Annotated in this window: 59 protein-coding genes, 2 tRNA genes and 1 pseudogene (2 of these 62 only partly in view); 31 read left to right on the top strand and 31 right to left on the bottom strand. The window is 37.7% G+C overall.

Annotation, left to right across the window (positions count from 1 at the left end):
• Window positions 1–604: the 3' portion of an alpha/beta hydrolase gene (locus ABMA78_RS10730; RefSeq protein ID WP_392859959.1), read on the top strand. It extends 179 nt beyond the left edge of the window; only the last 604 of its 783 coding nucleotides appear in the window; the start codon falls outside the window, past its left edge; its stop codon occupies window positions 602–604.
• Here the strand turns inward: ABMA78_RS10730 and queG are convergent.
• From queG to ABMA78_RS10695, 7 genes and pseudogenes are all read right to left on the bottom strand, one after another.
• On the bottom strand, window positions 596–1,588 hold the full coding sequence (gene queG / locus ABMA78_RS10725; RefSeq protein ID WP_392859957.1) for a tRNA epoxyqueuosine(34) reductase QueG: 993 nt from the start codon (window positions 1,586–1,588) through the stop codon (window positions 596–598). The two genes, ABMA78_RS10730 and queG, sit on opposite strands and share 9 nt — an antisense overlap.
• Window positions 1,585–3,279: a pyruvate kinase gene (gene pyk, locus ABMA78_RS10720; protein ID WP_392859955.1), complete on the bottom strand. Its 1,695-nt coding sequence runs from the start codon at window positions 3,277–3,279 to the stop codon at window positions 1,585–1,587. Before pyk ends, queG begins: the two co-directional genes overlap by 4 nt.
• 37 nt (window positions 3,280–3,316) lie before the next feature.
• Window positions 3,317–5,287: a hypothetical protein gene (locus ABMA78_RS10715; RefSeq protein WP_392859953.1), complete on the bottom strand. Its 1,971-nt coding sequence runs from the start codon at window positions 5,285–5,287 to the stop codon at window positions 3,317–3,319.
• Window positions 5,288–5,430: 143 nt separating this feature from the next.
• Window positions 5,431–6,477, bottom strand: coding sequence for a DsbA family protein (locus tag ABMA78_RS10710; RefSeq protein WP_392859951.1), 1,047 nt, complete (start codon window positions 6,475–6,477; stop codon window positions 5,431–5,433).
• A 79-nt stretch (window positions 6,478–6,556) separates the two neighbouring features.
• Window positions 6,557–7,303 (bottom strand): ATP-binding cassette domain-containing protein, encoded by a 747-nt coding sequence (locus ABMA78_RS10705; protein ID WP_392860231.1) that lies wholly within the window; start codon window positions 7,301–7,303, stop codon window positions 6,557–6,559.
• Window positions 7,304–7,531: 228 nt separating this feature from the next.
• Window positions 7,532–8,248, bottom strand: a pseudogene (locus tag ABMA78_RS10700) (ABC transporter transmembrane domain-containing protein); the annotation flags it as partial.
• A gap of 40 nt (window positions 8,249–8,288) precedes the next feature.
• Window positions 8,289–9,944 carry an ABC transporter transmembrane domain-containing protein gene (locus ABMA78_RS10695; protein ID WP_392859950.1) on the bottom strand — a complete coding sequence of 552 codons (1,656 nt, stop codon included), beginning with the start codon at window positions 9,942–9,944 and terminating at the stop codon, window positions 8,289–8,291.
• Window positions 9,945–10,145: 201 nt separating this feature from the next.
• Here ABMA78_RS10695 and ABMA78_RS10690 point away from each other — a divergent pair, with 201 nt between their 5' ends.
• Window positions 10,146–11,030, top strand: a complete 885-nt coding sequence (locus tag ABMA78_RS10690; RefSeq protein WP_392859949.1) for a sensor histidine kinase — start codon at window positions 10,146–10,148, stop codon at window positions 11,028–11,030.
• A 146-nt stretch (window positions 11,031–11,176) separates the two neighbouring features.
• Here ABMA78_RS10690 and ABMA78_RS10685 read toward each other — a convergent pair.
• Window positions 11,177–11,253, bottom strand: a tRNA-Val gene (locus ABMA78_RS10685).
• Window positions 11,254–11,379: 126 nt separating this feature from the next.
• On the opposite strand from ABMA78_RS10685, the gene ABMA78_RS10680 reads away from it, so the two are divergent.
• Together ABMA78_RS10680 and ABMA78_RS10675 are read left to right on the top strand one after the other, a co-directional pair.
• Window positions 11,380–11,667 (top strand): hypothetical protein, encoded by a 288-nt coding sequence (locus ABMA78_RS10680; protein WP_392859948.1) that lies wholly within the window; start codon window positions 11,380–11,382, stop codon window positions 11,665–11,667.
• A gap of 15 nt (window positions 11,668–11,682) precedes the next feature.
• Window positions 11,683–12,735: a branched-chain amino acid aminotransferase gene (locus ABMA78_RS10675; RefSeq protein WP_392859946.1), complete on the top strand. Its 1,053-nt coding sequence runs from the start codon at window positions 11,683–11,685 to the stop codon at window positions 12,733–12,735.
• A 45-nt stretch (window positions 12,736–12,780) separates the two neighbouring features.
• On the opposite strand, the gene ABMA78_RS10670 is transcribed toward ABMA78_RS10675, so the two are convergent.
• Window positions 12,781–14,100 (bottom strand): putative Na+/H+ antiporter, encoded by a 1,320-nt coding sequence (locus ABMA78_RS10670; protein ID WP_392859944.1) that lies wholly within the window; start codon window positions 14,098–14,100, stop codon window positions 12,781–12,783.
• Window positions 14,101–14,236: 136 nt separating this feature from the next.
• Between ABMA78_RS10670 and ABMA78_RS10665 the strand changes: the two genes are divergently transcribed.
• Complete coding sequence (locus tag ABMA78_RS10665) at window positions 14,237–15,697, top strand: hypothetical protein (RefSeq protein ID WP_392859943.1); 1,461 nt, start codon at window positions 14,237–14,239, stop codon at window positions 15,695–15,697.
• A 9-nt stretch (window positions 15,698–15,706) separates the two neighbouring features.
• Here ABMA78_RS10665 and ABMA78_RS10660 read toward each other — a convergent pair whose 3' ends face one another.
• Window positions 15,707–15,955: a ferredoxin gene (locus ABMA78_RS10660; protein WP_021267936.1), complete on the bottom strand. Its 249-nt coding sequence runs from the start codon at window positions 15,953–15,955 to the stop codon at window positions 15,707–15,709.
• Window positions 15,956–16,079: 124 nt separating this feature from the next.
• On the opposite strand from ABMA78_RS10660, the gene ABMA78_RS10655 reads away from it, so the two are divergent.
• Window positions 16,080–17,846, top strand: coding sequence for a phospho-sugar mutase (locus tag ABMA78_RS10655; protein ID WP_392859940.1), 1,767 nt, complete (start codon window positions 16,080–16,082; stop codon window positions 17,844–17,846).
• 18 nt (window positions 17,847–17,864) lie between these two features.
• On the top strand, window positions 17,865–18,578 hold the full coding sequence (gene queC, locus ABMA78_RS10650; protein WP_392859938.1) for a 7-cyano-7-deazaguanine synthase QueC: 714 nt from the start codon (window positions 17,865–17,867) through the stop codon (window positions 18,576–18,578).
• A gap of 22 nt (window positions 18,579–18,600) precedes the next feature.
• Here queC and ABMA78_RS10645 read toward each other — a convergent pair whose 3' ends face one another.
• From ABMA78_RS10645 to ABMA78_RS10630, 4 genes are all read right to left on the bottom strand, one after another.
• On the bottom strand, window positions 18,601–18,885 hold the full coding sequence (locus ABMA78_RS10645; RefSeq protein ID WP_392859937.1) for a putative quinol monooxygenase: 285 nt from the start codon (window positions 18,883–18,885) through the stop codon (window positions 18,601–18,603).
• A gap of 75 nt (window positions 18,886–18,960) precedes the next feature.
• Window positions 18,961–19,161, bottom strand: coding sequence for a hypothetical protein (locus tag ABMA78_RS10640; protein ID WP_392859935.1), 201 nt, complete (start codon window positions 19,159–19,161; stop codon window positions 18,961–18,963).
• Window positions 19,162–19,169: 8 nt separating this feature from the next.
• Window positions 19,170–20,234 carry a mannose-1-phosphate guanylyltransferase gene (locus ABMA78_RS10635; RefSeq protein ID WP_392859934.1) on the bottom strand — a complete coding sequence of 355 codons (1,065 nt, stop codon included), beginning with the start codon at window positions 20,232–20,234 and terminating at the stop codon, window positions 19,170–19,172.
• A gap of 67 nt (window positions 20,235–20,301) precedes the next feature.
• Window positions 20,302–21,015 (bottom strand): SPOR domain-containing protein, encoded by a 714-nt coding sequence (locus ABMA78_RS10630; RefSeq protein WP_392859932.1) that lies wholly within the window; start codon window positions 21,013–21,015, stop codon window positions 20,302–20,304.
• A gap of 178 nt (window positions 21,016–21,193) precedes the next feature.
• On the opposite strand from ABMA78_RS10630, the gene ABMA78_RS10625 reads away from it, so the two are divergent.
• The 6 genes from ABMA78_RS10625 (at window position 21,194) to ABMA78_RS10600 (ending at window position 25,795) form a co-directional block, all read left to right on the top strand.
• Window positions 21,194–21,364 (top strand): Flp family type IVb pilin, encoded by a 171-nt coding sequence (locus ABMA78_RS10625; RefSeq protein ID WP_021268293.1) that lies wholly within the window; start codon window positions 21,194–21,196, stop codon window positions 21,362–21,364.
• A 298-nt stretch (window positions 21,365–21,662) separates the two neighbouring features.
• A complete protein-coding gene (locus ABMA78_RS10620) occupies window positions 21,663–22,298 on the top strand; it encodes a hypothetical protein (RefSeq protein WP_392859930.1) in 636 nt (211 codons plus the stop codon).
• 36 nt (window positions 22,299–22,334) lie between these two features.
• The gene (locus ABMA78_RS10615; protein WP_392859928.1) at window positions 22,335–22,835 is read left to right on the top strand and encodes a hypothetical protein; all 501 of its coding nucleotides are present in this window, start codon (window positions 22,335–22,337) and stop codon (window positions 22,833–22,835) included.
• On the top strand, window positions 22,819–23,109 hold the full coding sequence (locus ABMA78_RS10610; RefSeq protein WP_392859926.1) for a hypothetical protein: 291 nt from the start codon (window positions 22,819–22,821) through the stop codon (window positions 23,107–23,109). The genes ABMA78_RS10615 and ABMA78_RS10610 overlap by 17 nt, the downstream gene beginning before the upstream one ends.
• A 448-nt stretch (window positions 23,110–23,557) precedes the next feature.
• The gene (locus ABMA78_RS10605) at window positions 23,558–24,619 is read left to right on the top strand and encodes a hypothetical protein (protein WP_392859925.1); all 1,062 of its coding nucleotides are present in this window, start codon (window positions 23,558–23,560) and stop codon (window positions 24,617–24,619) included.
• Window positions 24,620–24,628: 9 nt separating this feature from the next.
• Window positions 24,629–25,795, top strand: a complete 1,167-nt coding sequence (locus ABMA78_RS10600) for an ATPase, T2SS/T4P/T4SS family (protein WP_392859923.1) — start codon at window positions 24,629–24,631, stop codon at window positions 25,793–25,795.
• On the opposite strand, the gene ABMA78_RS10595 is transcribed toward ABMA78_RS10600, so the two are convergent.
• The 3 genes from ABMA78_RS10595 to ABMA78_RS10585 form a co-directional block, all read right to left on the bottom strand.
• A complete protein-coding gene (locus ABMA78_RS10595) occupies window positions 25,725–26,765 on the bottom strand; it encodes an aspartate kinase (protein ID WP_392859921.1) in 1,041 nt (346 codons plus the stop codon). The two genes, ABMA78_RS10600 and ABMA78_RS10595, sit on opposite strands and share 71 nt — an antisense overlap.
• 4 nt (window positions 26,766–26,769) lie before the next feature.
• Window positions 26,770–28,455: an energy-dependent translational throttle protein EttA gene (gene ettA / locus ABMA78_RS10590; protein WP_392859919.1), complete on the bottom strand. Its 1,686-nt coding sequence runs from the start codon at window positions 28,453–28,455 to the stop codon at window positions 26,770–26,772.
• 81 nt (window positions 28,456–28,536) lie between these two features.
• Window positions 28,537–29,397 (bottom strand): hypothetical protein, encoded by an 861-nt coding sequence (locus ABMA78_RS10585; RefSeq protein WP_392859918.1) that lies wholly within the window; start codon window positions 29,395–29,397, stop codon window positions 28,537–28,539.
• Between the two features lie 52 nt (window positions 29,398–29,449).
• Between ABMA78_RS10585 and ABMA78_RS10580 the strand changes: the two genes are divergently transcribed.
• The 4 genes from ABMA78_RS10580 (at window position 29,450) to ABMA78_RS10565 (ending at window position 32,216) form a co-directional block, all read left to right on the top strand.
• The gene (locus tag ABMA78_RS10580) at window positions 29,450–29,740 is read left to right on the top strand and encodes a hypothetical protein (protein ID WP_392859916.1); all 291 of its coding nucleotides are present in this window, start codon (window positions 29,450–29,452) and stop codon (window positions 29,738–29,740) included.
• Window positions 29,741–29,742: 2 nt separating this feature from the next.
• Complete coding sequence (locus tag ABMA78_RS10575; protein WP_392859914.1) at window positions 29,743–30,960, top strand: class I SAM-dependent rRNA methyltransferase; 1,218 nt, start codon at window positions 29,743–29,745, stop codon at window positions 30,958–30,960.
• 13 nt (window positions 30,961–30,973) lie between these two features.
• Window positions 30,974–31,420, top strand: a complete 447-nt coding sequence (locus tag ABMA78_RS10570) for a DMT family transporter (RefSeq protein WP_392859913.1) — start codon at window positions 30,974–30,976, stop codon at window positions 31,418–31,420.
• Window positions 31,421–31,496: 76 nt separating this feature from the next.
• The gene (locus ABMA78_RS10565) at window positions 31,497–32,216 is read left to right on the top strand and encodes a lysophospholipid acyltransferase family protein (protein WP_392859911.1); all 720 of its coding nucleotides are present in this window, start codon (window positions 31,497–31,499) and stop codon (window positions 32,214–32,216) included.
• A 12-nt stretch (window positions 32,217–32,228) separates the two neighbouring features.
• Here the strand turns inward: ABMA78_RS10565 and ABMA78_RS10560 are convergent, their stop codons facing one another.
• The 6 genes from ABMA78_RS10560 to ABMA78_RS10535 form a co-directional block, all read right to left on the bottom strand.
• A complete protein-coding gene (locus ABMA78_RS10560) occupies window positions 32,229–32,750 on the bottom strand; it encodes a hypothetical protein (RefSeq protein WP_392859909.1) in 522 nt (173 codons plus the stop codon).
• Between the two features lie 195 nt (window positions 32,751–32,945).
• Entirely contained in the window at window positions 32,946–33,464 is a 519-nt protein-coding gene (locus tag ABMA78_RS10555; RefSeq protein WP_392859908.1) for a 4Fe-4S binding protein, read from the bottom strand.
• Window positions 33,461–34,606, bottom strand: coding sequence for an NADH-quinone oxidoreductase subunit D (locus tag ABMA78_RS10550; protein WP_103218030.1), 1,146 nt, complete (start codon window positions 34,604–34,606; stop codon window positions 33,461–33,463). Before ABMA78_RS10550 ends, ABMA78_RS10555 begins: the two co-directional genes overlap by 4 nt.
• Window positions 34,607–34,627: 21 nt before the next feature.
• Window positions 34,628–35,263 (bottom strand): NADH-quinone oxidoreductase subunit C, encoded by a 636-nt coding sequence (locus ABMA78_RS10545; RefSeq protein WP_392859906.1) that lies wholly within the window; start codon window positions 35,261–35,263, stop codon window positions 34,628–34,630.
• Window positions 35,256–35,738 carry an NADH-quinone oxidoreductase subunit B gene (locus tag ABMA78_RS10540; protein ID WP_103218032.1) on the bottom strand — a complete coding sequence of 161 codons (483 nt, stop codon included), beginning with the start codon at window positions 35,736–35,738 and terminating at the stop codon, window positions 35,256–35,258. The genes ABMA78_RS10545 and ABMA78_RS10540 overlap by 8 nt, the downstream gene beginning before the upstream one ends.
• A gap of 162 nt (window positions 35,739–35,900) precedes the next feature.
• Window positions 35,901–36,857 carry a hypothetical protein gene (locus ABMA78_RS10535; protein WP_392859904.1) on the bottom strand — a complete coding sequence of 319 codons (957 nt, stop codon included), beginning with the start codon at window positions 36,855–36,857 and terminating at the stop codon, window positions 35,901–35,903.
• A gap of 168 nt (window positions 36,858–37,025) precedes the next feature.
• Between ABMA78_RS10535 and ABMA78_RS10530 the strand changes: the two genes are divergently transcribed.
• On the top strand, window positions 37,026–37,601 hold the full coding sequence (locus ABMA78_RS10530; protein WP_392859902.1) for a superoxide dismutase: 576 nt from the start codon (window positions 37,026–37,028) through the stop codon (window positions 37,599–37,601).
• Between the two features lie 16 nt (window positions 37,602–37,617).
• On the opposite strand, the gene ABMA78_RS10525 is transcribed toward ABMA78_RS10530, so the two are convergent.
• On the bottom strand, window positions 37,618–37,875 hold the full coding sequence (locus tag ABMA78_RS10525; protein ID WP_392859900.1) for a hypothetical protein: 258 nt from the start codon (window positions 37,873–37,875) through the stop codon (window positions 37,618–37,620).
• 103 nt (window positions 37,876–37,978) lie between these two features.
• On the opposite strand from ABMA78_RS10525, the gene ABMA78_RS10520 reads away from it, so the two are divergent.
• The gene (locus ABMA78_RS10520; protein WP_392859899.1) at window positions 37,979–38,371 is read left to right on the top strand and encodes a hypothetical protein; all 393 of its coding nucleotides are present in this window, start codon (window positions 37,979–37,981) and stop codon (window positions 38,369–38,371) included.
• On the opposite strand, the gene ABMA78_RS10515 is transcribed toward ABMA78_RS10520, so the two are convergent.
• From ABMA78_RS10515 to ABMA78_RS10500, 4 genes are read right to left on the bottom strand one after another with little or no spacing between them, the layout of a single operon-like run.
• Window positions 38,361–38,906 carry a hypothetical protein gene (locus tag ABMA78_RS10515; RefSeq protein WP_392859898.1) on the bottom strand — a complete coding sequence of 182 codons (546 nt, stop codon included), beginning with the start codon at window positions 38,904–38,906 and terminating at the stop codon, window positions 38,361–38,363. The two genes, ABMA78_RS10520 and ABMA78_RS10515, sit on opposite strands and share 11 nt — an antisense overlap.
• Window positions 38,879–39,481 (bottom strand): pyridoxamine 5'-phosphate oxidase, encoded by a 603-nt coding sequence (gene pdxH, locus ABMA78_RS10510; RefSeq protein ID WP_392859897.1) that lies wholly within the window; start codon window positions 39,479–39,481, stop codon window positions 38,879–38,881. Before pdxH ends, ABMA78_RS10515 begins: the two co-directional genes overlap by 28 nt.
• A gap of 3 nt (window positions 39,482–39,484) precedes the next feature.
• Window positions 39,485–41,389, bottom strand: coding sequence for a hypothetical protein (locus ABMA78_RS10505; protein ID WP_392859895.1), 1,905 nt, complete (start codon window positions 41,387–41,389; stop codon window positions 39,485–39,487).
• A gap of 42 nt (window positions 41,390–41,431) precedes the next feature.
• Complete coding sequence (locus tag ABMA78_RS10500) at window positions 41,432–42,325, bottom strand: LysR family transcriptional regulator (RefSeq protein ID WP_392859894.1); 894 nt, start codon at window positions 42,323–42,325, stop codon at window positions 41,432–41,434.
• 100 nt (window positions 42,326–42,425) lie between these two features.
• Here ABMA78_RS10500 and ABMA78_RS10495 point away from each other — a divergent pair, with 100 nt between their 5' ends.
• From ABMA78_RS10495 to ABMA78_RS10480, 4 genes are all read left to right on the top strand, one after another.
• Window positions 42,426–42,983: a pentapeptide repeat-containing protein gene (locus ABMA78_RS10495; protein WP_392859892.1), complete on the top strand. Its 558-nt coding sequence runs from the start codon at window positions 42,426–42,428 to the stop codon at window positions 42,981–42,983.
• Between the two features lie 186 nt (window positions 42,984–43,169).
• Complete coding sequence (locus ABMA78_RS10490; protein ID WP_392859891.1) at window positions 43,170–45,473, top strand: RND family transporter; 2,304 nt, start codon at window positions 43,170–43,172, stop codon at window positions 45,471–45,473.
• 83 nt (window positions 45,474–45,556) lie between these two features.
• Window positions 45,557–46,540, top strand: a complete 984-nt coding sequence (lipA, locus tag ABMA78_RS10485; RefSeq protein WP_392859889.1) for a lipoyl synthase — start codon at window positions 45,557–45,559, stop codon at window positions 46,538–46,540.
• Window positions 46,530–47,267, top strand: a complete 738-nt coding sequence (locus tag ABMA78_RS10480) for a hypothetical protein (RefSeq protein ID WP_392859887.1) — start codon at window positions 46,530–46,532, stop codon at window positions 47,265–47,267. The genes lipA and ABMA78_RS10480 overlap by 11 nt, the downstream gene beginning before the upstream one ends.
• A 36-nt stretch (window positions 47,268–47,303) precedes the next feature.
• Here the strand turns inward: ABMA78_RS10480 and ABMA78_RS10475 are convergent, their stop codons facing one another.
• Window positions 47,304–47,831: a hypothetical protein gene (locus ABMA78_RS10475; RefSeq protein WP_392859886.1), complete on the bottom strand. Its 528-nt coding sequence runs from the start codon at window positions 47,829–47,831 to the stop codon at window positions 47,304–47,306.
• Window positions 47,832–47,974: 143 nt separating this feature from the next.
• On the opposite strand from ABMA78_RS10475, the gene ABMA78_RS10470 reads away from it, so the two are divergent.
• The 4 genes from ABMA78_RS10470 to ABMA78_RS10455 all read left to right on the top strand — a co-directional run bounded on the left by ABMA78_RS10470 (window position 47,975) and on the right by ABMA78_RS10455 (window position 49,424).
• A complete protein-coding gene (locus tag ABMA78_RS10470) occupies window positions 47,975–48,556 on the top strand; it encodes an RNA polymerase sigma factor (RefSeq protein ID WP_392859884.1) in 582 nt (193 codons plus the stop codon).
• Window positions 48,553–48,906: a hypothetical protein gene (locus ABMA78_RS10465; RefSeq protein ID WP_392859882.1), complete on the top strand. Its 354-nt coding sequence runs from the start codon at window positions 48,553–48,555 to the stop codon at window positions 48,904–48,906. The genes ABMA78_RS10470 and ABMA78_RS10465 overlap by 4 nt, the downstream gene beginning before the upstream one ends.
• Window positions 48,907–48,923: 17 nt before the next feature.
• Window positions 48,924–49,307 carry a DUF2237 family protein gene (locus ABMA78_RS10460; protein ID WP_392859881.1) on the top strand — a complete coding sequence of 128 codons (384 nt, stop codon included), beginning with the start codon at window positions 48,924–48,926 and terminating at the stop codon, window positions 49,305–49,307.
• Window positions 49,308–49,347: 40 nt separating this feature from the next.
• Window positions 49,348–49,424 (top strand) — tRNA-Arg (locus ABMA78_RS10455).
• Window positions 49,425–49,682: 258 nt separating this feature from the next.
• On the opposite strand, the gene ABMA78_RS10450 is transcribed toward ABMA78_RS10455, so the two are convergent.
• Window positions 49,683–50,225 (bottom strand): hypothetical protein, encoded by a 543-nt coding sequence (locus ABMA78_RS10450; protein ID WP_392859880.1) that lies wholly within the window; start codon window positions 50,223–50,225, stop codon window positions 49,683–49,685.
• A gap of 225 nt (window positions 50,226–50,450) precedes the next feature.
• Here ABMA78_RS10450 and ABMA78_RS10445 point away from each other — a divergent pair, with 225 nt between their 5' ends.
• A complete protein-coding gene (locus ABMA78_RS10445) occupies window positions 50,451–51,650 on the top strand; it encodes a lytic murein transglycosylase (protein ID WP_392859878.1) in 1,200 nt (399 codons plus the stop codon).
• Window positions 51,651–51,734: 84 nt separating this feature from the next.
• Complete coding sequence (locus ABMA78_RS10440; RefSeq protein WP_392859876.1) at window positions 51,735–52,502, top strand: STAS/SEC14 domain-containing protein; 768 nt, start codon at window positions 51,735–51,737, stop codon at window positions 52,500–52,502.
• A gap of 45 nt (window positions 52,503–52,547) precedes the next feature.
• Here ABMA78_RS10440 and ABMA78_RS10435 read toward each other — a convergent pair whose 3' ends face one another.
• A complete protein-coding gene (locus tag ABMA78_RS10435) occupies window positions 52,548–54,773 on the bottom strand; it encodes an NADP-dependent isocitrate dehydrogenase (protein WP_392859874.1) in 2,226 nt (741 codons plus the stop codon).
• Between the two features lie 195 nt (window positions 54,774–54,968).
• On the opposite strand from ABMA78_RS10435, the gene ABMA78_RS10430 reads away from it, so the two are divergent.
• Together ABMA78_RS10430 and ABMA78_RS10425 are read left to right on the top strand one after the other, a co-directional pair.
• Window positions 54,969–55,874, top strand: coding sequence for a DUF6607 family protein (locus ABMA78_RS10430; RefSeq protein WP_392859872.1), 906 nt, complete (start codon window positions 54,969–54,971; stop codon window positions 55,872–55,874).
• Window positions 55,875–55,968: 94 nt separating this feature from the next.
• A protein-coding gene (locus ABMA78_RS10425; RefSeq protein WP_392859870.1) for a hypothetical protein crosses the window boundary here: on the top strand, window positions 55,969–56,903 show its 5' portion. It continues 187 nt past the right edge of the window; only the first 935 of its 1,122 coding nucleotides appear in the window; it begins with the start codon at window positions 55,969–55,971; its stop codon lies beyond the right edge, outside the window.

The raw sequence follows: 56,903 nt of genomic DNA, 5'->3' as shown, positions 1-56,903 counted from the left end.
TGATGGAATTCCAACTCTTATCTTTGACCAACCAGGTCATTTTACGGGATCATTTCATGACGTTGCTTCATTTGAAGACTTTAAAAGTGATGCGCCAATGCTTTTTGGCCATGCCCTAAATAAATTAAAAGAAGCTTATCCTAACCAACAAGACAAACTCTTAGTGGGTGGACACTCTCTCGGTGCCCTAACTTCTATTCTAGCAGTCCAAAATAACTATTTTGAAGGTCTTGATGTTCATCACTGCGGTGTTGGCTTCGGAGTTCCACCAGAAGGCGTGACACACGTATTTGATACGCCATTTTATCAGGCCACAGTTAAGGCCCGTGCGGAACTTGTTTCAAAACACCTAGCACCAGAAATAATGTTTCCTTGGATCAAGGATCAGAAGTATCACCTAACTCTATCAAAACATAAGATTCATCTCATCTCAGGTGAAGACGATGTCGTTGTCGGTAAAGAAGGTATGGAAAACTTTGCGAAGCTTTTAGAGAACCTTGGCAATACTGTGACAATGGATAAACCAAAGAAGCTAGGCCACCACCTTCCAGATATGGCCGGTAGTTTTATCAAAAAATATGCAAAGAAAATTGGATTACTTTAAATAAAGCCTAAGATTTTTAAGCATCCCCACGCGCCCCGTGCGCTCAAGCGGGGTGCCTTTAAAAACTCTTCGATACTCACGATTACTCATTTCCTCAAGGTCACAAAAAATATCCTCCAGTGGTCTCATTAGAAAGAAGTCGATGAATTGCTTTCCATTTTCTTTGAAAGCACTTGAATCCGCATCAAGCTTCCTTTCTAGCCTCTTATTCCAAGGGCAGACATCTTGGCAAATATCACAACCGAAGATTTCACCATTTGCATTCTCAATTCCACTTGGTGGAAAGACTTCTTTAAAATGTTCGATGGTAAAAGTTGAAATACACTTATCAGCAATGATGGTTCTCTTTTCAATATCGATGGCAGCAGTTGGGCAAGCATCACCACAACGAGTACACTGGCCACAGTGATCTGTTTCAAACTTGTCACTAGGTGCTTCAACTTCCTTATTTAAAAGAAGTGAGCCAATGATAAAGTAACTCCCAATATGGCGATTAATAAGCATTGAGTTTTTTCCATACCAACCAAGTCCTGACTGATAAGCAAAATCACGCTCAAGAATTGGTTGTGTATCAAGTGAAAATTTAAAGTCTAATTCAGGGTCAAGTTTTTGTAACTCTTCTCCAATTGCTTGAAGCTTATCTCTTACCTCGAAGTGATAATCACGCCCCTTGAAACCAACGACGTAATTGGCTATTTTTAGTCCATTGCTTTCACCACTCTCATAGAATTTCTTTGCACTACGAGCAATGTGAGAATAATCAAATGCAATGACAAGTGTGGATTTAATATCGGGATAATAGTTTTTTAGATCTTCTCTTTTAATAGCGCGATCATCCGCAAGGTAGCCCAAGGCCCCATGAAGGCCATCTTTAATCCAGCTTTTAAAACGTTCTAAGGACTTAGGTTTAGATTCAGTGACGACACCCCAAACTTCAAGACCTTGAGTACTTAAAATATTTTGGATGTCGTCTTTTTTGATCATGATTTGTCGATAATCTCAATCGCACCAGTTGGACAAACTCGAATACACTCGTAGTCTAGAGTACAATGCTTAATTTGATCCTTGTTGAGTTTAGTAAGTTTTGTCTTCTTATCTGCAACCCAAATTTCATGTGGGCAAATAGAAACACAATTCTGACAAGTCGAACAAATATTATGGTCTAGTAGGATTCTTTTTTTTTTATCTTCCCCTACTTCAAAAGTCTCTTCCCCAGCTTCCTCGTGGTGACGAGCTTCCTTAATAATCTCAACCTTAACAGAGTTAGAGTAGCCTTTAGAAAAGATCTTCCCATCGCCTAAAGTCACAACAATTTTATCACCGTTGTATAGGCCCATCTTCTCTTTAGCATGAGAAACAATATACTTAACGTAAGAGCCAGTATCTTGAACTTCCTCATCAACAAGATAAGGATAGACACCCCAGTAAAGACAGATACGTCTTGCTGTACGAAGATTATGAGTGACTCCAGCAACTGGAGTTTGAGGTCTAAACATTGAAACCTTACGACAAGAGTTTCCACCCTCAGTTACCGCAAGAATTCTTTTGGCCTCAACTTTTTCAGCAATCATTGATGCTGCAACCATAACTGATGAGTTGACAGAAGAAAGGTCAATATTTCTAAGAAGTGGACGCTCTTTTGGGGTCTTCTCCGCTTCATAAATAATATCATTCATCATTTGAACGGCCTCAACAGGATATGCTCCTGAAGCCGATTCACCAGATAGCATAACGGCATCAGTTCCATCCCAAATAGCATTGGCAACATCACTCGCCTCTGCTCTCGTTGGTGTTGGAGCATCAGTCATACTCTCTAGCATCTGAGTCGCTGTAATAACCGGAATCATACGGTCATTACACTTTTGAATAAGATCTTTTTGTATTGAAGGAACCAAGTGGTTTCCAACTTCAACTCCCATATCCCCACGTGCAACCATGATAACGTCAGTTACATCTAAAATTTCTTCGATATTATCAAGGGCCTGTGGCTTTTCAATTTTAGAGATAATTGGAACCCTAACTTTTAGTTTATGAAGAAGGGCCTTTACCGACATAATATCTTCTTTCTTACGAACAAAAGAAAGAGCGATATAATCAATATTATGTTTAAGAGCAAACATTAAATCTGCTTCATCTTTATCAGTGAATGCTGGTGCTGAAACTTCACAGTCCGGAAGGTTAATTCCCTTATTAGACTTAAGCTCTCCTCCAATCAATACTTCGATTTTATAGACATCACGATCTCTAGTTATTGCCTTTGCAATTAACTTTCCATCGTCAAATAGGATTCTTGCACCATCATGACAGTCATCAACTAATTTTTCATAAATCGTTGGAATATAACAATCTTTATATTCAGGATAATCTGCTTGCTTAGAAGATGGACCAATAACCCAAGTGTCTCCATTTTTTAGCTGTAGACCATTTGGTAATTTATCTGTACGAATCTTTGGACCTTGTAGGTCAATAAGAATGGCAACTTCTCTACCGATATTTTTTGAAGCTTGGCGAATATTAGAGATGAGCTGGGCGTGTGACTCATGAGTTCCGTGACTCATATTAACACGTGTTACATTAACACCGGCCATGATGAGTTTCTCAATCATTTCAACTGTATTAGAAGATGGCCCTAAAGTCGCAACAATTTTAGCGCGACGGACTTTGCCCATTCCCATTATCTCTCCCTGAATTCTTATATGCTATGTCTTTTTTTTATGCTTTTCGAGATTCTTGTTGATCAGAGAACATTCCACTTCTGATCTCACTAGATCTCTCTTCTAATGCCTCAGCATTTGCCGCGCGAATTTCTTCCATGCGATTTTCATACTGATTAATTAGATTTGATCTTTCAAGTTTTGAGTTCTCATAAAGAGTGTTGTATTGATTCTCAAGTTCAGTAACTTTTGAAACATACTTTCTTTGTGACTCATCTCTTTCTCGAGCAATCATATCTTCATAATACTCTACCATTCTTTTAACTTGAATGTCTGCTCTTTGTTTAACCTGAGAAAGTCTCTTGTCGAACTCACCACGTAAGTTAGATACGTTACTGTGATTTTCACGATCTTTCAATGCAATTGCATTTCTCGTTTCTTCTTTAAGCTGATTTGACTCAAGGCTCTGAGTCATTCGAATTCTTTCAATTTCCTTAGCATTGGCCTTTTTAAGTCGGCTTAACTTTGATTCATAAGAAGAAATTAACTTCTCATTAGTCTCTTCTAATTGTTCTATTTTTTGAGTTAGCGACTTAGCAAGCTTATCCTTACTCTCAATAAAATGCTCTTTAGCTTCTTGCATTTCTTGAGAGTGTTTCATATGTGTATCTTGAATAAACTTCTTTGACTCATCCGCAAAATCAGCTTGCATCTGAGAGACAGCTTCAGTGTTACGATCACTCATTTTTTGGACAGTTTCCCCAAATTGAGCTCTCTGTCTTTCAAGAATCTTCTTTGATTGTTCTTTATCATTATAGGCTTCAAGTTCTTTTTCCTTAACCTGACGTTTAAAGTTTCCTTGTAGCTCTTCCACATCTTTATTAAGCTCAATATTAATATCGCTCAATGTATTGCTCTTAAACTTGGCCATATCCTTTTCAAGTTCAGCAATATACTCTGATGACTTTTGTTTTTGTGAACGTAGCGCTTCTTTCGTTGACTGGGCACGACGTCTTTCCTGGATATCGGCATTGAAACGGTCCGTATCAATTTGATCACGAATATTTTTAATTCGCGTCTCATACCCTCTTTGCGTCTGGTCGAGTTTATCATTGAAAACATCTTCACGACTACCACCAGCTAACTTCTGATTCATCTCACGTCTTGCACGATATAACTCTTTTGCATGACGATTCTCAAGGTCTTTTGCATTTTGAGAGAAGTCTCTTTGCTCAACCTGTCTCTTTCTTGAGTTTCTATCATTGATTTCTTCAATTGAATTCTTAAAGCTCTTTTGATTTTCAGAAAGTTGCTTATCCTTTTGAGCAGTCATATCTGAAATTCGTTGCTCTTGATAATCCTTAAGTGACTCTTCTCTACCCTTGTGGGTCTTTCTTAGGCCATCAACATCATCAGTAAATTTCTCATATAAACGAGCACGCTTTTCACCGCTTTCTTTTAGTTGATCCCTCATTTCATCTTCATAGTTTGAAATAAGTTCACGGCGATCTTGCTTTGTTTCTAACTCATGAGAATGGGCCTTATCACGCGAATCGCGGTAGACTTTATCGATCGTTTCATTGAAGTGGTCGTTCATCTTTCCCATTGTCGAGTCAAATCTTCTCTGTTGAGAAGAAAGACGGTGATCCATATTAGAGCGATCGGCCATCCCCTTTGTCTCATAAGCTTCACGGATATTTTTAAAACGTGTATCAAATTGATCCTTAATATCCTTACGATCACGTTCAAACTCACGCTTATTACCATCTATTTTACTTAGATAATCTTTTTGCTGCTCTTCAATTCTTCTCTTTGTATCAGCACTAGCTGTTTCTCTAAATTGGTCTTGCCTCTCTTCAATTTTACCAAGAGAGTTATCATAGGCTTGACGCTGCTTATTTAAACGATATTCCTGAGTATCTTTTAATTCACCAACCTCACGATTATGGTTCTTTCGTTGCTCATCAATAGTGTGCTGAAAATTTTCGCGGTGTTGTGAAAGTCTCTTTGAATAATCTCTAACGTCCATATTTTTCTTCCGATTTAGATGCAATAAGATATTATATACCCCTTCTATTCTATCAATTATGCCCAATATAAAAAGGCCGGGAATAAATGCCCCGGCCTTAGTATTTTCAGTCTTTCAGACTAATTTAGTAATGTATTTCTAAATTATTTTCCTAATTCAGAATCGATAAGCTCTTTGAATACTTCAAATGGTTGTGCACCATTAATTAGCATACCGTTCACATAGAATGTTGGAGTTGATTTAACACCTACATCAACACCTTCTTTAACAGTAGCATCAACTTCTGCTTTCATACGTCCAGAATCAAGACATTCATCAAATTTCTTCTGATCTAGGCCAACAGCTTTCGCTTTTGCCTTAAGTCCAGATACTGATAGTCCTGCTTGGTCAGCAAACATTGAATCGTGAAGCTTCCAAAATTTTTCACTCGCTTGCTCATTTGCACAAAGTGCAGCTTCCGCAGCTTTTGCAGCGTCTTTATGGAAGTTTAGTGGGAAGTTTTTGAAAACGATCTTAACTTTATTTCCATAAGTTTTCTTGATCTCATTCATGATCTCAACACCCTTTGCACAGTATGGACACTGAAAGTCAGAGTATTCAGTAATAACAACGGCCGCATCTTTTCCACCAAACATCGGCTCTTTACCTGTTACAGGAATTTCAAAACGAGGTCTCTTTGGTCTTTCTAGGTAGATTTCAACCGGACTATTCTTAGTTTTTTGCGCTAGGTATGCTTCAATCGCATCACGCTTTTTTGTGTTCTTTAAGAAATCAACAATTCTTGCCTTTAACTGAGGGTTTACATCAGGAATATTTCTTTCCTTAGCAAACTCATTAATTTCTTTATCAGAAACCTTTACATCTTTAGCAACAACTACATCTATGAACTGCTCCATCGACATTGAACTTCTTGCTGGATCTTCATTTTTAAAGTTCTCTAAAAGATAGGCCTTAACCTTTCCCAGTTTCATTTCATAAACTTTTAATTGGGCCTCATATAATTCTGCTTCAGAACCTTTAAAAAGTTCATCATGACTAACTTCTTTTCCATTGAATTTAATCACTGCAGTGGCATTTGGTGCCTTTTTAAATAAGAAATTTGGTTTTGAATTTACTTCGCTCGTACACGCAATCATTCCAATTGCAGAAATAGCAACTAGGCCAAGAGCTAGCTTGGATTTTTTAAACATAATGATCTCCTTACATCAATTTAAACTAATTATATGTAAAAAAGAGAAATAATGCATTAGTGTTCACGTCATTTTTTTGTCAATTCGATAATTGCTTCACAAATAGATCATATTGCGGCGAAGTATTTTTAAGTTCTTCATGGACGCCTTTAGCAATTATTTTTCCACCTTCCATAACAAGTATCTGCTGAGCATCAAGTATTGTTTCTACTCGATGGGCCACGATAATTGTAACGGCCTGCTTTTGAACAAAGAGAATCATTTTACGAAGCGCCTCTTCTAGATCACTATCTAAAGAAGAAGAAATTTCATCAAAAAGAACAATTGGCTTCTTTAAATAACACGAGCGAATCGCCGATATAAGCTGCTTTTGGCCAAGTGAGATCTCATTTTGATCAAGCACAGTATCTGGCCTAATGCCCCATCTCGAAAGATAAGAGATCTGCTCACAAACTTCACTCCAGAAGGCATCAAAATTTCCAAAGCCTGCTTGTCCCATTGTGATATTAAACTCAACAGTTTCAGAAAAGATATGTGAGTCTTGCGATACAATTCCAATTAGTTCACGGTATTCATTAAAGTCATCAATATAATCAAAGTTATATTCTTTCTTAACTCCACTGTGATTTTCAACAAATACCTTTCCTTCATCAGGAATAATATTTGCCGCCATGATATTTAGAAGAGTCGACTTCCCACTTCCAGAAAGCCCAACGATACCGATGAGATCACCTTGGCGACAATCAAAAGAAATATCTTCTAATGTAAAAGGTGTGGAATTCTCCCCTTTTGCAGGATAAGTAAATTTTTGAATTTCAATATGCATTTTTTCAACATCATATTGGCGTCTCTTTGCATTAATATCGGAAGACTTCTCTTTACCTAAATCAACAAGGAATTCGTTGATGCGTCCAACCCCAGTCGCTGCTCTTTGAATATTGGCAACTTTTGATGAAACATCTTTAATAGGATTAATTGAACGCTGAATTAAATCGATAAGAGCAAAGATTAATGCAACTTGAGTAATCCCACTATTTGGTATGATGAAGATGGCACAGGCCAAGAATACAGGAAAGAGAGACTCTGCAAATGAGTAGTACGAAGCATCCCAAACATTTGAAGAAAGGATCTTCTTAAGAAATTCATCAAAAACAAATAAAGACTTCTTCGACGTATATTGATCTGCCGGATTATAGTAATTTTCTCTCACACCACCAATCAGGTCTGCAACAACGCGGTAAAGTTTAGCGCGTGAATTTCTAACACTTAAGAAAACCGCACGCATATACTTAGAACACCAAATTAAAACAAAGCAGGCCCCAAATTGAATTGCTGCAAGATATACTCCAGCAACAGCATTAAGGCTCACAAAACTTATGAGTGAAGCAACCACAAAGAAGATATCAATAATGATTCCAAAAGTACCTGAAGTCACAAGCTCTCTCAAACTCTCCGTATCACTCATAATACGAGCTAAAACCTCTCCTTGAGGGTAGCGATCATTACGATTCTCTTTTGATGTTTGAAGCTCAACACTTGAAAGCCACTTTCCGTAACAATGAGTTCTAACAAATTGAACTAGGCCTACAACATAGCGGTTGATAATTAAGTTATAAACAGCACGATTTAGAGCTGTTGCCAAAAAGATAAACGTCATGATCCCAAGAGTCTGACGATAAACTTCTTCAACTTCATAATTTGCAGTTAATTTTGTAATTAATTGTGGAAGTGCAGCACCAAGCGCACTTGAAATAATAAGGCATACCACCATGCTTATTAAATACTTCCCACTACCTTTATATAATAGGAATTTAGATGAGTTGTTTTCTAAAGTGCTCATAAATTCCTCCTTCTTGTTTTTGTGTAAAGTCGACAACTTTTGACTCTTCTCTTAGCCCTTCACTTTCGCAGATCAAACTTAAGTGATCACACTGTACTGCTGTTGTATATCTGTGAGTCGACATAATAAGAGTACGGCCTTCAAATATCTTCATAGCATTTAGTTGACTTAAGATCTCTCTTTCTAGAACAACATCAACCGAAGAAAAAGGATCATCCCAAACAATAAACTCACTCTCAAAAAGTAGTGACTTTATTAAAGAGACACGTTTAATCTGACCACCAGAAAGCCTCTTGCCGTTTTCCCCTACAACTAGGTTAAACAAGCTCTTGCGATCAGATGCTAAGTAATCCAGGCCAAAGATTTTTAATAGCTCATACGCCTTAGAAAGTTGCTCTTCATTAAAGTCTCTTCCTAGCGCTAAGTTTTCTAAAATAGTTCCATTATAAAGATAAGGGTCTTGAGCAACGTAGCTCGTACTGCGACCTTGCATCTTTAAAACTTCTGAAATCTTAACGAGTAACTCAGACTTTCCACAACCCGTTTTTCCAACGATTGCATTCTTTTCATCTTTCCAAATCTTTAGATTAATATCGTTATCCCAAAACGGAAGTTGTAATTCAAATGATTCACTCTTCTCTTTAAAAGAGAATTCTCTTTTAAGCATTGTTTCAAGTTCACTTTCTTTATCTAGGACAGCAACTAATTCCCTTACTCGTGCCCACGCTCCTGCCGAACGAGTAAAGACAACTCCAATCCAAGCAAGAAACATAATTGGCTCTAGGAATAAGTAAACAAAACCAGAGAATAGAATTAGCGAGGATGCTCCTAATTGCTCAGTAAAGATAATATAGGCACCCCAGATTAGCGATAGTCCAACACCTGTAGGCATAAGAGGAATCGAAATTCCAACACGCTTACCTGCTTCATAAAAGTTATCGAGTTCTTCCAAGGACTTCTTTGCAAAGAGGTCCATAAAGGCCTTCTCCGCGTGAAAGTTTTTAATCGTCTTCTTTCCTGCGTAAGTTTCAATAATGATATTTTGAACCTCACCTTGAAGGTCTTGAGTTTTACGGTAAAACTTTCGATTTGTTGAAACGATGGCACTGAAGATAATAAATGCTACAAACATCGGAAGAAGAGCAATAAAAAGCTCTTTATTAAAACTCAAAAGTTTTGGAACTAGAATTGAAAGAGCGATGATAATATTTGCAATCTGCAGGAGAGCAAAACCAATCAATGCTCTTACGTGCTCAAGGTCACCACCAATAATTTGAAAGATTTGTCCCTTTGGATAGTCTTTATAACGAGAAGGGCTTACCTTCTCTAATTTCTTCATCAAATCAAAACGTAGAATCTTTTGTAGAACCCTTGCAGGATAAAAGAATAATAGCCTCGATGAAGTTCTAAAAACAATAATTCCCAAGGCCAATAAGAATAAATGCCCTACAGGAATAGAGATACCTTTTGAAATTTTCTCGGCCAAGTCCTTCGCTATAAAAGGAAGTTCACTTTGGATATTGTGAGTAAGGTAGAGGCAAATAAAGGCCCCAATATAGAAGTACCAGTATTGGACAAACTGCGTCACCACCAGTGATGTTAACTTTTTATTAAGATAGTCTTTCATTCCAGCAAGTCTACTTGAATTACACCCATCAGTCACCTTTCTGTTTCTTGCTCGCAGAAATGAAATGTGAAAATACATTCTTAATTTAAGTTAAATTTACCTTCTCAAACTTGGTTATAAGAATAAAGCTAGCTAAAATCCTACAAAATTAATTGGTTTCATAAAATACTAAGTTTCAAAAACTATGTTTAAGGAAAGAAAGTGATCTATCTCGTAAGCTTACTAACGATTTTAATTCTCTGTTCAATTATGGTCATCACTCATCAGGCCATCAAAATTAAACAGCTTGAAGTTGAAGGCCGTGACCTCTCGCGAAGGCTCGAAGAAAAGCAACACCTACTCTCCGTTTTATTTCACGATTTATCCAATTCCACGACCCTCCTTTCACTACTTAGCGACTCCTCACTACTGGCAATGAAAGATAAGGATGGAATATTACAAAACTTAGGTCGCGTAAGTGGCGTCATTGAGAATATGGCCGAGCTTATTCAACATATTCGTAAAATCCAATCAATTGAATCCGGTAAATCAAATATCAAATTAGAACCAGTCCCATTAAAAGAATCCATTGAAAATTCAATACAACTCATTAGAAAAAGACTTGAAAAAAAGAGTCAACATATCCGTGTCGAGTTTGAGGAACAAGATATCCAGGCCATGGCAGAACCATCATCACTTTGTCATAGCGTCTTTAGCAACCTTCTCACTAATGCCTCAAAGTTTTCACCTGAAGGCTCAGAAGTCTTGGTAAGGGTTACTCAACGAAACTCTGTTATACGTGTTGATATAACTGACCAAGGAATCGGCATCCCTGAAACAATGATAAATAGTCTCTTCTCTTTTACTAATGAGACCCACCGTGAAGGTACTCACGGAGAAGAAGGCTCAGGCTTTGGTCTACCCGTTGTTAAAAAATATATGAAATTCTATGGGGGAAATATCAAGGCATTTAATAATATTGATGGCATCGGCTCTACTTTCACCATGACATTCGTTAACGCTGCAACGAATAACCAAGACAACATTGAAAAATCAAAAACAGAACCTAAACAAAAGAGAAAGCCTTTGCGCGAAGTAAATCAATAAATGGATTCGGGAGGATGGTAGGACTATGCAGATTCGAACTTTACAACCTGCGATCAAAAGATGCCCAAAGGCATGTTTTGGCGCTGAGTTGATATCGGTAAATGTACAGGAGATAAAAAGCGAATTGTACTTGATAAGGTCAAAGATGGTAGGACTATGCAGATTCGAACTGCAGACCTCTACCATGTCAAGGTAGCGCTCTAACCAACTGAGCTATAGTCCTACAAGTGTCTTAAAGTAGGGAAATAATATTCTAATTCACCAAACTCGTCAAAAGATAAAATTGACGCACACACCTAAGCAACATCGTTGCAATTTTGCTAGTATAACTAAAAATCATGGAGGAATAATGAAAAATATTATTATGATATTAATTCTATCTAGTTGTGCTGTTTCAAAAACAAAGCTGACTCCTGCTGGAGAAAAAGTAAAAGTAACATTTCAAAAGCCACGCCATAAAAACTGTAAGCCTTTTACAAATGTTGTTGGTGAGAATGAAAATGGAATTAAAGACCTTGCCGTAAACCATGCCATTAATCTAGTTGCAGATGAAGGTGGAGACACAATCTGGATTAAAGAATCTGTGAACGAAGGAAATGTGTGGAAGGTTTTTGGACTTGGCTACCACTGTAAATAAGAATAAGGATTTTTAATGATAATTTTAGATAGTGCAAAAAAAGCAATCGAAAACTTTTCAATGCCTGATCATGTAGGGTTTGGAAAAGTACTACTTCCAATCATGGCAACATGTGAATACAAACGTGGAGAATGGGGCGAGCTTGAAGTTAAGCCTTATGGCAAGCTGGAGCTAGATCCAACATGTAAAGTTCTTCATTATGGACAAGAGATCTTTGAAGGAATGAAGGCCTATAATTTTAAAGGCAATGGACCGAATCTTTTTAGGCCCCTTGAAAATTACAAGCGTTTCAATCACTCGGCAAAACGAATGGCAATGCCAGAAGTTCCAAAAGAAATCTTTACTGCTGCTGTAAATACAATCACTAAAATGGGTGAAAACTATATTCCAAAACGTGGTGGTGAGTCTCTTTATATTAGGCCATTTATGATTGCCACAGAAAATAACCTTGGGATTAAACCAAGTGAAGAATTTCTTTTCATGGTAATTGCCTCACCTGTTGAATCATACTTTTCAGGTGGAAGCTACAAGCTTCTTATTGAAAGAAATATGATTCGTGCATGTGCAGGAGGAATGGGAACGGCCAAAACAGGTGGTAATTATGCTGGCGCCCTAAACGCTGGTGTAAGAACTCTTAAACTTGGCCTGCACCAAACTCTATGGCTATCGGCCAGTGACCGTAAGTCGATTGAGGAATTAAGTGGAATGAACTTCTTTGCTGTCATTGACGGTGAAATTCACACACCTGAATTAACTGAGACAATCCTTGATGGAATCACTCGTCGCTCACTCATCGATATTGCTCGTCACAAGGGCTACAAAGTTGTTGAGCGAAAGATTAGCATTGATGAATTAATTGAAGATATTAAGTCGAAGAAATGTACTGAGTGCTTCTCATGCGGAACTGCCGCTATCATCACGCCGATCTGCTCTTTACACGAAGAGTCTGGTGAGTTCTATAATATTCAAGAAGAGTTTGGACCGGTTTCAAAAGAGCTTCGTGAGACTCTCCTGGGAATCCAAGAAAAAACAATTGAAGATCCATTTAACTGGGTCGTTGAACTTTAAAAGTTATGAAATAAAAAAGGCCCTCATCTGAGGGCCTTTGTATTTCTACTTCGCTAAATTTGGAAGGATTTGAAACATAACCATTGCAAGGATTGTTGGGAAAAGTGCTCCAAGAAGAAGCTTACCTGGGTTAATCCCATCTTTTCCAAATGTCCCTTTAAGGATACCAAAACCAGCTGGGTTTGGCGCGTTAGCAATAACAGTTAAACCACCACCGGCAACAGCACCAGCAACTAGGTTGTACTTAGCTGAATCTGTTAGATCAACTAGAGTCCCTAGATAAGTAAGAGCTGCGTTATCTGTAATAGCAGTAAGTGAAGTTGCACCTACGAAAAGAACAAAGTCACCTAGCTTAGTTAGAATTGGTTGTAGCCACCAACCTTGTTGTCCACCTAGAGTTACTAGACCAGCAAGGAAGAAACCAACAAGAAGTGATTCTTTTAGCTTGATTTCGTCTTGGTACTCTTTTGTAACAGTTGTGAAACCTAGGAAGAATAGGAATAGACCTAGGAAGAAAACCATGTGGTGAGCAGAGAAAACAACTAGCCCCATAAAGATAATATGAATTAGAGTCATCCACCAAGTTGGTGCCATCCAATTCTCATGCTTTTGTTTAATTTCAAGCTTTCCTTGAAGTTCATTTTTAAACATGAATGCAATAATTAGAGTTCCAATGATAATTGAAATTGTTGCCTTGTAACCAAAGTTTGTAATCATGTGAACAAATCCCCAGTGCCATTTTGAAGCAACCATTAGTACAGGAGGTGCAGCAAAGTGAGAAAGTGTTCCACCGATTGATACGTTTACAAAAAGTAGACCAATCGTTGCATACTTAAACTTAAGACTCATTTTCTCATCAGAGAAGAAGTAATCTAAAAGGATTAAAGCTGTAACTGTCATAGCAGCTGGCTCAGTAATAAAAGACCCTAGAATTGGCCCAATGATAAGAGCTGAAACATAGAAGGCCATCTTACCAGGCATTGGAATAAGCTTTGCAATCATCCCAATAATTTTTTCAGCAAGCATAATGATTGGCCTCGTCCCTGCCATACACATAATAACGAAAACGAATGCCGCTTCTGTGTAGTTTACATCTTGCTCAAGATATTTAAGTGCCCCACCTATAACCTGGTGTGCATTATCATAAACTGCAAAACCTTGAGTGGCGCTATAGTAAACAATAAAGGCCGCGGCCCACATACCGAATACTGCTTCGACTTCACCTAAGAAGTGAAGAAGGTTTTCCATCATTGATCCTTCCGGATACTTGTGAGCTAAGTGTTGAATTTTTGAAACTAGAAATGTGTGCAAAATTGCACATGCGAATAGAATCGTCCCTACGAGCTGTAGATTTGTTGGATTCATGAAACTTCCTTTGTAAATTGTGATCCTCTTTATTTTATTCTTGTCGGCAAAGGTGCGCAAGTACTGAAATTTCCAAACACCTAAAATAATTTACTATTTTTGTAAACTTTTTCTAAACCAACTCCGATAAGAAGTCGTGCTATTAAAAAGAGTCTCTATCTCCATTCTCGCATTTTCAGTTGTAGTCAATGCTCTGGCCATTGAGCCTAGTTTCTTTAAAGAAGAGATTGATGTTAATGGAAGGCAGATAAAGGCCAAAGACCTAGTCAAAGATATTGTTAGAATCACAAAATCAAAGTCACCTAAATATATTCCAATTAGGCGTGAAAATGCAGTTTCTGACGACATTCCAAGGCACAATAGCGCTAGCGCAGAGATTTGTATTCAATGTCGAGACACGGCCGAACTAGCTTCAAATATCTCAGACATTGTCGCTAAGGCAAATGAAGACAATCCAAAACCAAGTATTAAGGTCAAGCAAAAGGCCTTAAAGCTTAAGGCCATTGCCACCTATATTGAAACGGTTGATAAATTAGGCGAAGTTTCTTGTCTCGAGAGTGACTTTGATAGCGGCAAAGAACGCTACAATACAAGAGATTTTGATGACTTCGAATTAGTTTTCACTTCTGATATCGCACTAAGTGAGTTCTCATCTCTAAGCCTCGCCCCTAGAACACAAACGAAAACTAGAATTACTTGGTTTCGCTCTACAGATGAAGTTGGCGAAGATATCTTTATTAAGGTTGTTTTTATAAAAGACCAAGAACCATATTTTCAGATCTACTATCCACATGACACTTATGTTGACCCAATAAAGCCAACAGATGTTGAAAGAAATATTCCAGAAGGTGTAACTCTTGAGACAAATAATGAATCAGAGATGGCCCTCGTGAGGGATCAAGAATATGACACTTTCATTGGAAAGGTTAAAATCAACAAGGCACTTCTACTAGAGCAAAGCTACTACGTCCCTACTTCTCTAACATTATTAGAGATGGAAACAGAGAGTAGTCTTGGAGAGGACACAAAGCTTACAAGTAAGGTAGAGATCAATGACAGAAAACAAAGAATTAATGTAAACCTCAATAGTAAGCTTACTGAGGATACGACCCTAGATGGCCATCTTGATATCAAACCAAATAAACAAAACTTAAATCTCAAACTATCTAATCGTTATAGTGACGATATCACAATTGATAGCAATGCAGATATCTCTACAGATAAGCAGCAACTTGACTTAAACCTAGTGCACCAAGGGAAATCCACAGCAAGGGCCGTAGCAAGAGCAGATGGTTACTTTCTTGCTGGAGTTACAGTGGCCACACCGGAGTTTCAAAATTTTGATATTGAAACAGATATGAGCTACGACACAAATCAGACAGCGACAATTGCCAATGACTTCAGGTTTCAAGGAACGACTATTATTAAAACTGGGACAGTGATTAATTCTCAGGGGGAAGTTGACTTCAGAGCACAAAGGTCATTTGAAGTATTTGATGATGCTAATATCACAATGGAAGTACAGCACTCGACGAAAGACAGAGGCGTCAATGTTGATCGTACCTCTGCCTTCATTTCTTTTGATATGAAATTCTAATTAAATGAATTAACCGTCATTACCAATTGAAGCAACAGGACAAGCATCCATTTGCTCTTGGCATAACTCTTCTTCTTCTGGTGTTGAAGGTTGCTTAGCAATATAAGCATTTCCGTCTTCATCTTCAGCGAAGAATTCAGGGGCACCCGTGTAACAAACGTTACATGCAATGCATCCTTCTCCGTTATCATCATCTGGGTCAGTACAGTACCACTTTCCAGCAACATTATCTTTGTGCTTCATTTCTTTATTTGCCATGTTAACTCCTTGATTTTATTAACACACAACACAATATTTCATTGATTATATTTTGCCTAAGTCTACTAGATTTGAGAATATAGCACAAGATACTCAATCATAAATTTCACAGGAGATTTTTAAAATGACGACGAGCCTTGAAAAAGCTAATGCTTGGGCCAATAACCCATATTTTGATGAAGAGTCACGCGCTGAAATCCAAGGATTAATTGACGCAGATGACATGAAAGAGATCGAAGAAAGATTTTATAAAGATATCGAGTTTGGTACTGGTGGACTTCGCTCTATCCTTGGTGCTGGAAATAATCGTATTAACAAGTATACAGTTCGTCGAGCAACGCAGGCCCTTGCTGGTGAAGTTCTCGACCATAGCGTAAAAACTGGAATCACTGCCCCATCAATTGCAGTAAGTTATGATTCTCGTAAATTCTCTTTTGAATTCGCTAAAGAAGTTTGTAGCGTCATGGCCGCCAATGGAATTAAGTCTTATATCTACAAGAGACTAAATCCAGTGCCAATGCTTTCTTACTCAGTAAGATACCACAAGGCCCAGGCCGGAGTAATGGTGACAGCTTCTCACAATCCTCCTGAGTATAATGGTTACAAAGTATACTGGAATGATGGTGCACAAGTTACTCCACCAAATGACAAAAATATTATCAATCGTTACTACGATATTACTTCGTATGATGCAGTTAAATTCATGGACTTCGCTCAAGCTGAAAAAGATGGATTCATTAGCTGGGTTGGTGAAGATGTAGAACAAAGCTTCTATAACGACATCCTATCTAAAACAGTAAATCCTGAAATGTGTAAGCAAGATGGAAAAGACCTTAAGATTGTTTATACACCAATTCACGGTACAGGTCTTATTCCATGTATAACAGCACTTGCCCAACTTGGATTTACAAATGTAGAAGTTGTGAAAGAACAAGCTCAACCTGACTCAAGCTTCCCTACTGTTAGCTCTCCAAACCCAGAGAATGCATCAGCAATGAAAATGGCCGTTGATCTTATGAAAGAGACAGGTGCCGATATCGCATTTGGTTCAGACCCTGATACAGATAGACTTGGTGTTGCTTTCCAACACGAAGGTGAAACTCAATACATCAACGGAAACCAAATCGGAATCCTGATGCTGTACTACATGCTTCACAACCTTAAAGAAAATGGCAAGATGCCAGCTAACCCATACTTTGTGAAAACGGTTGTAACGACTCCTCTTCAAGAACTTATCGCTGAAAAGTACGGCGTTAAGTCTTACTCTACTCTAACAGGATTCAAGTGGATCTGTGGACTAATGAATAAGATCGAAAAAGAAGATCCTTCGGCAAACTTCCTCTTTGGAACAGAAGAGTCTTTCGGTTACCTTCCACACGACTTTGTTCGTGACAAAGACGGTGTTGCTTCAATCACTTTCATGTCTGAAGTCACGCTCTATTTTAAGAAACAAGGAATGAACCTAATTCAAGCTCTCGATAAAATTTACGAAGAATTTGGATTTAGCCAAGAGTCTCTCCTAAATCTTGTTTACCAGGGTAAAGAAGGGGCCGAAAAAATTACACGAATCATGAGTCATTTTAGAGACTTAGCTCCGACAAGCTTGTGCGGACAGGAGATTCGCGTTATAGAAGATTATCAAACAGGTATTGTAAAAGACCTTGAATCAGGTGATGAGTCAAAACTGGATTACCCAGTAAGTAATGTTATTGGTTACCACTTCAAAAATGGAAACCGCCTGTATCTTCGCCCATCAGGAACTGAACCAAAAATTAAGTTCTACATTATGATTCAAGAAAAAGAAGGCGAACTTTCTGAGAAGAAAGCAAAGGCTTCAAAAGTAACTGATGAGTTCCTAGCATTCATTAATGAAACAGCTGAAGGACTATAAGGTTAAGGAGTATAAATTTTGAAAAGTGATAAACTTGCAGTTGTATTAGTTAGTGGTGGTATGGATTCGTTGGTTTGTGCTGCAATTGCAAATGAGAAGCATGAGAATCTTGCGTTTCTTCATCTTAACTACGGACAAAAAACTGAAGAACGTGAATTAGATTGCTTCCAAAAAATCGCAGATTATTACGGAGTCGACAAATCACTTCGTAAAGTAATTGATGTATCTTTTCTTAAACAGATTGGTGGAAGCTCACTAACTGACGACGGAATTGATGTAAAACAATACAAGGGTGAATCAGAAGAAATCCCTGATAGCTACGTACCTTTTAGAAACACTCACATCATCGCGATGGCCGTATCTTGGTCAGAAGTTGTTGGTGCAAAAAATATCTATATCGGTGCAGTTAATGAAGACTCATCAGGATACCCTGACTGTCGTCCAAGTTACTACGCAGCTTACAACGAGCTAATCAAGCAAGGAACAAAAGATGGTGATATCGAAATCATCACTCCAGTAATTGATATGGCAAAGAATGAGATTGTACAAAAAGCGGTAGACCTAGGTGCTCCACTTAAGTTTTCTTATTCATGTTACGCTCGTGGAGATAAAGCTTGTGGTGTTTGTGACTCTTGCGCTCTAAGACTTAGAGGCTTTCAAAAGGCAGGGATTGAAGATCCAATTGAGTACGATCAAAGACCAAACTATCTTTTAGAAACAACAAAGAAATAAAAAAAAGCTCCCTTTTTGGGAGCTATATTAATTTTTCTGCTCTTCTAACATCAAATTTTTCAACATTTTCATCAAAGTATGCCAAGAAATGTTTAACATGCTCTGTTTCCATATGGGCCTTCCAATGTGCTTCTGTTTCCCATATTTCATATAACCAAAAACTCGACGGATCTTCTTCTTCCTGATGTGGGTCGAATTTGGTACAACCAACTTCTTTATAAGTTTCTTCTACTAGTTTTAGTAACTCTGTTTTAATCAATTCAGTTTTATCAGACTTAGCCTTAATATTAACGATAAGAACTAGCATAAAGTACTCCCTATTTTAAAGTTATAAGAAAAGACCCCTATTAGGGGCCATTTCTATTATTAGTTTTTAAATTAGTTATTCAGCAGCAGCTTCTGTTTCTTCTTCAACAGCTGGTGCTTCTACTTTTGCAACAGGAGCAGTAATAAGTCCTGCATCAGTTAGAATTTTTACTTTTTCTTCTTTGTTTACAAATTTTCCGTTTGCAGCTTTAACAGCAAAACGACCAGATCTTTTCTTAACAATTGTGTACTCGCCTACTTTTTTAACAACTTCCATGAATTCTCCTATAATAATTCTTTGCGTTTGTTATCTTTTAAGTGTTGAACAATTTCTTTTACTCGTTGTGAATCATCTTTAGGCACAATCATAACGGCCTTATCATTTGAAACAACAACAAGATCTTGGACATTAATTAAAGAAACATGCTTATCAGGAGCATAGATAATATTCCCTGTCGCATCCTTTAAAAAAGTTCCGTTACTATCAATTATAGTGTTTCCCTCCACACGGTCAACCACTTGTTCAAGTGCCTCCCACGATCCAAGGTCATTCCAATCAAATTCGGCCTTAACTAAGCTGATACGACTTGATTTCTCCATAATAGCGTAGTCAATCGAGTCTTTTGGAATCTTATTATATACTTCTTCAAGCTTCGCCTCGTCGTCAAGGCTTGCCTTCAATTCTTCATAGAAAGAAAACATTTCCGGTGAGTGGGCCGCAAACTCTTCTTTAAAAACACCAAGTGGCGCCATAAACATCCCGGCATTCCAAACATACTTACCTGTTGATAAGTATTCCTTGGCCTTCTCAAAATTTGGTTTTTCAACAAATTCATCAACCTTGAATCCATCACCTACTGCTTCACTTGTTTTTATATAACCATAACCAGTGTGTGGGAAGTGAGGAGGAATCCCTATCGTTGTAATCGTTTGCGTATCACTTGAAAGCTTTACGGCCTTCTCAAAGCTCGCCTTAAAGCCAGACTTATTTAAGATGACGTGATCCGAAGGCATAACAGCGATAATATCATCCGATTTGGCCCCCGCAGCCTCAATGGCAGCAAGAGACAGGAGAATACAAGGAGCTGTATTTCGCCCAGCTGGTTCATAAATAATATGTTCTTCAAGAATTTGATCTTTTGAGCAAGAAATTGCTAACTCAGATTGGTCACGAGTTGTAATGATAAAGCGATTCTTCAAGTCGACACTTTCTTCAAAGCGATCAAGAGTTTGACCTAGTAGAGTTTCATTTCCAACGAGAGAAAGGTACTGCTTTGGTTTTGATTCTGTCGACTCTGGCCATAGGCGTGTTCCCTTCCCACCGGCCATAATAAGTGTGTAAATATTCATAAAAAAATGCCCTTAAATTGTATAAGGGCATCGTATCATAAAAAATGTAAATGTTCTAAATGGTGAATTAGTCGAATTTTGTAAAGAAATAATCACGCCCTGCAAAAAGAGAAGGGTGCTTCTTAACATATTGCTTTGCTTCAATACTTCTCTCAAATGCCCCAAGACTTACGCGGAAACGGTTCCCCTTCCCTGGTACATCTTTCTCATTAACGATTGGGCTAAAGCCTAGAACTCTAAAACCTTCAGCGAATTCCTTAGCATCATCAATCGACTCAAATGAACCAACCACGATTGTGTACTTACCAGTGTACTCATCAGTTTTTGAAACAGATTCCTCAGCAGCATTACTTTCGACAACTTGTTGCTGAACTGGTTCTGCGGCCCTTTCCTCAACAGCTTCATCTACTGGTGAATCCTGAACGCCGACATCATTGAAGTCTTTATTCTCATTTGAAAACTCATTAACCATCTTCTGCTTTAATGATTCTTCAATTCTCTTATTTAATTCTTCTTTTGAAACTTTCTTTGTCTCTTTATCTTGAACTATTTCTTTAACCTTCTCCTCTTCTGGAGATGTTAGCTCAACCTTTTGCTTCTCATCCATTGGCTCAACAATCGCTTTTTCCTCTTTATTACTAAGCCCAGCTTTTTCAAAAGCATAATTAGATCCAATCTTTAGGCCAAAGAAGAATGATGTAATGGCAACCAGGATGACAAAGATGACAACCAATAAGATTTCTTTTTTCTCAAATACGTAGAAGTTACTTTTATCGTTCATAAGGATATTTTAATCTCTCCACAATTATTAGCAACTTGCTGAAAATACTAGGAAAAATAATCCTTTATTTCATATTTGAAATATATCCCGACATTCTGACTCAGAATAAAGACTCTCCCATCTTTCTATTTTATAACCCGTGAAGTCTTATGAACTTTGCCAAACCGGGAGAAAGAAAATGAAAAAGATTTTAAAGAATAATAAAGGACAAGGTGTTATGGAATATATGATCATCACAAGCCTTGTCGGTATCATTTGTATTACGGCCGTAAAAACACTTGGAACAAGAGTCCAAAAAAGACTAGAAGACGCATCTGACAAGATCACTAAGAGTATCAAAGTAAATTAATACACAATTATGAAAATACTTTCTTACGCTCTATCTATTACTCTAATTGTCTTTGTCTTCCTCGCAAGCTCAGCTGTTAGCGAAAAGTATCGTTGTAAAAATAGTATTGTCTTTCAAGCTTATGTGCACTCATTGTCAAAATCACATAATAATAAAAAATCATCAAAAACATTCTCTTGTAAAAGCCTCCTCTCATTTGAGAGGTGGTTTGATTCAAAAACACGGATTAAGTTTGTAAAAAATAAAAATGGAAAATACCTGAAGTATCGAAAAGAGAAGCATCATTTAGGATTTTCAAATGGCCTTAGATGAAAGAGGTAGTACTTCCCTAGTAGCGGTCTTATTTTTTATGGCCTTCATCGCCATCATCTTTTCAAATATGGCCCGCTCCTATGAAGAACTCCAAATTATAAAGTATTACAATAAATCATATATCTGTTCAAAGAAGGCAATTGTTGAGTACAAGTCCTTCTACAAAAGAATTTCTTATATCAATGTCGGCCTAAAAAGCCTGTTTTACGCTCAATTCTTTCCCCTAGCAGCGTGGCTAAAGCCATTTATGAAGTATGGGGCCAAAGGACTTATGTACCTACAAAGTGCGCTTCGCTACTTCCTACGCTACAAGCTCTTAACCATAGCGGAGTGTGATACGGCAAATATTCTAGGTCTTTTAAAATCTGACCCATTAGGAAGAAGAATTTGGAAAATCAAAAGAAGACTCGATACTTCAGCTGTCTTTGAAAAGAAATGGAAGGCCTTTATGCCCTTTCACTACCCAGGGAGTAACCTATCAGAAAATCACTCATTCGTTATTACCTTAAAATTCAAACTCAAAGAGGGAAGAATTTTAGACGATTTCGCTCTCACCTCAAAACACATGGCACCCAAGGGTATTCAACAATTGAAGGACTACTATGGACTTCAATTTTTGTAAGTACATTAATTCTTATGATTAACCTGGAGGTTAAAATTGAAAATTCTAAACAACGAGAAATCAAAAACTTCATCAAAACCTGGAACTCAATCAAATAGCGACACCCCTTCATCACCACTTCTCTTTAATAAGGAGAAGGAAGAAAAGATGAAGAAGGCCCTCTATCTTAGATTTTGGGTGGCCCTCGTACTGACTAATATCTTCACTTATATCCTTTCAGTCCCTTCCCCACAAAACCTACCTGAGGAGCATATTACAGTGGCAAAAGATGAAAGACTTCTTAAGCTTAAAATAAATGAAATGACCAATCTAGTGGGAAGTGAAGAGTATGTATCTTTATATGCAGGCCCTACACACATCACAAATAAGGCCAAGATCGTGAAAAAACTAAACGATGAAGAAGTCCCTATTTATCTCGTAAAAATTTCTATTTCAGATTTGAATAGAATTGCTCCTTATAAGGCTTTAGAGCTAGATTCCTATCCAGTTACAGATCTACCAAAATCCAAAGGAGGAGCTTATGAAATTGAAATTTAGCCTTATTACAATCCTATTATGTACAAGCATTCAAGCACGTGAAGTGATTGTTTATACATACGATTCTGACAAAAACCACATGTTTGAAGTACTTAGCGAATTAATGGCAAAGAATGGAATTAAGAAAGAAGATTTTCGATTTATAAAGAAGAAGAACCCATGTGAAGATATCTATAAAAATGCCCTACTTCACATTTGCTTTAAGGGTGAAGAAGCTGAACCTTTAGTTGTTAGACAAGATAAGCGAGTGCTTCAAAATACATTTGGGCAATAAAAAAGGGCCAACGTCTTGGCCCTCTTTCTATATCTGAAAAATAATTAAATATTAATCTAGATGAATTTTAAACTTAGGAGTAGTTCCCTTGTTTCTGTTATGCGCTTTTCTTTTAGCACCCATTTTTGTTTTTTTAGCATTACGCTTGTTTCTTGTAATACGAGTTCTTGATACCATGATAAATCTCCTCAATATATTTAAATCTAAATTAAAAACAGTTTTCGAGTATAGCTTTTTACTAAGTTTCCTGCCTTTTGTCAAAGTCATTAGCTTAATATGTATCGTAAATTTCAATATTTACGCAACTGGCTCAAATCAAATTACCCTGGCTATAGGCCAAGTCACTGAAATTTCATTATCAGGGATAACAAACTTCAGTATCTCCAATAAAGAAGTTTTATCGAGCAAGGCAATTCAGGCCCAAAATAAGCTCTTTATTAAAGGAAAAATGCAGGGCCAATCGATTGTTACACTTTGGACTAACTCAGGCAAGAAGAAGATACATGAAGTTTATGTCCTCTCAAAATCAGGTCAATTTAAGGTACTTGAGGTCTTAAACAACCTCCGTCACTTTGGTATTAATGGCGATATTAAAGGCGATAAGTTAATCATTTCCCAAGATATTACGACACTTGATCAGTACCTAGTTCTTAGGCCACTTCTCAATAAGAATAAGAGTATTATCTTCAAGGGTGAACTTAAGGATAAAGTCGCTAAGAAAATCATTGGCGAAATTCATCACAAGTTTTTTCAAAACTATTACGATGATATTCGCTGTGAAAAATCCAAGATTGATATCCACTGCTTTACAAACGAAGAGATCTTAAAAGATAAGAAGTTCCTAGGGCCACTCCAAAAAAAGCTAATGGTTAAGTTCTTCCTATCTCAAAGATTTGATAATCTCGTCAACCATAAGCTCGAAATGAGAATCATACAAATTGAAAGAATGGATGGAAAAGAGATCAATTTTGGACTCGACCAAGTCGACGTCGGCCTTTCCGACTTACTCGATGAGGGAGCATCAGCATTGGCCAAAAGTCAGAGCATTGTCTTTAGAGATACTGATTATAATGTGTCGACATTGGCCACTCAAAAAATTCTTTTACGTACAAATAACAAGTCTACCGTTCAAATGGGTTCTGATATCCCTTTTACCACGACAACAAATAACAATGGCAATAATACTCAATGGCGATTTGCTGGACTTAAAATTGAGATGCTACTTGAAAAGATAAACAACAGATACAAAGTTAAATATAGCACAAAGCTAACGAGGCCAATGGGGCAAACAAATGGTGATACTTATATAAACGGGAGTGCCCAAGAGTCGAGTTTTCTAATCGAAAAAGGAATTCCGATTCAGATGTTTGAAATCGATTTAACAACTGATGACAACGCCGGACGAAGACTTCCCATTCTTGGTCAAATTCCCATTCTTGGGAAACTTTTTTCTTCATCCGCAAAATTTAAAACGTATAAAAGAATTATTGCTATCGCAAAATTAAAATAGGAAAAATACATGTCACAAATTAACCAATACTTCTTCAGTGAATTCAAAATGCTTCTCACAGAAAAGTCGAAAAAGACGATTCACTTAAACTTTGAAGAAATTATTTTAGAGACCTTAGAAAGAAATAATCTGCAAGAAAAAGACATCTCAAACCTAGAAGACATCAAGGATTGGTTTAATAAGGTTTACCATCAAAGCTATATTGACGACCTTTTAAACCTTTATGATGCAAACGAGTTTATCATTCACTCTCCTAGTGATATCGAAGTTCATAAGCAAGATAACCTAAATCTAAAAGTTGAATTTCTAAGTAATGAGGATTTTGTTCTAAGCCTCGTCTTTCTTACTCAGAAGCTAAGTATTGACTGGAGCTTCAACACACCATTTGCCTCATTTAAAGATACGCGAGTAATAAGTGGCAATGAAATTGATCTTCGTATCAGTCTTACCCACCCATGCCTTTCACCTAAGTCACAAGCAAAGGCATTTCTACGAGTTCACTCACAAGAGAATTTTAAAGTTTCAAATTTCACTGAAGATAAGGATGCACAGAATCTCATGACAGAGCTTATTTCCAATTACAAAAACATTGTTATTGCTGGCTCCACGGCCAGTGGGAAAACTAGTTTTCTAAGGGCCTGTAAATCATTATGCCAAGAAGGTGAACATCACGTCATCATTGAAGATGTCGCTGAAATAGATGGTGATATCTCACACTCAACTCACCTACTTTCACACCCAAGTGAAGGAAAAAGTCTAAAGGACTATTGTAGCTATGCTCTTAGGATGTCACCCAAGAGGATTATTCTGGGTGAGATTAGATCGAGTGAAGTTATTCCATTCCTATTGGCCATGAATACTGGACACAAAGGAATGATGAGTACCATTCACGCCAATAATGCAAAAGATACTCTCCTAAGATTAACTACATTATTTTCGATTTTTTCAGAGAGTAAAAATGGGATCGACTTTGATCAAATCCTAAGGCTTATTTGTCAAAGCGTTGATCATGTCGTTTTTATTGAAAATAAAGAAGTAAAAGAAATTATCGAAGTTCACGGTAGTGAAGCAGATCGTCCAATTTATTCAACGCTTTATTCAAAAACTAAGAAAATAGCTGATCACCAAAAAGGTCTATCCACTCACGAAGATCTTGGCCATCAACTTCTAGCGTAAAGTAATCGTCATTATTCTCGTCTAGCTGGAAAGACTTATTAAGTAGCTTGGCCTCTTCAAGAGCAAGCCCAAAAACAGTGATAAAGTTTCGAGAGGCTTCGTCTTTTTCCGTTGAGATTGCACAGAAGTGATCTTCTTTGGCATCGCTAATACAGCTTCCGGCCTCGTTTGGGTAAAATACACTTTTAACGATAAGAGGAAGATTAGCTTCAATCAAAGGATTCATCGTTCTGTGAAAAAGAATCTTAGCTCCTTTATTTGTTAGAAGTTTTGTTTGGCGATAACTAAGATTGTGAATGAGTGGAGCATTAGTCAGCACCTTAGGGTCATGTCCATAGACACCTTTTACATCCTTCCAAATCACAAGTTCTTGTACATCATCAAGTGCCCAAGCAAAGATTGCAGCAGAATAGTCAGAGCCTTCACGGCCTAGAGTTGACGTCTGGCCATCAGTTGTTCGAGCAATAAAGCCCTGAGTGATAACTAGCGAGTACTTATTTAATTCATTGCAATTTGCCTTCGTATTCTTAAAGAGTACCTTGGCCTCATTAAAATTTTGATTTGTGACAATATAATCACGAGCATCAGCATGAAAGACCTCTCTGCCCTGTTGCTCAAGATAGCTTGCAAGAATCGAAGTCGAAATTCGTTCTCCAATACTGTAGATAGAGTCAAGAGTGGCACTCGATTTAGGAAGTGTAAGATAACCTAATAATTCTTTTTTAAAATTAGAGAGATCAACGGAAAGCTCTAGTTCATCAACGATCACTTTATGTTTTTGGAAAAAGGCCTCAACTAATGAAGCGGAGTCTTCCTTAAAATAAATTGATTCAAGTTCGTTAGTTGAATTATAGGTTGCAGATAGTACAACTAGTGCATCATTTGGACATGCTAGGATTAAGTCTGCAATCTGCTTAATGGCAGCAGCACTTTTAATAGAGCTGCCACCAAATTTATATACACTTCTCAAGTTTTTAGTCTCTTGTTAACTTCTTGTATGTATAACGTTTAGGATTAAGAGCAGCATCGCCAAGACGCTTTCTCTTATCTTCTTCGTACTCATCAAAGTTACCTTCAAACCACACAACTTTACCATCACCTTCAAAGGCAAGGATATGTGTAGCAAGACGGTCTAGGAAGAAACGGTCGTGGGAAATGATAACCGCACAACCAGCATAATCAACCAGGGCCTTTTCTAGGGCCTGTAGTGTATTTACATCAAGGTCGTTTGTTGGCTCATCCAGAAGGAGAACATTTCCACCTTCTTTAAGAACTTTTGCAAGGTGAACACGGTTTCTCTCACCACCTGAAAGCTCAGAAACTTTCTTCTTCTGGTCTTCACCAGAGAAGTTGAATTTAGCGATATAGGCACGAGAGTTTACTTCTTGGCCACCAACATTGATGAATTCAGTTCCATCAGCAACAACATCATAGATTGTTTTCTCTGGATCCAGATCACGCCCTTGATCAACGTAAGCAAGCTTAACAGTATCACCAACATCAAAAGTTCCTGAAGTTGGTTGTTCTTGACCAGTAATCATTTTAAATAATGTTGTCTTACCAGCACCGTTTGGACCGATAATACCAACGATCCCACCAGGAGGAAGAGAGAACTCTAAGTTTTCATAAAGTAATTTATCATCAAATGCTTTTGAAACACCATGTGCTTCAATTACCTTATTACCAAGACGAGGTCCTGCAGGAATGAAGAGATCATTTGTTTCATTTCTCTTCTCACTTGAAATCTTTGCTCTTTCCTCATAATTTTTGATACGAGCTTTTGACTTCGCCTGACGTGCCTTAGGGTTAGAGCGAATCCACTCAAGCTCTTCCTTCATGGCCTTTTGTCTCTTAGACTCAGTCTTTTCTTCTTGAGCAAGACGTTTTGCTTTTGTTTCTAGCCAACCAGTGTAATTCCCTTCAAAAGGAATCCCTTGTCCACGGTCAAGTTCTAGAATCCATCCAGCAACATTATCTAGGAAGTAACGGTCGTGTGTTACGGCAATTACAGTTCCTTTATATTGTTGAAGGTGTCTTTCTAACCACCAAACAGTTTCTGCATCAAGGTGGTTTGTCGGCTCATCTAGTAATAGAATATCTGGTTTTTGAAGAAGTAAGCGACATAGTGCTACCCTTCTCTTTTCTCCACCTGAAAGGTTTCCACACTTAGCTTCTGATGGAGGACAATTTAGTGCTTCCATTGCAAGGTCAAGTTGGTTATCAAGTGTCCAAGCATCAGCTGCATCAAGTTTATCCTGAAGCTTGGCCTGCTTATCTAATAAGTCATTCATTTCGTCATCTGACATAGGTTCTGCAAACTTTGCAGAAATCTCATCAAACTTTGCGAGAAGATCAACTGTCTCCTGGCAACCCTGTTGTACAACTTCTCTAACAGTTAACTCTGGATCTAACTTTGGCTCCTGCTCAAGGTATCCAACTGAATAATTCTTTGCTAAGTGAGTTTCACCTAAGTGGTCTTGATCAAGCCCTGCCATGATCTTAAGAAGTGTTGATTTACCAGCACCGTTAAGACCTAGAACACCGATCTTAGCTCCATAGAAATAAGAAAGTGAGATATTTTTTAGAACGTGCTTTTGTTTATAAACTTTCCCAACACGATTCATTGAATAAATAATTTGCTTATCATTTTGATAGGCCATTAGCTGACTCCATTTGTTTTTTTATTACCTAAATAAAGTACCTACAAAACGATAGAATATCAATTATAACTGCTCACAAGCTTAAAGATTTAAATGACTTATTAGGCGGAAAAAGTTTGCGACATAAGGCACAAAGAAGAAGACCACAAGCCATGCAAACTTGAATATCTTTAATCGTTGTAAAAAAACTTCATTTTCACTTCGATAGTCATCCCACAGATTAATTTCAATTGATTCAAGGTCTTCGCAAATATCTGCTCCTTGGTGCTTTTTCATTTCAATAAGGGCCGACAGCCTTCGAAATAAGTCCTTTGCCAAGTCTTGCTTCATCTCAACAATTGAGTTGATTGCTGAACGATGGACAAGTTGATTTATGGGAGTCCCTACGTCGTACATTAGTTTAAAGATAAGATAGGAATTTAAAATCTTGCTTATTGGTGCGAGGAATTTATGCTTTAATTTTTTAATCAATAAAATGAAGCTAACGACACCCATCATATTATAGAGGAAGGCCAAGGCCAGAAAAAAGTAATCAGTCTTTAACCCAAGTATATTGGTTGCGAAGATATTGAGAGCAAATGTAAGGCCCATGGCCATAAGAAATTGAAAGAGGGTTTCGTTGATTGTACCTGAGACCTTTTTCTCAATTTGCAGGTCATTAGAAAGGGCGTGGCGCATTTTTGCGAGAGTACGACTTGTTGCAGCGCCAAATTCTTTTGCAATCTGAGCTATTTCACATACTAGTGAGTCGTAGAACTTATAATTTGATAGTTGCGTTAGATCTCCCATCAGATTAAGTTGCGACACTTCAATTAATAAGTCCTTACCTCTTTGATACTCTGAGCGCATTCGAAATTTCAATAAGTTAAACCTTTCGATTAGACTTTCTGCGGGGATGAAAAGAGCGATAAGTGAAATAGATAGAAAAGATAAAATTGCCAAAATAGACCTCCTATCTTGACGTAACGCTATGTATCTGAAATAACAATATCCCATGGAAAATAAAGAAGAGTTATTTCACATTCGAAATGAAAAGCATGCTTTTGAACAGCAATCAGAAGATATTGATCATCCTGATTTCTATCTCAATGATGAGCTATTAGAAGAGCTACAACTCTTTTGCCAAAATTTTGATCCGTACCGTGATATGGATCTTGAAACAAAATTTCGTTTACAAGAATTTGGTGTTCTTGAACTCTCAAATCCCTTTGAGATTACGAATAAACTTCTTCTCTTATTAGAGAATAACCTTCAATACCGTATAAAGTTAGAAAAAGAAAAGTAACAATGAACAAGAAAACCGCAGGTCGTCCACGCATTCGCACACCTAGGGTAGAACTACACCCTGCCAGTGTTAAATATATCTTCAAAGGTCATCCTTGGATTACAAAAGATAAATATTCTCTGAAGTTTCCAAAGGGATCTCCTTTTATTACAGCAAAGCTTGATGAAGTTAAGAATGACGATGCCAAATTTGTTGTTATGCTTAATGATCCTACTCATGACAGTGTTCTCGCTAGAATTTGGAGGATTGGAGAAGGCTCTTCTCACCTAGGCCCAAAGGAATTCTACTTTGAATTACGTGAGCGTATGCAAGCAAGTTTTGAGGCACGTGGTAATATCGACAACCGAGAAAATTACTACCTAGCTTTTGGTGAGTCAGATTATCTCCCAGGACTATTCATTATACGTTTAAAGGATAGAATCTTAATTCAATTCTATGCAAACTTTTGGAACCACTTTGAAAATGATGTTCTAAAAATTGTAAAAGACTTCTACCCTAAAGATACGGTTTGGGTTCAAAAGAGAAACCTTAAGCGCAAGAAAGAATTCTACTGTGCGACTAATAAACAACTTAAAGAAGATAACTTTCTTATAGAAGAGTTTGGTGTTAAGTACCAAATTAAGCTTAACCAATTCTATGATATTGGTATCTATACAGATATGGCGGCCATTAGAGATCGTGTGAAAGATGACTTTGATGGAAAGAGTGTTCTTAACCTTTATAGCTATACAGGTGCATACTCTCTCTTTGCTCTTAAGCAAGGCGCAACAGATGTAACAAGTGTAGACCTCTCGCAAAAGTACCTTGATTGGCTTCAAGAAAATTTAGTGCTTAACGAAATGAGTGAAAATCATGAGTCACTTTGTATGCCAACAATTAAGGCCCTTGAAAAGTTTAAGGCCGAAGGTCGTAAGTTTGATTTAATCATTTGTGACCCTCCAAGTGCATCAAGTGATGGAAAGAAAGTTTCAAAAGCTATTGATGCATACAAGGATATGATTCCTCTATTTGATATGATTTTAAATAAGGGTGGAAAGGCACATATCTTTTTAAATACACATTCTATTACACGCAAGAAATTTGAAAATAAAATCAAAGAATATATTGGCAACCGTAAGATTAGTATCACTGGATCACTTAAGCTTACTGGTGATTGTCCATCTCTCAAGGGCTTTATTGAAGGCGACTACCTTAAGGGATTAACACTTCTAAAGAAATAAAGGATAAGAGTAGATGACAAATAACCTAGCAATAATCGTTCCCCTATTTATTGGTTGCATTGGAATTCTTCAAGGTGCCCTCAACCGATTAATGACAAATGATATTGGCCTTACATGGATGGCCCTCCTAGGAAATTTTGTTACTCTAGTTGTTTGTATTTGTTTCTTCTTTTTCGTTAAACATAATCCAGAATTTTTTCCAGAATTCGTTCGCTTGAAAGAGTTCCAGTTTAAGTGGTGGTATGTCATTCCTGGCTTCTTTGGTTTTCTCTTTGTTGTTGGTCTTCCAATTGGAATCTATGAAGTTGGCGCTGTTAAAACAACAGTTGGGCTTATTGCAGCACAAATGGTGACAAGTGTTCTATGGGATGTGTTCGTTGAAAACATCTCTCTAACTGTGCCAAAAGGACTAGGAATCTTGATGGCAATTGGCTCAGTGCTATTAATTACACTGTTTTAACAGTTACTTATAAATAGCGTTAACACACTTTCATTTTGTAGTCTGACACAGATAAATCCTATGCTATAAAGTAAAAATGCTTTTAATGTATTTTCGTCTATTCATCGCTGGACTATTTTTAGTTATTGGAACACTAATCTGGATTCCAATCTGTATGTTTCGCCCAGCGAATCGAGGAAATACATACCTTATTGCAAACTATTACTCGTGGCTAACTCGTCTATTCTTACATATTAAAATTGATGCAAGAGTGAAGAAAGACCACAAAGACGTTAGAAATTCAGTCATTATCTCTAACCACCAATCCAACCTCGATATCTTCTTTGTTGGGCCGGCACTACCGAGACGAACAGTATCACTAGGAAAACAATCTCTCGTTTGGATTCCTATCTTTGGGCAAATGTATTATCTAGCAGGTAATATTTTAATTAATCGTACAAATCGCAAAAAGGCCTGGCGAGCAATGGCCGAAGTTGCACGAACAATTAAAGAAGATAATTGCAATGTATGGATTATGCCGGAAGGAACTCGCTCTAAAGGACGTGGACTTCTACCATTTAAGAAAGGTCCATTTGTTGTTGCCATCCAGGGACAACTCCCAATTTACCCTGTCGTTTTTTCTGAATATGAGAAATCTTTTGATCTTAGAAAGCTTAGGCCTGGAAAAGTTATCATTGAAGCTCTTGAGCCAATTTCGACGGAGGGAATGACGATGGATGATATTGGAGACCTTATGGACAAGACTCGTGAAAGAATGCTTGCCCATATTAATAAATTAGCTGAAGAATTATCTTAATCTTTCCTCTTATTAGAAGATATTTACTCTTGTCATGTAATCAACTTTTCTAGCATCTGCTCTTCTTAATGGGCCTTGTGTACCTGGTGCAGTTGTTCTTCTTCCATCATTTATAGCGGCATTACTTGTCGGACATTCCATCCCCAGGCCACAAAGATCTTTTCTATTTAAGAAAAGTGCTGCTTCAATAAAGCTGTACTGCTTACCTTTATAAATTATTTTTAAATCTTCAATCTTTCCTGTTTGATTTGGAAGGATAACGAAGTCACCTTTTTCTAGAATATCAAATAGGAATTCCTTGTACTGTGCATATTCCTTTGTGACCTTAAAAAGAACATCATTGTAATCTCTACCGTTTGTATCCTTTGAGTAAGCACTTACTGTATCACCAAAAACTCTAATTGATCTAATATCTTGATCGCCGTGATACTGGCTTCTAATTTTTAAATCACCTGAAGTTGCAAAAATTTGCTGATATGAAAAAGCATTAAGAGCAATAAATAGTGCAATTGTAACTTTAAGAATTGTTTTCATCATTCCCTCCAGATACATATATAGATGCACTTTATGTGCCAAGAATCTTACGGGATATTAAGCAGTTAGGTTGTAAATATCTTAAACAGTGTCTATTGAAGTGACGACATAGCGTCCTTTCTGGATATGAGCCTGCTCTCGGCCCCTGCCTTCGCAGACATAAAAAAAGGCTCCGTTAGGAGCCTTTTATTATTTCTACTTTACTATTCTTTCACGCCATTTTTTGATATCTGGTGCAAGGTAATCGTACTTCATCTCATCAAGAGTATATTGAGAGAATTCGTAGTCTGTCGTGTGAGTTAGACACTCAGTTGGACAAACAGTAGTACAAAGACCACAGTAACAGCATAGAGCTGTGTCGATAGTGTATTGAAGAAGATCTAACTTGATTGGCGTTCCACCACTTGTCTTAAGTGCTGGAGCATCTTTTTCTCTTCTAACAGCTGTAATGTAGATACAGTCAACTGGACAAGCAGTTGCACACTGGTAACAAGAAATACAGTTTTCAACGTCGTTAAATAGACGTGAACGAGAGTTCTTTGGAAGCTCTTCTCTTACTTCTGGATATTCAATTGTTACAGGCTTTACACCGTACACATATTTAAAAGTAATCCCTAGACCTTTAGTAACTGTTCTAATTCCAGTCCAGATATTCTTAAACCATTTTCCTAATGTTAGTTGCTCACCTGCTTGGTAAGTTGCTTGAGTGCTCATCGGTCAACCTCTCCTAGTACAATATCAATACTTCCGATCGTAGCAACGAAGTCTGCGATCATCTGACCTTTTCCAAGCTCAGGTAGCATTGAAGTGTGTGTAAAACATGAAGACTTAACTTTAACTCTATAAGGAGTTTTTCCACCATCTGAAACGATGTGGTAACCAAGCTCTCCACGTGGACACTCAGTTTTTGTATAAATCTCACCTTTTGGCAGCTTAATGATCTTTGGAACTTTCCCCATAACAGGTCCAGCTTCAATTCCATCAAGAGCTTGGCGAAGGATTTTAATTGATTCAAAGATTTCGAATACACGTACATAGTAACGATCCCAACAGTCACCAACAGTTCCCATTTCACCTTTACCAGTAACAACATCAAAATCGAATTTATCGTAGTAACCATATGGCTTCTTCTTACGAAGATCCCATTCAACACCTGAACCACGAAGAACAGCACCTGTTGCACCATACTCGTAGGCCATCTCAGGAGTAACGATACCAACATTAGCAGTTCTGTTACGGAAGATAGCATTCATACCAACTAGGTCGTGGTACTTCTTCATGCTTTCTTCCATCGTTGTACAGAATTGATCGATACGACGAAGTTGATCGTCATTAATATCATTCCAAACACCACCAATCCAAATGTAATTGTATAGTAGTCTGGCACCTGAAAGCTCTTCAAAGATTCTTAGAATTTGCTCTCTATCTTGGAAAGCGTATAAGAATGGAGTGAAGGCCCCAAGGTCGATTGCGTAAGTACCAAAGTACATTAAGTGAGATGCGATTCTTTGAAGTTCCGCAACGATGATTCTGATATACTCTGCTCTTTCAGGAACTTCAGTTCCAAGCATTTTTTCTACACCGTGAACATAACCCCATTCCATTCCCATAGCACCAAGATAGTCCATACGGTCAGTGAAAGGAATAATCCCACGATAGTCTAAGTTCTCGCTGTGCTTTTCCATACAACGGTGTAGGTAACCTAGGTATGGAGTCGCTTCAACAACGATTTCAGAATCTGTTTTAATCTCAACACGTAAAACCCCGTGAGTGGCAGGGTGCTGAGGCCCCATATTTACTGTCAGTAGATCAGTATGTAAGGCTTCTTGTTCTTGTTTTAATGTATTATCTTCCATTAAAAATATCCTTAAAATTAATTATTTAGCTTCTTCCATCTTCTTATTTAGAGCTGCCTCTAAATCAGTAGAAATCTTTCCATCCCATGAACCAGAGATTTTCTTTGGTTCAGCAGCATCAATTCTTGCCTTAGCAAAGAACTCATGATCTGTAATATTCATTTTATGTTCAGGATTTACTTCGAAACCTTGCCAAGCTTTTTGAACTTCGTAGTCTTTACGAAGTGGGAAACCTTCCCAATCTTCAGGACAAAGAATTCTTCTATGATCTGGGTGTCCAACAAATTCAACACCATTCATATCGTAAACTTCTCTCTCTAAGAAGTTAGCTGACTTCCAAACATCACAAACAGAATCAATCTTTGGAACATCATCTTTGTTTGCTTTTGGAAGTTTAACTTTGATTATTACATCATCAGAGTTTGTAATGAATGAAGCCAGCATATAGTTAACTTCGATTTCATTTTCGTAATCAACACCTGATACAACTTGAAGTACGTTGAATTGATATTCAGAGCTATCTCTTAGTGCATAACAAACGTCTTTAATTTTTGAAGCATCAACTAAGATTGGCTTATCACCTGCTTCATTTTCAATTAAAGAAGCATTTGCACCACTAACTTTATCATTAATAAAAGTTACTAATTCATTAAGCATGCTTCACCCACTTATCTTTAAGAAGTCTTTCGTTGGCAACTTTCTTTTGAAGTGTCATTAAACCTTCGATTAGGGCCTCTGGTCTTGGAGGACAACCTGGTACGTAAACGTCAACAGGTACGATCTCATCAACACCTTTTAGAACGTGGTAACCGTGTTGCCAGTAAGGCCCACCTTTGTTAGCACATGAACCCATCGAAATAACATATTTCGGCTCGGCCATTTGTTCGTAAAGAGTCTTAATTCTTGGGGCCATTTTAAGAGTTACAGTACCTGCAACAATCATTAAGTCCGCACGTCTTGGTGTCGCCATGAAAGCACCACAACCAAATCTTTCTAAGTCATACTTAGATCCACCAGTTGCCATCATTTCAATAGCACAACAAGCAAGACCAAACGTCATTGGCCATAGAGAGTTCTTTCTTCCCCAGTTAAGGAAGTCATCAAGTTTTAATAAAACAACACTATCTTGCATTGCCAGCAATCCTTTTTATAGATGTATAAAATTATGAAATTCTTAGGTTATAAATTACCAATGCTTAGCTTTGTAGTCAATTAAAGCCGAGGAAAAAAGAGAGTTTTTTGTATGGAAACGTTGGTGCATAGAGACATTATTGAGTTCAGTCGTCAATAAAATTTAGTCTAAATATGAACGACATCTAGCATTAAACTTAGATTCTGCCTGACCGACGTTCTTATTGGCGCTCGCTATTGAGCGGCCCTGGCTCTCTTTTAGATAGGTCATACGCTTAAGGTCATTTTGACAGACCTTGGTCATGATAGTCTCAAACTCCTCAATAACAGCTACTGGATATGGCTTAGACCAGGCCGATGAGATGAGGCTAGAGTCTTCGCTCGAGCTATGCTCAACCACTTCATGAGAGATACCTAATTTGTTTACTGCATGCTTAAACTGGTCATAATGTGCCCCCAATTTATAAAATTCCTTTACAGCAAGCTCTCTTGAGAACTCCTCTCCATCTAAAATATTTAGGCATTGTGGTGAGATCGCTTTAAGCCCATAAATTTCGCGCCCGATTCGACACTCAACCAAAAAGGCATCAACCTCTCCACCCTTTCCCTGAATCGTATCACTTAAGAAAGTGGAAACAGAGAAATCACTTAAATAAGGATTAAATGGCTTCTTATAGATATAGTGAGTTAACTCGTGAATAAGGTCTAAGACGGCATTCTTTGTTGAATGAGACTTATCAATATAAACCTTGGATCTTGTCTCAAAGCGCACGCTTTCAGGTGAGCTTGGATTGAACTTTCTTACGAGGGTCGTATCCGTCACAGAAGCATCACCACTATCAATAACTTCTTCGAGTCGCTTACGATCCTTAGCGGCCCTTAAACGTGCCTTATCAATTAACTGAATCCCAAGCTTTGAGGTTGAGACGATTTCAATTAATTGCTCAATGCTACCCTCTTGGGTCGAACTAAGCTTGCGCCAATTTCCACTATACTTGTCAGTGGCCGAGTGAATTACTCCACCACGTTGTCCCCAGCTGCTCGCATTTGCACTAAATGCCACTAGGTAAACAGTTAAAATTGACAGAGTAAATGTAGGTAGATGACGTCGAAAATGCATTAACTTAAAATCGACATCTGGGCCAAATTCTTGAGTAAAATTTGAGGAGAATTTCAAAAAGGCAAAAATAATTTCTATAACTTAATGCGTTTTGCACTTAAAGAACAAACGCATTAGAATGGAGCTGTTCAAAAAACATTATAAGAATCTAGAATTAAGGAGAAAAGAATGGAACATAAACTTCCAGAACTACCATGGGCAAAGGATGCTCTAGCACCTCATATCTCAGCTGAAACAATTGAGTACCACTACGGAAAGCACCACAATGCATACGTAACAAAGCTAAACGCTGCGATTCCAGGTACTGAATTCGAAAATATGACTCTTGAAGAAATCATCATGAAGTCAACTGGTGGCCTATTTAACAATGCTGCTCAAGTATGGAACCACACTTTTTACTGGAACTGTCTTGCTCCAAACGCAGGTGGTGAAGCAACTGGTGCAGTAGCTGACGCTATCAACGCAAAATGGGGATCATTTGATAAGTTCAAAGAAGAATTCTCAAACTCAGCAGCAACTAACTTTGCTTCAGGTTGGACTTGGCTAGTTAAGACTAAAAGTGGAGAGCTAGAGATCGTTAACACTGACGATGCTCAAACTCCAATGACAGATGGTCACACTGCTCTAATGACAATTGACGTATGGGAACACGCTTACTACGTTGATTACAGAAATGCTCGTCCTTCATATATCGAAGCTTTCTGGAAGCTAGTTAACTGGGATTTCGTTAACTCAAATCTTTAATAAAACGAAAGGCCTCTTATGAGGCCTTTTTTTCTTCTTCTTCGATATAACCTAAAACTTTCACTTCAAAACCAAATTGCTTCTCTCTTCTCAAGAGTTTGAAACGAGACTTATCTTTAGTAGGATGCAGATGCTTGATCTGCCCTAGCGTTTCCTGCAATAATTTTGCCGATTCAATTGAATGGCACTGGATTTTATATTGGTCCCCTTTCCTCTGCTCAACAGGTAAAAGGTAGAACTCATCTTCAAATAAATTTACATCAATCAAAAACATTCTCTTCCCCAAAGTATAAGTACTTATTATTTCGGATGTTTTCGAAAAATATTAATGATTTTTTTTATTATGTCGATAGGTACATAGAATAATGGAGATATTTATGAAAAGAATTATTGTCGCTAACTTACTTGTTCTAATCGCTTTCACAATTAAAGCTGGACGTGAATATAAGGACCAAGATGCAATTCAATATGAAAAGAATCTAAATGCTCAAATTAGTCAGGCAGTGGAGATCGCTAACTTAAGACAACAAGTTGCGTATCAGAAAGAAAAAATTAAAGGTATAAAAGATGAGTACCAAGCGGCACTCAATAATATGCAAAGCCTTGTCTCTGCAAACCAGCAGGCCAAGCAACATATCTACACTCTTAAAACAGGTAACGACAAACTAGCAAAAGCACTCGATAAGAATGGTCTCGTTACACCTGAGCTTGCCAAGTACATCACGAGAGAAAGTGGAAGACTTCCAGCAAGTAAGGATTCTAAAAAGTAAGAAAGCTATAAACGATAGAAATATCAAATTGAAAAATCGAAAAGATCTCTTTTCCTGCGTAGTAATTCATATCTGTGCGAACTCTTAATTGATTTGAAAATGGAATATTGAAACCCATACCAAAAATAACAGAACTATATGTTCGATTCACAAGGCCTGTGAGCACTTGTCCGTTATAAACAGAAGAGCTCCCCTCAACCATTGTCCAATGTCCACCAAGATTCATATCAAGCCACTCTTCAGGAGAGAGACGAAGCATAACGCCGAATTGATTTGTTTCTAGATCAATCTTAAAGCCTTCATGATCATTAGAAAGAGTTCCTGTTCTAAAGAAGCCTTCAAGAGCAAGGGCACCAAACTTCATTCCAAAATTTGCAGAAGGAAAGATCGCCGTTGCTCCATTGTAATAATCAGTTTCTGAGATAACACCACTTAATGAGGCACCACCACCTGCATATAACTCAGAGGCATTTGCCTTAGAGGTAAAGAGTAAAATTGAAAATATAATTATGGATAAAGTCTTAGAGATTGCCACTCATTACCTTTTTTAACAAATTGAAAGCGATCATTTAAGCGGAACTCTCCGTAAATGAAGAATGTTATTTCTTTAATATCGACTAAGTAACCACCCCAATTCTCTGGATACGGGACTTCTTCTTTATAGCGCTCAAGCCCTTCATTGTACTCTTGTACTAACTTCTGACGATCTTCAATTGGTGAAGACTGATTAGAAATAGAGCTAGCAACCTGACTCTCATGAGCACGAGATTGAAAATAATTCTTTGATACTTCAACATCGCATTTTGAAATTGAGCCCCTAATTCTGACCTGTCTTCCAAGGCGATGCCAATAGAAGGTCATGGCCACATTAGGATTTGCAGTAATTTCCTGGGCCTTTACTGAATTATAATTCGTAAAAAATAGTGGCCTATTATCGACAACTTCCTTTAAGAGAAGTGTTCTAGCATTTGGTTGTCCTGACTCATCGACTGTAGAAAGAATAAATGCAGGCCCATTTTCTTCCTTGGCCACTGCTTCTTTAAACCATGTCTCAAAAATCTCAACAGGAGATTCTTTATAGTCACCTAAAAATTCTTTGTAATCACTCACACCCTACTCCGTAATAATTTGAAAGTCTCTCTTTGAGTCGTGAAAGTCGCGGTTAATATCGAGGATTTCATAATAAATCTTAGGGAACTCATGCTCACCATAATTAAAATGAACAGGCTGAGTACGGTTTCCTAAAATATCCAACTTAAAAAACATTAAGTTTGGCAGATCATCAATTGGAACAAGACTTTGCACAACACGATAAAAATACTTACGAAAGTTATTCTTGTCGATGTTATCGATCACCTTTTCGAGTTTTGTATAGATATTATCGACTTCAGAATTAAGAATTCTCTGAATTCTCTTAGCAACATGGCGCGTATGGGCCCTTTGCCAGAAAAAGATCTTACTAATAAAGTGCCTTCCCTTTCCATTTTGCGAAACAACACGGTAACCACGATCCTTTTTAATCTTATTCACTTCATCAATAATACGATCTAGAGGAACATCTTTAATATATTCGAAGATCTCTTTTCTTAAGACAAGACGGTACTTAACCTCTGTCGTGATATTCGTCTTTACTGTATCAAGCTCTTGAAAATCGATCTTTGAGAAGATGAATTGGGGAACCAATGCCTTAATCTTCTTCTTTGTCGATTTCCACTCACCACGTGTAAAGTATCGATCCTTTCTAATATAATTTGTTCCAAAATCAACTGAAGTTTCAGTTACTCTATCCTTTGGAATGAAAGAAAAGTACGACTCTTCAATCTTATCTCTTCTTTTGTGAATTAGGATATTGAACTCTTCACTGTACTTGTAAACTTTATTTGGAAAGAAGTACTCTCCAACATCAGGGCCGTTTAAGATCGAGATATGGTTCTTGTAATATGTCCAATCATAATCAACGTCACTGATGAAGACTCCTAACTTAAAACCTCTGCGCTTGAATTTATATTCATTGAAACCTTGAAAGAGCAGTTTTACACCAGTTCCAAATGTAGCGATTTCATTTGCTAGACTAAAGTCAGAAATAAGTTTCTCTTCAATATACTTACGACCTGTATATTGGCCGATCATCTTATCAGTATCTAATTTGTACTTAGGCTTAATGATTCGATCAAAGGCCTCTCTTGCGTGAGGAAGGCTTAGATCAAAGATATAATCCAGAACATACTGCTCACCGATTCCTCGACCTAGGTTATATTCTAGTAACTTTAGTTGAAAGTTTTTAGAGACAAAATCTGGTGCATTTACTTTTTCGACAAGAGCAACAAAGAAATCACTCTTTACCTTGGCGCCAGTTTTGGCCTCCGTCGATGTTCTTGTCACAATCTTTAGGCGAACCTTACTTTCGTCCATACGATAAATATTAATATTGTAATTACCACTTGTAATAACATTGGCAAAAGCGCCGGCATCAATAATATCCCCGTAACCGTACGCTGCACTAATTCCAAAATTTAGAGTCATCTGAGCAGGAATACTAACGAAGTCTCCAATGGCCAATCTCTTGAGTGTACTTTCAGCATTATAAGGAAGCTTATTAATTGAATATGGTATCGCAAGAATTGCTTTCTTTTGATCATCGAAGTGGCGAATAAAAGTTACGCGGTCATTTTTAGAGAATGTTAAATTAATTGGCGTCACGGCATCAATATACGAGCCTGGGTTTACGTGACGATTGAAACTCCACTCATCAACACGAGCAAACTTCCCCTTCAAATATGAAGGAGTCATCTCATAGCCGTATTTTAATCCGACACCAACACCTTTGATCTTGTCCCAGTCTAGTAATTTTACTGTTGTCGACAAGTTAAGGTTAGCAATCTCTCTAACGATAATATCTTTAATCTTTCCATCTTTAAGAAAACCAATATCTTCTGCTCTAGTCTCAAGAGGCATATGAAGAGACATAGAGACAAGTATTGTCATTGCAATGGATTTAATAAGGGAATAATTTTTCATCGATAAATGCTAACTAGTTTTAAACAGGTCGGCAAATAGAATTTAATGCAGATTTAGCTGATTAGCGTCGATATCAACCATTAATAAATCTTTTAATTTCCTAGCAAAGAGTAGGTTCTCATTTTGCTTTTTAAGAATTGCGTATGTTGGAACGCTAATATCATGTTGAGGCCCAAGGCAGTATAACTCCTGAAAGATTGAATCATTACCAATTGCAGCAAGAACGATCTCCCCTCTCTGTGCCAAAGTCGACAAGTAATAAAGGTGCTCACTGAAGAATGCTTCCTTTAGGTAAACCTTCTGTTCTTTGAGAACTTGCTTCGCATTAACAATCATTTTCTCATCAGATGAAAGAAAGCCAATAGGTAGCTTTTTTACTAGTTTCTCAAATGGTAAATCGCGATATTTAGCAGCAACAGCTGTGTTTACGTAGAAGCGAAGCTGGTTTTGGGCAACAAGGTAATTCTCATATAATTCGTTAGAGAGCTTCTTATCGCTAATGGCGACATCGACTGTATCATTTTCAAGATAGTACATTGTTTGAGAGAAGTTTTTTGAGCGCTTTGTGATGGTATGGCCGAAGTCACTATAGGCAGAGTAATAATCCGCTAATACCGCAGCAATATTTGGAGACTCGAGATGTGACTCAATTGAGAAAGTCACATCATAACCACCGTCATCATGAGGTGTTAAATTATCAACAAGGCGCATCCCATTTGAGAAAACACCCTTAGCATGTGAATAAACCTCCTCACCTTTTTTTGTTAAAACGATCTCCCTAACCTTTCTTTCGAAAAGTTGCACACCGTAATTTTGTTCAAGCTTTTTGATCTGCTCACTTACAGTTGATGAAGCAAGGCCCATTTTTTCAGCGGCCTTCTTAACAGATTTGTGCTTTGCAGCTTCATAAAAACAATAGAGATGATTCCAATTCATGAGAACACAATAGTTCGGAAATTCCGAATTTACAAACAATTGACTTAATATAGCTAAATAAAATCGCTACTATCTTACTAGTTTTACAAAGAGGATGAAAATGACGACGCAAAACACGATGTTTACAGCAATCAAAAAACAAAATGAGAATCGTATCAATCTTAGGAATGTTGATAACTTACGATTAATCAGTGCCTCTAAGCTTGAGAAAAGTTCTTTTGATAACTCAATGCTAGATAAAATCAATATTCGCCACTCAGACTTAAATGAGAGTGACCTTAGAAAATGTAATATCAAATATGCAAAGCACAACAACTCAAATTACGAGGGTGTTGACTTCACTTGGTCAAACCTTGCAAAGAATCGTTTTAAGAGAATCAATCTGAAAGACGTGAGCTTAGAGTGTACAAACTTAGAAGATAGCACATTTGATGAGTGTGATCTTGCGGCGACAAGTTTAAGATGGGCAAACCTAAGAGGTGTTACTTTTAAAAGTTGTAACCTTAACGGATGTGACTTCTCTAATGTTGATTTAACGGGAACAATCTTTATCAACTGTAACCTTAAAGGTGCTAAATTTAATATCAATACAAAAATGCCATTCTTAAAAGAGAATGCCATTTCTAAGTTAGGAATGGATTTCGTTGGAATCCAATAAGGCCTAACTTTAGACAAACGCTCTAGCTTACAATGTTCACTCTCGAACACGTTGAGAGTATCGACACTATTTTGCTAGAGCGTCTACATCAACCAAGTATTTCTTATCATCTCTCCCCAAAATTCTTAGCCTTTCTTTACAAAACTTAATATAGTGTTAGTGAAAACTTCAAAGGAAATGAATTATATGAAACGTGTTCACTCACTTGCAGAAAGAGTCGCGAAGTATATCGTCGACCACACTAAAACTTGTCTTCTAATTTCATTTATCTTCTTTATCGCTATAAGCTCAGGTCTACCGAAAATCCATGCAAACTACTCTGTTAAGGGTTGGCTAATGGATCATGATCAACGCTTACTAGATCTTAAGGAGCACGAGGGAATTTTTGGTAGTTCAGATACCATCGACATCATGGTCTATAAAGAAGATGGCCTCTTTGATGAAAACACCATTAAAACAATTCAAGATATCACTCAAGATTTGTGGCAAATCAAACATATTGTTCGCGTTGAAAGTTTAACGAATCACAACTCAATTGAATCAGAAGATGATGATATTTTCATTACACCTTTCTTAGATGAGGAAGTTGAGTTAACACCGGAGAATTTAAAATTTAAAAAAGAGCACGCAACAAACGATCGCATGCTTGTAAACTCAATCATTTCTAAATCAGGGCGCTTTACATATATTAGGGCCTTTCTTGATACCTTTGAGGGAACACCTCCTTATGACCAGGTTGTAGTTGATACTGAAGCACTACTTGAAAAGTACAATAAAACTGAAGGAGTGAAGTTCTACCTTGGTGGGATTTCTTTTATCAACGAATCACTACAAAGAGCATCAGATCGAGACATGATGGTTGTCTTCCCAATCGTTGTTGGGGTTCTTTCTCTTATCCTCTTCTTATTCTTTAGAAATATTTTAGGGATTGTTCTACCATTCTCCCTCGTAGGTCTTGCCATTATTACGACATTTGGAATTGAAGGGCATTTAGGAATTGAGCTTTCAAGTATCATTGCAGCACTCCCAGCGATCTTAATCGCCATTGGTCTTGCTGACTCGATTCACATCTTAATCACCTATAGACACTTCTATATTTTTGATCGCATGAATGAGCACGATGCAGCTATTGCAGCTCTAAAGAAGAACTTTATTCCAACGCTACTGACAACACTAACAACTGCGATTGGATTCTTCTCTCTTACTTCTACTGATATTAAGCCAATTTATAACCTAGGGATTCTTTCGGGAATCGGAACTTGTATAGCATGGTTCTACACTTACTTCTTCCTAGGAGCACTTCTTACAAAGGTTCATTTTAAAGTTGGCGACCGTGACGATAAATTCCATGCATTCGATGGTATCTTTATGTTTGCGGAAAAGCATAAGGTAATTATTAATATTCTCACTCCAATAATCACAATTGCTTCAATTTACTTTGGGATGCAAAATTATATTAATGCTGATCCAATTGAGTACTTTGATGAGCATACTCCAGTTAAACAGGCCTTCAATATGGTTAGAAAGGAGTTTGGTGGATCGAGAATGATCGAACTTGTTTTTGACTCAGAAAAGCCTGAAGGTGTAAAAGACCCAGCATTCTTAAAGAAGTCGGAAGAGCTAGTTCAGTGGATGCTTAAAGATGAAAAGATTATTCGCGTAAGTTCAATCTTAGACATTGTGAAGCAAATGAATAAAACCCTTCATAGTGATAATGAGGAATTCTATGCAATCCCTGAGACACGCCGTGCAGTGGCAGACCAACTCTTCCTCTACACTCTTGGGCTACCGCAAGGGCTTGATCTAAAAAATCAGCTATCACTTGATAATCGTCGCTTCCGAGTCCTCGTTATGTGGGATGTAAATGACTCAACAGCGGCCATTGCTAAAACAGATAAAATCTTAAAGAAGGCCGATGAAATTGGGATTAAGATCTATGAGGCCGGGCAATCACCGATCTATAACCGAGTTAATGATCTAGTTGTAAATACTCTTCTAACTTCGATGAGTATTTCACTGCCTATTATCTTCCTCATTATCTTATTTGTTTTCAAAGACTTTAAGTTAGCAATGCTTTCTCTAATCCCAAATGTCTTCCCACTGTCTGTGGCCGCGGGAATTATGTACTTTGCAGGAGATGAGTTAAATATTGGTAACGTTATCGTCTTTGCTGTCTGCTTAGGTATTGCAGTTGATGATACGATTCACTTTATTTCAAATTATAAGTTAAAAATACTTCAAGGCATGAATGGCCACGATGCGCTTGCATCAACAATGCACCAAACTGGAAAGGCCCTAGCATTAACAACGACAATGCTAACAATTGCCTTTGGACTCTTTTACCTCGGTGACTTTGTGCCAAACCAGAAATTTGGAGTTTACTGTTCAGTGATCCTAACTCTTGCCCTTTTGGCCGACTTAGTGATCTTACCTGCTGCATTACTGAGTTTAAAGAGCTCAAAAGTTGAGACTGATACTGCTAAAGTATAGAAAATACGTAGGTCCTCATCATATGTCTTAACTTACGAGCTTAAAATTGCTATAAGCATGGACATATTTTGAGGATTAAATAAATGACTGATAACCAAGTAAATCAAATGGATTACGAAGAATCTCGTAAGAAAATTCAAGAAAAGAAAGCACGCCTTAATGTTGGAAAGAAACAAGAGGCACGCAACCTAGAAAGAAAGCCAGAGTGGTTGAGAAATAAAATCCCAACTGGTGATAACTTCAAAGAAGTCAGAAAAGAATTAAGAGAAAAGCAACTTTTTACAGTTTGCGAAGAAGCAAGTTGTCCAAATATGTCAGAGTGTTGGTCTGCAAAGACAGCAACAATGATGATCCTAGGTGGTACTTGCACCCGTGCTTGTAAATTCTGTCACGTTGATACTGGAAACCCAAAGGGAATTGTCGATTTCAATGAGATCGAAAATGCTGCCAAGATGGTTGAGACAATGTCTCTTAAGTATCTTGTTGTAACAAGTGTTGACCGTGACGACCTCCCGGACTTTGGCGCTGGCCACTTTGCCAGCGTCGTAAAAAGAATTAATAAGGACTATCCTGACACACTTGTTGAAGTTCTTATTCCAGACTTCAATGCTGCCCAAGAACATATGCACACTCTTGCAAAGAGTAATCCATTTGTTATTGCTCAAAATGTTGAAACAGTAAGAAGGCTCACTCACGATGTACGTGATCGTCGTGCAGGCTATGAAAAGACTTTAAACTGCTTAAAGTTCTACAAAGAGAATTACCCACATATTTCGACTAAGACTTCTCTCATGCTAGGGCTTGGTGAAACTCATGAAGAAATTCTAGAAACACTTAAAGACCTTAGAGAAGTTGGTTGTGACATCGTCACTTTTGGTCAATATATGCGCCCGACAATGAGACACTTAAAAGTTGATCGCTACTATAGGCCTCAAGAGTTTGATCGTTACAAAGAAATTGCTTATGAAATGGGCTTTGAGTTCGTCGCTTCAGGGCCAATGGTAAGAAGTAGTTACAAGGCAGCAGATTATCTTGATCACCTAAGGGCAAAAGGCCATGACGTTTAACGATTTAATTAATGAACTTGGTATCAAGAACTACACTCTTGAGTCCAAGAACCAAACTCATATATTTCACAAAGATAATTGGGACTACCTTGAAGCACTAGCTTTTCAAGAAAAGGCCAATGAATATATCTATGATAATCCAGAACAGATGGTTTATATCATCACTTCTCACCCAGAAGTCTTCACAATGGGAAGAGGTCTACAAAGAAACCAAATTGAAGAACATGGATTAGTAGATTTTGACCAGGCCCTTGTGGGCAAGATTGATGTTCCAGTTGTGGAAATCAAGCGCGGTGGCGGTCTAACTTTCCACCACCCAGGACAGGTCATTGTTTATCCAATCGTAAATATTGCACAACAAAAACTAAGAACGATTGAGCTAATCAATAATCTTTTTAAAAGTACAGTTAATGCTATTGGTTTAAGTGATAGTACAATTAGTGATCTCGATTTCGACCGTCCATTATTAGGATTATGGCATGGAGAAAAGAAAGTTGCATCAATGGGTGTTCAGCTTAAGAAATTCGTCTCAATGCATGGAATGGCGCTAAATGTATATCCATCAGAGAGAATGAATAAGGCACTAATGATGACTTTTCCATGTGGCCTACCTGGAGATATCTACAATACTCTTGTGAATATATCTTCAGATGACCTTAATACAAATCATGAAGAATATCGCATGAGATTTATTAATCAATTAGTTCAAGAAATTTATAAGAATTAAAAAAGGGCCTCAACTAAGGCCCTTTTTATATCTGTCTTACTGACTACGGTACGACTTAATCTTCTCTTTAAACTTCTTTCTCTCGGCCTTCATTTCTTCATGAAACTCTTTCTTCATGCCTTTTATTTCCCCACGCTGATCTTGATGGCGAAGCTTTTTCATATTTTTTCTAAACTCTTTACTCTTTTCTCTAATTTGTTTTCTAATTTGTTTATTCTCTTCTTTTTTACCAAATTGTAACTTCTTCTTAAGAGCATAAATTTCATCTAAATGCTTAAGCATCTGAGCTTCATTATCTTTTAAAAACTTCTCTCTTTGTGAAAACATTTTCTTTTCAAATGCAACCTTCTTCTTATGTTGATTGTCTTGAAATTTTGCAAACTCATTTTCTAGCTTCTTAAGATCTCCTTTAGAGAGCTTAGAAAAATCTCCATCCATTTCAGTCATCTTTTCATAACGAGCACCACGGTCTTTTTTATGCTTCCTCTCTCCCCTTCCACCACGATCAGCAAGTGAAGAAAAAGCTAATAAAAAAGTTAAAATCATAATCGAAAGAGTTTTCATCATTTTCTCCTATTTATCCAGTTAACTGTTATACTATTCTTATAAAAAAAGGTTTCACAGGCCAGTAACTAGTGAATATTATAGCACTTTATTAAGGGGGCGAAACCTTTGATAGCAATATTCGTATAATAGGTATGCGTATAATGAAGAACTTTATCTGGTCAAATTCGCAATCAAAACTAGGCTCATCAGACCTGATGGAAGTTGTTGCAAAAAATGATGATCACCAGGCGTTCGAGGCCCTTTATCAAAGACTAAGTTCAAAGCTTTACCAATTCGTTTATTACATTCTCTTAGACGAACAAAAGGCACAAGAGATTGTTCACGATGCTTTTTTAACTTTATATGACAAAAGGAAAATGTATCGAAAGGAATATCAAGTATCGACTTGGCTTTGGACAATTGCGCGAAATAAAAGTTATGACTACCTCAAAAAGATGAAAGAACAAAACATTCCAGATGAAAGTGTGATCGTAAATATCGAAGATGATCAATTATCGGCCCTGGAAAAACTCATTGAAGAAGCTAACTCAGAGGTCATTATTGAGGCCATTTCAAAACTTCCTTCAATGCAGAGACAGGCCATCACCCTTTGGATGGATGATTGCTCAGGGGATGAAATCGCAGAAATCCTAGGTAAGTCGAGACAAGCAATAAAGAACTTAATTAATCGCGCTAAGTTAAAATTAAAAGAAACACTTGAAAACAGAATGGAGTCTTTATGAAAGATTCAATTAATGAGATGAATATTAAAACAAAATTAAAATCAAAGGCGACTCTCAATCCACCAAAAGAGATGAAGGCCGCTTTTAAAACAAAGTTTGAAGATCATCTAAAACTTAAACAGAAGAAGAAAAAGCAATGGCTGAGTATTGCGCTTGCGAGTGCAACTTTCTGTCTTGCTCTCGTTCTTTTCCTTAATGTCAGTCAACCTTCGAACACAACAAGCAATGTGAAGGATTACTTAGCTTATATCGAAAGTAACTTTTCAAATGATGACCATGTCCTAGAAAGCCTTGATGAAGTTAACACCCTCTCATATAATGACATTGATACAGAATACAGTGATTATTAAAGAACGAAGGAAAGTTTGTGACAAGTGAAAGCAACGGCCATTTAAATGTATTAGGAACTCCCCTACAGATGTGTGGGTGTACACCAATGACAGGTTTTTGGCGCGATGGTTTTTGCCGCACAGATATCAACGACAGAGGAATGCATACGGTTTGCTGTATCGTTACTGAAGAGTTTCTTGAGTTCTCTAGGGCCGATGGCAATGACCTATCAACTCCAATGCCACAATTCCAATTTGCCGGTTTAAAACCAGGTGATCGCTGGTGCCTCTGTGCAGGGCGATGGCTTACGGCGTACAAGGCCGGAAAGGCTTGTCCAATTATCTTAGAAGCGTGCCACGAAGAAACACTGGCCGTCGTTCCTATGCAATTTCTAACAGAGATGGCCTATAACAAAGCTTAAGCTTTACTGGCCCACAGATAACGAATACAATATATCGAATGCGGCCGTAGTTCAGTTGGATAGAACGTCAGACTTCGGATCTGAATGTCGGGGGTTCGAGTCCTCCCGGCCGCGCCACTATAGTCCTTTTTTTAAATCACAAAATTTATAAATTAAGCAGATCATCTAATTGAATGAGGAGGACGAGAAGCGAGGGAGCGCGCGATAGCGAAGAGCGAGCTGGATGCGAGCGGAAGCGATCGAGCCGGGCCACATCGTGCGGCAAAAGTGCCCCAAAGGGCAGTTTTGAAGCACAGATGAATGTGACTCAAGGAAGCTAAAACGAGCGTAGCGAGTTTGCGGCTTTCGGTTACGGGTCCCGGTACGCGTACCTAATTAAAATCTTTTCCCAAAATTGCACTCAACATAAGTTGAGTCTTCTGGACTATGACTCTCATTACTCCAAGCGTGGTGAACACTCTTAGCAACACCACAACCAAAGAACATTGTCTTATCTGAGTTATACTTTATTAGTGAGAACATATTTTCTTTTTCTAAAAGGCCATCGTCATTTCCTAAGTCAGCGACTTCCTCTCTTTGATATTCCAAGTAAAGGCTTCGCGATTTATCAAGAGCAACACGAACTCTTGCACCATATGGAATATGCAAAGACTTATCCTGAGCATTTAAGTATCGAATGGCGCGAACTCCTGCATATGCTTCAACTTCAAAAAGTTCATCTTCACTTTGGTAGCCCACGGCCCCAGTGATATCACTTGGAAGAATTGGAACACTTAATCTTACGTTGTAATAAAGTCCAGACTCGTCATATCTCTCTTCAACATCTTGAATAGCTTGTGCCTCTAGGTTGAGATCAAGCTCGTTTGCAAATGAAGAAAATGAGCAAATAAGTGCAGTGGCCAACATAAGTTTTTTCATCTTTAGTCTCCTAAAAGGGGTCGTGTTTTTTGTTGTTTGAATAAGGACAAGTTATCACTTAATAAATCCACTCTTTGCTAAATTGAAAATGTTTCCATGAGGCCCAAAGTTTAGACACTTAACTACAATAAGAATTCAGCTACTTAAGTCGCTAAATCATAAAATATTCTGACAATAGACCCCTCGCGTCTTCAAATACAGAACCCTAACGTGTACCTTCATCCAATGAAGAAACTAATCACAATAACGCTTATGGCAATTAATATTTTTGCCTCATCAACTACTCCAACAACAGAATTCAATGACTGGCTAAATGAGCTAAAAATTGAGCTTAATCAAGAGCATGGCTTCTCGTATGCCCTACTTGATGATGCCTTTGAAGGTGTCACATTCAATGAAGATGTTATTAAGTATGACCGCAGACAACCTGAGTTTGTCATGAGTGTCGGAAGGTACTTAGACATTGTGATTAGTGAGGCAAGAATTGAAAAAGGCCAAAGGTATCAGGCCGAACTAGAAAATATCTTCCTTGATATTTGGGATGACTATAAATTTCAAGACCGCTTCCTTTTATCATTCTGGGCCCTTGAAACAAATTTTTCATCGATTACAGGAAAGCTTGATATTATTCGCTCTCTTGTAACTCTCTCATATGATGGGCGTCGATCGGCCTTCTTTAAGAGAGAACTCATCAATGCACTTACGATGTTACAAAGAGGTATTTACTCATATCCAAGTGAGCGCATGCAAGGTTCATGGGCCGGTGCAATGGGCTCAACTCAATTTATGCCTTCAACAATGCTGGCCTATGCAATCGACTACGATAAAGATGGTCATATTAATATGTGGGAAAACCGTCGTGACTTCCTAGGCTCTTCGGCCAACTTCTTATCATCAGTTGGTTGGAATGGAGATGAGAGCTGGGGACATGAAATTGAACTTCCAAGTGACTTTGACTATTTCCATAGTGGCCTAAAATATAAAGAAGACCTACAGTACTGGGTTGATCGCGGAATCACTTTAAAAGGTGGTACTCAACTTCCATACACAAGTGGAAAGACTGCAATTTATCTTCCACAGGGAGCTAACGGGCCTGCCTTTATTGTTTATCCAAATTTCTTTACGATCTTTAAATGGAATAATTCTGAGAAATATGCACTTGGAATAGGTGTTCTTTCTGACTTAATTGCCAAGCGTGGTGATTACTTTGATAAGTTTAACTTGAATGAAAAGTCTTTCATGTCATTTGAAATGGCAAAGAAGATTCAAGCAAAACTAAATGAGTTAGGCTTTGAAGCTGGCCCAGTTGATGGGATTCCAGGAAAGCAAACAACTGCAGCAATTCAACGATTCCAAGTATCTCAAGGAATCACACCAGATGGTTACTTAACTAAAGATCTGGCCGATCAAATTCTTTTAAAATAAATAAAATCTTAAGTTTAAATATCACTCTCCTCTCCGATGAAGTAGTCACTATCTTAGTTAACACTTCACCGGAAAGGAGAATATATGTTGAAAGTGATGAAAGGGTTACAAAAGGGAATCGTCGGTATTGAAGGTTCAGGGCGTATAACTAAAGATGATTATATTAATGTTCTTGAACCAATTCTAGATGAGGCGCTAAAGAAAGAAGAGAAAGTAGGAATTTTATTTTACTTAAATGAAACTTATGAAGGCTACACTCCTGGTGCAGTCTTTGAAGATACGGCCATGGGCCTAAAATATTTTAACGTCATGAAAAGATGTGCCGTTGTGACAGACAGTGCACTTATTACGGGAGCAGTAAAATTATTTGCTCCAATCATTCCAATTGATTTTAAGTCTTATAATATTGACGAACTAGATGAGGCCAAAGACTGGCTTATGCGAGAAGTTGAATCAGATATCGAGTTTCATTTTGATAAGAATGACAATATCCTCACCCTAACTTCCTTTCATCCCCTACGTGTTAATGACTTTGAGAAAATTCAAAATCTACTCAATCAAGTTTACAAAGAAACGAAAGTCATTTCTGGAATTATTCTAAACTCAGAACAATTTCCAGGGTGGGATGATCTAAGATCACTGCTTAGGCATTTTGAATTCCTTAAGGACAACCGCGAACACATTGAAAAAGTCGGCATTTGTACAAGTAATCAACTAATTCGAAGCTCTGCTTCAGTTGTCAGTGATCATTTAGATAGTGTTGATGTTGCAGTCTTTGAGTACGGCGCGATTAACGAAGCACGGAACTGGCTGAGAAATATTGAATCGAAAGATGAGATGCGTGCCGTATGAAAGAAGGCCCTCTTTTAAGAGGGCCTTTTTTTGCTATTGTATTTATTAAAGTGAATCAATAACAGTGTTGAAAGTAGCTGAAGGTCTCATTGCCTTTGCAACTAATTCAAGATTTGGATGATAGTACCCACCCATATCAACAGCGCCACCTTGTGCACTATTTAATTCTTCAACAATCTTCGCTTCATTTTCTACTAGGTTTGAAGCTACTGGAGTGAAGATTTCTTTTAATTCAGCATCATCATTTTGATCAGCAAGAGCTTTTGCCCAGTACTGAGCTAGGAAGTAGTGAGAACCTCTGTTATCAAGCTCACCTACTTTTCTTGATGGTGACTTATCATTCTTAAGGAATGCAGTATTTGCTTGGTCAAGAGTCGCTGCAAGAACTTTGGCCTTAGCATTTCCAGTTTTAATTGCAAGATCTTCAAGTGAAACACCAAGAGCTAAGAACTCTCCAAGTGAATCCCATCTTAAGTGGTTTTCAGCTGTAAATTGCCCAACGTGTTTAGGAGCTGATCCACCAGCACCTGTTTCAAATAATCCACCACCAGCAAGAAGTGGAACAATTGAAAGCATCTTTGCAGAAGTTCCAAGCTCTAAAATTGGGAATAGATCTGTTAGGTAGTCACGTAGAACGTTACCTGTTACAGAAATAGTATCCTCACCTTTAATGATTCTCTCCATCGAGTAACGGATTGCTTTTACAGGATCAAGGATTTTAATCTCAAGTCCAGCTGTATCATGATCTTTTAGGTATTCATTTACTTTTGTAATTAGGTTTGCATCGTGACCACGATTCTCATCTAGCCAGAATACTGCCGGAGTATTTGTAAGACGAGCACGAGTTACACCAAGCTTAACCCAGTCACGTACTGCAACGTCTTTTGTTTGACACATTCTCCAGATATCACCTGCTTCAACTGCGTGAGTAAATACAGTGTTACCTTCTGAATCAGTCACAACAACTTCACCTGCAGCAGGAATCTTAAATGTTTTATCGTGTGATCCATACTCTTCAGCTTTCTTTGCCATAAGACCAACATTTGGAACTGTTCCCATAGTCTTTGGATCAAATGCTCCGTTTTCTTTACAGAAAGAAATAACTTCTTGATACATTTGAGCGTAGCTTCTGTCTGGAATACAGAATTTAGTATCTTCTTGCTTTCCATCTTTATTCCACATCTGTCCCGAAGTTCTAATTGCCGCAGGCATTGAAGCATCGATAATAACGTCAGATGGAACGTGTAGGTTTGTGATCCCTTTATCTGAATCAACCATTGCTAGGCGTGGCCCATTTTCGATTGCTAGATCTAGAGCACCTTCGATCTCTGCTTTTTTTTCAGCAGGTAAACCTGCAAGTTTTGCATAAACAGAACCAAGACCGTTAGCAGAGTTAACACCAAGTTCTTTGAACTCAGCTGCATATTTTTCAAATACATCTTTGAAGTAAACTTCTACACAGTGACCAAACATAATTGGATCACTTACTTTCATCATTGTTGCTTTTAGGTGAACAGAGAAAAGGATGTCTTTTTCTTTTGCGTCGGCAATATTCTTAGCGAAGAACTCTCTAAGAGCATTTGCACTCATAACACCAGCATCAATGATTTCATCTTTAAGAAGAGATACTTTTTCTTTTAGAACAACTTCTGTCCCATCATTTTGCTTAAGAGTGATTTTAACATCAGTTGCATTTGCCATGATTGCTGACTTTTCAGAACCATAGAAATCATTTGCATCCATGTGAGCAACGTGTGACTTAGAATCACTACTCCATGCTCCCATTCTATGTGGGTTTGCTTTTGCATATTCTTTTACCGGCCCTGCAACACGACGATCCGAGTTCCCTTCACGAAGAACAGGGTTTACAGCTGAACCAAGAACTTTCGCGTAACGAGTAGCGATGTCTTTTTCTTCATCAGTTGATGGTGCATCTGGGTAATTAGGAACCTTAAAACCGTGGTCTTGAAGTTCTTTGATCGCAGCTGAAAGCTGAGGAATTGAAGCTGAAATATTTGGAAGCTTAATGATATTAGCTTCAGCTTTTTTTGCTAGCTCACCTAAGAAAGCTAGGTCGTCTGATTGTTTTTGCTCATCCGAAAGAAATTCAGGAAAGTGAGCAAGGATTCTTCCTGCAAGAGAGATATCACGAGTTGTAACGTCGATCCCTGCATGCTTTGTAAAAGCTTTAACGATTGGAAGAAGTGACTGAGTCGCTAGCGCTGGCGCTTCATCAGTAATAGTGTAAATGATCTTTGAGTTGTCTGACATTTTACATCCCGTGTTATGTGTTTAAAGAAATTTATAAAACGCCCTATTCTATAATAAAACCAATAACTTCGTCCATTGGCTGCGCATCACGGAAAAGTAATCCAAATTATTTACTTCAAATTAGTTTGACAACTCATACACAAGTTTAAATAATCAACCACAATATCACACGCAACCATTTTCGGGGGAGAAAATATGAAATTTCTAGTACTTCTTGCGCTTGCTCTTCCAGCATTTGCAGGGCTAACAATTGATAAGAGTAAAGATATCCAAGAGATCAAAAAGATGACTGGATGCTATGCCATTAAATTTCAATCAGCTGAAACATTTGCTTATAGCAATGACTACGACTTCTACGATCGCTACTCTTCTGGTGCGCTAGAGTGGATCTTTGTTGATTCAGAAAATGAGGACATGGTAAATCTTCAACATATTCTAGTTACACCTCATGCCATTGTTAAGCACTGGAGACAACAGTGGGACTGGGAAGCGACAAATGCACTAGACTATAGAGGTTTTAGTAATTGGAATAATAAGGCCGTAAAGAATCCACAGGGAAATTGGGTACAAAGAGTTTATCAAGTTGATGACTCTCCAAGATATGAGTGTTCGGCGCCATGGATTCATACTGATAAAACTTCTTACTGGGAATGTACAGCAAATGCTCCACTTCCAAGAAGAGAATTCTCTAAGCGTAGTGACTATAATGTACTTAGAAGAACGAACCGCCATGAGCAGACTTCATACGGGCATGTTCATGACCAAGACAATATCAAATTAGATATGCTTGAGAATGGAATGGAACTTAAGTTGGCCATGGAAAAGAGCTACAACACTTACCAAAAAGTTGATGATAGCCGCTGTCAACCGGCCATTGATTGGTGGAAGACTCATAAGTACTTCTGGCGAGATGTTGTTAGTGTATGGGATAAAGAACTTTATTCTGAAGACTCAGTGAAGATTGATTTTAAGAAAACAGGTGCGCCTCTATGGGCAAGACTATTTGAGCTAGATGACCAAATGAGCACTAGACCTGCATACGACTCAAAAGAATCAACTCAAAAAATTAAATCGATTATTCAAAACCATATCCTAAGATAGAAAAACTGGGCCTCATCTATTGGGGCCCTACTTTGGCATTCCAATTGCTTTTATATAGGTAGATATAATTTAAACTAAACAATTATAGGCACTTATGAAAAAGCATCTGTTCTTTTTATTTACACTTTGTACACTTTCTACACAGGCAAAGCTCTACTACGCACCTGATGGCTCACAATACGAGCTAGGAGAATGCCAAAGTGAATGCATGGATAAGCTCGCTCAAGAGACGCCAGCACGTGTACTTCAAATCGTTGAAGGCTCTCGCTACAAAGACTTTCTATTAAGAGAGGCCCTGACAAAGTATCTTGAAAATGAAAATATCGAAAACTTTGATAAGCTCTACAAAGACTCATCATATGATAATTTTTGGCTTCTAAATAAGCGTCACGCTACTGAGATGAATATCAGCATAAAGAATGTCAGCGACGATCAAAAGCTTACGGCCGCTATCGATTATATAAAGAATAACCCTGACAAGATTAAAGAGAACTATCCCCTAGTTAACGAATTAGGACAACTAGTTGCAGCTAAGAATAAATCAGACAATGGTATCTCAAGTGTAGAGAAAGAACTGCTTAATGAACTGGATAGACAGAAGAAAATAAACCTTGGGGATCTCATCCAAGACCTCACTTACTATGATAGTACAAAAATGAATGGACTCTATGAGCTGCTCTCATTTGATAAGAGACAAGAAGTTGTCTGCCAGCACATTGATGAGGAAGTTGCACACTTTGATGAGTATATGACAGAGGATTGCAGGGAGTACGATGAATGTATCCAGTTAACAGAATCAACAATTTCTTCAATTAAGGATAACTTTAAAGAATACCTCACATATACTTGCAACGGAAGCTCCCTGAGCGACAATATTGATAATATAAGAGAACATGCCAAAGATGCACTCTCTTATATGTTTCCAGAAATCGTTGCAAAGCTAAATTACAAAACGATGATGGATGAATGTTATGACTGTGGCGTCACAAAAACAGAGGACTATATTATTCATACGCGAATTGTTCAAGA

It is taken from the genome of Halobacteriovorax sp. RZ-2, from assembly GCF_043196685.1.
Taxonomy (GTDB): Bacteria; Bdellovibrionota; Bacteriovoracia; order Bacteriovoracales; family Bacteriovoracaceae; genus Halobacteriovorax_A.
The sequence above is the reverse complement of the archived record's forward strand: the minus strand, read 5'-3'. Positions and strand labels throughout refer to the sequence as shown.

What these genes read in the sequence shown, in the direction of transcription:
- ABMA78_RS10605 (WP_392859925.1), top strand. Translation starts at nt 23,558, where the DNA reads ATGCAGGGCCAATCGATTGTTACACTTTGGACTAACTCAGGCAAGAAG.
- ABMA78_RS10695 (WP_392859950.1), bottom strand. Translation starts at nt 9,944, where the DNA reads ATGAAAGACTATCTTAATAAAAAGTTAACATCACTGGTGGTGACGCAG.
- ABMA78_RS10640 (WP_392859935.1), bottom strand. Translation starts at nt 19,161, where the DNA reads ATGGAAGTTGTTAAAAAAGTAGGCGAGTACACAATTGTTAAGAAAAGA.
- ABMA78_RS10475 (WP_392859886.1), bottom strand. Translation starts at nt 47,831, where the DNA reads ATGAAAACTCTTTCGATTATGATTTTAACTTTTTTATTAGCTTTTTCT.
- ABMA78_RS10675 (WP_392859946.1), top strand. Translation starts at nt 11,683, where the DNA reads ATGATAATTTTAGATAGTGCAAAAAAAGCAATCGAAAACTTTTCAATG.
- ABMA78_RS10435 (WP_392859874.1), bottom strand. Translation starts at nt 54,773, where the DNA reads ATGTCAGACAACTCAAAGATCATTTACACTATTACTGATGAAGCGCCA.
- ABMA78_RS10680 (WP_392859948.1), top strand. Translation starts at nt 11,380, where the DNA reads ATGAAAAATATTATTATGATATTAATTCTATCTAGTTGTGCTGTTTCA.
- ABMA78_RS10570 (WP_392859913.1), top strand. Translation starts at nt 30,974, where the DNA reads ATGACAAATAACCTAGCAATAATCGTTCCCCTATTTATTGGTTGCATT.
- ABMA78_RS10715 (WP_392859953.1), bottom strand. Translation starts at nt 5,287, where the DNA reads ATGGACGTTAGAGATTATTCAAAGAGACTTTCACAACACCGCGAAAAT.
- ABMA78_RS10450 (WP_392859880.1), bottom strand. Translation starts at nt 50,225, where the DNA reads ATGAAAAAACTTATGTTGGCCACTGCACTTATTTGCTCATTTTCTTCA.
- ABMA78_RS10620 (WP_392859930.1), top strand. Translation starts at nt 21,663, where the DNA reads ATGGCCTTAGATGAAAGAGGTAGTACTTCCCTAGTAGCGGTCTTATTT.
- ABMA78_RS10710 (WP_392859951.1), bottom strand. Translation starts at nt 6,477, where the DNA reads ATGTTTAAAAAATCCAAGCTAGCTCTTGGCCTAGTTGCTATTTCTGCA.
- pyk (WP_392859955.1), bottom strand. Translation starts at nt 3,279, where the DNA reads ATGGGAATGGGCAAAGTCCGTCGCGCTAAAATTGTTGCGACTTTAGGG.
- ABMA78_RS10630 (WP_392859932.1), bottom strand. Translation starts at nt 21,015, where the DNA reads ATGAACGATAAAAGTAACTTCTACGTATTTGAGAAAAAAGAAATCTTA.
- ABMA78_RS10580 (WP_392859916.1), top strand. Translation starts at nt 29,450, where the DNA reads ATGGAAAATAAAGAAGAGTTATTTCACATTCGAAATGAAAAGCATGCT.
- ABMA78_RS10600 (WP_392859923.1), top strand. Translation starts at nt 24,629, where the DNA reads ATGTCACAAATTAACCAATACTTCTTCAGTGAATTCAAAATGCTTCTC.
- ABMA78_RS10610 (WP_392859926.1), top strand. Translation starts at nt 22,819, where the DNA reads ATGAAATTGAAATTTAGCCTTATTACAATCCTATTATGTACAAGCATT.
- ABMA78_RS10555 (WP_392859908.1), bottom strand. Translation starts at nt 33,464, where the DNA reads ATGAGCACTCAAGCAACTTACCAAGCAGGTGAGCAACTAACATTAGGA.
- ABMA78_RS10445 (WP_392859878.1), top strand. Translation starts at nt 50,451, where the DNA reads ATGAAGAAACTAATCACAATAACGCTTATGGCAATTAATATTTTTGCC.
- ABMA78_RS10470 (WP_392859884.1), top strand. Translation starts at nt 47,975, where the DNA reads ATGAAGAACTTTATCTGGTCAAATTCGCAATCAAAACTAGGCTCATCA.
- ABMA78_RS10530 (WP_392859902.1), top strand. Translation starts at nt 37,026, where the DNA reads ATGGAACATAAACTTCCAGAACTACCATGGGCAAAGGATGCTCTAGCA.
- ABMA78_RS10625 (WP_021268293.1), top strand. Translation starts at nt 21,194, where the DNA reads ATGAAAAAGATTTTAAAGAATAATAAAGGACAAGGTGTTATGGAATAT.
- ABMA78_RS10670 (WP_392859944.1), bottom strand. Translation starts at nt 14,100, where the DNA reads ATGAATCCAACAAATCTACAGCTCGTAGGGACGATTCTATTCGCATGT.
- ettA (WP_392859919.1), bottom strand. Translation starts at nt 28,455, where the DNA reads ATGGCCTATCAAAATGATAAGCAAATTATTTATTCAATGAATCGTGTT.
- ABMA78_RS10535 (WP_392859904.1), bottom strand. Translation starts at nt 36,857, where the DNA reads ATGCATTTTCGACGTCATCTACCTACATTTACTCTGTCAATTTTAACT.
- ABMA78_RS10465 (WP_392859882.1), top strand. Translation starts at nt 48,553, where the DNA reads ATGAAAGATTCAATTAATGAGATGAATATTAAAACAAAATTAAAATCA.
- ABMA78_RS10505 (WP_392859895.1), bottom strand. Translation starts at nt 41,389, where the DNA reads ATGAAAAATTATTCCCTTATTAAATCCATTGCAATGACAATACTTGTC.
- ABMA78_RS10500 (WP_392859894.1), bottom strand. Translation starts at nt 42,325, where the DNA reads ATGAATTGGAATCATCTCTATTGTTTTTATGAAGCTGCAAAGCACAAA.
- ABMA78_RS10440 (WP_392859876.1), top strand. Translation starts at nt 51,735, where the DNA reads ATGTTGAAAGTGATGAAAGGGTTACAAAAGGGAATCGTCGGTATTGAA.
- ABMA78_RS10655 (WP_392859940.1), top strand. Translation starts at nt 16,080, where the DNA reads ATGACGACGAGCCTTGAAAAAGCTAATGCTTGGGCCAATAACCCATAT.
- ABMA78_RS10550 (WP_103218030.1), bottom strand. Translation starts at nt 34,606, where the DNA reads ATGGAAGATAATACATTAAAACAAGAACAAGAAGCCTTACATACTGAT.
- ABMA78_RS10520 (WP_392859899.1), top strand. Translation starts at nt 37,979, where the DNA reads ATGAAAAGAATTATTGTCGCTAACTTACTTGTTCTAATCGCTTTCACA.
- ABMA78_RS10565 (WP_392859911.1), top strand. Translation starts at nt 31,497, where the DNA reads ATGCTTTTAATGTATTTTCGTCTATTCATCGCTGGACTATTTTTAGTT.
- ABMA78_RS10480 (WP_392859887.1), top strand. Translation starts at nt 46,530, where the DNA reads ATGACGTTTAACGATTTAATTAATGAACTTGGTATCAAGAACTACACT.
- ABMA78_RS10430 (WP_392859872.1), top strand. Translation starts at nt 54,969, where the DNA reads ATGAAATTTCTAGTACTTCTTGCGCTTGCTCTTCCAGCATTTGCAGGG.
- ABMA78_RS10560 (WP_392859909.1), bottom strand. Translation starts at nt 32,750, where the DNA reads ATGAAAACAATTCTTAAAGTTACAATTGCACTATTTATTGCTCTTAAT.
- ABMA78_RS10490 (WP_392859891.1), top strand. Translation starts at nt 43,170, where the DNA reads ATGAAACGTGTTCACTCACTTGCAGAAAGAGTCGCGAAGTATATCGTC.
- ABMA78_RS10575 (WP_392859914.1), top strand. Translation starts at nt 29,743, where the DNA reads ATGAACAAGAAAACCGCAGGTCGTCCACGCATTCGCACACCTAGGGTA.
- ABMA78_RS10645 (WP_392859937.1), bottom strand. Translation starts at nt 18,885, where the DNA reads ATGCTAGTTCTTATCGTTAATATTAAGGCTAAGTCTGATAAAACTGAA.
- ABMA78_RS10635 (WP_392859934.1), bottom strand. Translation starts at nt 20,234, where the DNA reads ATGAATATTTACACACTTATTATGGCCGGTGGGAAGGGAACACGCCTA.
- ABMA78_RS10660 (WP_021267936.1), bottom strand. Translation starts at nt 15,955, where the DNA reads ATGGCAAATAAAGAAATGAAGCACAAAGATAATGTTGCTGGAAAGTGG.
- queG (WP_392859957.1), bottom strand. Translation starts at nt 1,588, where the DNA reads ATGATCAAAAAAGACGACATCCAAAATATTTTAAGTACTCAAGGTCTT.
- ABMA78_RS10540 (WP_103218032.1), bottom strand. Translation starts at nt 35,738, where the DNA reads ATGCAAGATAGTGTTGTTTTATTAAAACTTGATGACTTCCTTAACTGG.
- lipA (WP_392859889.1), top strand. Translation starts at nt 45,557, where the DNA reads ATGACTGATAACCAAGTAAATCAAATGGATTACGAAGAATCTCGTAAG.
- ABMA78_RS10495 (WP_392859892.1), top strand. Translation starts at nt 42,426, where the DNA reads ATGACGACGCAAAACACGATGTTTACAGCAATCAAAAAACAAAATGAG.
- ABMA78_RS10525 (WP_392859900.1), bottom strand. Translation starts at nt 37,875, where the DNA reads ATGTTTTTGATTGATGTAAATTTATTTGAAGATGAGTTCTACCTTTTA.
- ABMA78_RS10545 (WP_392859906.1), bottom strand. Translation starts at nt 35,263, where the DNA reads ATGCTTAATGAATTAGTAACTTTTATTAATGATAAAGTTAGTGGTGCA.
- ABMA78_RS10705 (WP_392860231.1), bottom strand. Translation starts at nt 7,303, where the DNA reads ATGCATATTGAAATTCAAAAATTTACTTATCCTGCAAAAGGGGAGAAT.